This is a genomic window from Bradyrhizobium oligotrophicum, assembly GCF_051168495.1.
In the GTDB taxonomy this organism is placed as follows: domain Bacteria; phylum Pseudomonadota; class Alphaproteobacteria; order Rhizobiales; family Xanthobacteraceae; genus Bradyrhizobium; species Bradyrhizobium oligotrophicum_A.
The window spans coordinates 1-56,231 of record NZ_JBNPVB010000031.1 but is presented as its reverse complement, the minus strand read 5'-3'; the positions used below and the strand labels follow the sequence as shown (position 1 = coordinate 56,231).

50 protein-coding genes and 1 pseudogene are annotated in these 56,231 nt (G+C 65.9%); 25 read left to right on the top strand and 26 right to left on the bottom strand.

The features are described from left to right. The 7 genes from ACQR1B_RS34365 to ACQR1B_RS34335 all read right to left on the bottom strand — a co-directional run. On the bottom strand, positions 1-183 hold a 183-nt coding region (locus tag ACQR1B_RS34365), incomplete at its 3' end, for a hypothetical protein (protein WP_434837292.1). Positions 184-312: 129 nt separating this feature from the next. Then, positions 313-1,326, bottom strand: coding sequence for a CobW family GTP-binding protein (locus ACQR1B_RS34360; RefSeq protein ID WP_434837293.1), 1,014 nt, complete (start codon positions 1,324-1,326; stop codon positions 313-315). Then, positions 1,323-2,933 (bottom strand): amidohydrolase family protein, encoded by a 1,611-nt coding sequence (locus ACQR1B_RS34355; protein ID WP_434837294.1) that lies wholly within the window; start codon positions 2,931-2,933, stop codon positions 1,323-1,325. Before ACQR1B_RS34355 ends, ACQR1B_RS34360 begins: the two co-directional genes overlap by 4 nt. A 234-nt stretch (positions 2,934-3,167) precedes the next feature. Further along, entirely contained in the window at positions 3,168-3,998 is an 831-nt protein-coding gene (locus ACQR1B_RS34350) for an ABC transporter permease (protein ID WP_434837295.1), read from the bottom strand. A gap of 11 nt (positions 3,999-4,009) precedes the next feature. Next, entirely contained in the window at positions 4,010-5,041 is a 1,032-nt protein-coding gene (locus ACQR1B_RS34345) for an ABC transporter substrate-binding protein (RefSeq protein WP_434837296.1), read from the bottom strand. 25 nt (positions 5,042-5,066) lie between these two features. After that, positions 5,067-6,131: an ABC transporter ATP-binding protein gene (locus tag ACQR1B_RS34340; protein ID WP_434837297.1), complete on the bottom strand. Its 1,065-nt coding sequence runs from the start codon at positions 6,129-6,131 to the stop codon at positions 5,067-5,069. Next, complete coding sequence (locus tag ACQR1B_RS34335) at positions 6,131-6,955, bottom strand: ABC transporter permease (protein WP_434837298.1); 825 nt, start codon at positions 6,953-6,955, stop codon at positions 6,131-6,133. Before ACQR1B_RS34335 ends, ACQR1B_RS34340 begins: the two co-directional genes overlap by 1 nt. Positions 6,956-7,405: 450 nt before the next feature. On the opposite strand from ACQR1B_RS34335, the gene ACQR1B_RS34330 reads away from it, so the two are divergent. From ACQR1B_RS34330 to ACQR1B_RS34305, 6 genes are all read left to right on the top strand, one after another. Next, entirely contained in the window at positions 7,406-8,296 is an 891-nt protein-coding gene (locus tag ACQR1B_RS34330) for an ABC transporter substrate-binding protein (RefSeq protein WP_434837299.1), read from the top strand. A gap of 335 nt (positions 8,297-8,631) precedes the next feature. After that, a complete protein-coding gene (locus tag ACQR1B_RS34325) occupies positions 8,632-10,260 on the top strand; it encodes an amino acid ABC transporter permease/ATP-binding protein (RefSeq protein WP_434837300.1) in 1,629 nt (542 codons plus the stop codon). A gap of 55 nt (positions 10,261-10,315) precedes the next feature. Further along, complete coding sequence (locus tag ACQR1B_RS34320; RefSeq protein ID WP_434837301.1) at positions 10,316-11,557, top strand: acetamidase/formamidase family protein; 1,242 nt, start codon at positions 10,316-10,318, stop codon at positions 11,555-11,557. Between the two features lie 88 nt (positions 11,558-11,645). Continuing rightward, positions 11,646-13,982, top strand: a complete 2,337-nt coding sequence (locus ACQR1B_RS34315) for an acetamidase/formamidase family protein (RefSeq protein WP_434837302.1) — start codon at positions 11,646-11,648, stop codon at positions 13,980-13,982. Between the two features lie 164 nt (positions 13,983-14,146). After that, positions 14,147-14,530, top strand: a complete 384-nt coding sequence (locus ACQR1B_RS34310) for a RidA family protein (protein WP_434837303.1) — start codon at positions 14,147-14,149, stop codon at positions 14,528-14,530. Between the two features lie 141 nt (positions 14,531-14,671). Beyond that, positions 14,672-16,267, top strand: coding sequence for a gamma-glutamyltransferase family protein (locus ACQR1B_RS34305; RefSeq protein ID WP_434837304.1), 1,596 nt, complete (start codon positions 14,672-14,674; stop codon positions 16,265-16,267). Positions 16,268-16,348: 81 nt separating this feature from the next. Here ACQR1B_RS34305 and ACQR1B_RS34300 read toward each other — a convergent pair whose 3' ends face one another. Beyond that, positions 16,349-17,212, bottom strand: a complete 864-nt coding sequence (locus ACQR1B_RS34300; protein ID WP_434837305.1) for a LysR substrate-binding domain-containing protein — start codon at positions 17,210-17,212, stop codon at positions 16,349-16,351. Positions 17,213-17,409: 197 nt separating this feature from the next. Here ACQR1B_RS34300 and ACQR1B_RS34295 point away from each other — a divergent pair, with 197 nt between their 5' ends. Further along, the gene (locus ACQR1B_RS34295) at positions 17,410-18,159 is read left to right on the top strand and encodes a haloacid dehalogenase type II (protein ID WP_434837306.1); all 750 of its coding nucleotides are present in this window, start codon (positions 17,410-17,412) and stop codon (positions 18,157-18,159) included. Positions 18,160-18,209: 50 nt separating this feature from the next. Here ACQR1B_RS34295 and ACQR1B_RS34290 read toward each other — a convergent pair whose 3' ends face one another. Continuing rightward, positions 18,210-19,715: an amidase gene (locus ACQR1B_RS34290; RefSeq protein WP_434837307.1), complete on the bottom strand. Its 1,506-nt coding sequence runs from the start codon at positions 19,713-19,715 to the stop codon at positions 18,210-18,212. A gap of 137 nt (positions 19,716-19,852) precedes the next feature. Here ACQR1B_RS34290 and ACQR1B_RS34285 point away from each other — a divergent pair, with 137 nt between their 5' ends. Next, positions 19,853-20,107, top strand: a complete 255-nt coding sequence (locus ACQR1B_RS34285) for an ArsR/SmtB family transcription factor (RefSeq protein ID WP_434837338.1) — start codon at positions 19,853-19,855, stop codon at positions 20,105-20,107. A 47-nt stretch (positions 20,108-20,154) separates the two neighbouring features. Here ACQR1B_RS34285 and ACQR1B_RS34280 read toward each other — a convergent pair whose 3' ends face one another. The 3 genes from ACQR1B_RS34280 to kynU all read right to left on the bottom strand — a co-directional run bounded on the left by ACQR1B_RS34280 (position 20,155) and on the right by kynU (position 23,241). Beyond that, a complete protein-coding gene (locus ACQR1B_RS34280; RefSeq protein ID WP_434837308.1) occupies positions 20,155-20,979 on the bottom strand; it encodes an alpha/beta hydrolase in 825 nt (274 codons plus the stop codon). A 232-nt stretch (positions 20,980-21,211) separates the two neighbouring features. Next, on the bottom strand, positions 21,212-22,051 hold the full coding sequence (kynA, locus tag ACQR1B_RS34275) for a tryptophan 2,3-dioxygenase (protein ID WP_434837309.1): 840 nt from the start codon (positions 22,049-22,051) through the stop codon (positions 21,212-21,214). Continuing rightward, entirely contained in the window at positions 22,048-23,241 is a 1,194-nt protein-coding gene (gene kynU / locus ACQR1B_RS34270) for a kynureninase (protein WP_434837310.1), read from the bottom strand. Before kynU ends, kynA begins: the two co-directional genes overlap by 4 nt. Positions 23,242-23,489: 248 nt before the next feature. Between kynU and ACQR1B_RS34265 the strand changes: the two genes are divergently transcribed. Next, complete coding sequence (locus ACQR1B_RS34265; RefSeq protein WP_434837311.1) at positions 23,490-23,897, top strand: DUF4864 domain-containing protein; 408 nt, start codon at positions 23,490-23,492, stop codon at positions 23,895-23,897. 3 nt (positions 23,898-23,900) lie between these two features. On the opposite strand, the gene ACQR1B_RS34260 is transcribed toward ACQR1B_RS34265, so the two are convergent. Together ACQR1B_RS34260 and ACQR1B_RS34255 are read right to left on the bottom strand one after the other, a co-directional pair. Then, a complete protein-coding gene (locus ACQR1B_RS34260) occupies positions 23,901-25,163 on the bottom strand; it encodes a TAXI family TRAP transporter solute-binding subunit (RefSeq protein WP_434837312.1) in 1,263 nt (420 codons plus the stop codon). A 341-nt stretch (positions 25,164-25,504) separates the two neighbouring features. After that, positions 25,505-26,743, bottom strand: coding sequence for an MFS transporter (locus ACQR1B_RS34255; RefSeq protein ID WP_434837313.1), 1,239 nt, complete (start codon positions 26,741-26,743; stop codon positions 25,505-25,507). A 399-nt stretch (positions 26,744-27,142) separates the two neighbouring features. Between ACQR1B_RS34255 and ACQR1B_RS34250 the strand changes: the two genes are divergently transcribed. From ACQR1B_RS34250 to ACQR1B_RS34225, 6 genes are all read left to right on the top strand, one after another. Continuing rightward, positions 27,143-27,586: a hypothetical protein gene (locus ACQR1B_RS34250; RefSeq protein ID WP_434837314.1), complete on the top strand. Its 444-nt coding sequence runs from the start codon at positions 27,143-27,145 to the stop codon at positions 27,584-27,586. Positions 27,587-27,655: 69 nt separating this feature from the next. Continuing rightward, positions 27,656-27,946: a hypothetical protein gene (locus tag ACQR1B_RS34245; RefSeq protein ID WP_434837315.1), complete on the top strand. Its 291-nt coding sequence runs from the start codon at positions 27,656-27,658 to the stop codon at positions 27,944-27,946. A gap of 10 nt (positions 27,947-27,956) precedes the next feature. Then, the gene (locus ACQR1B_RS34240; RefSeq protein WP_434837316.1) at positions 27,957-29,372 is read left to right on the top strand and encodes a TolC family protein; all 1,416 of its coding nucleotides are present in this window, start codon (positions 27,957-27,959) and stop codon (positions 29,370-29,372) included. 13 nt (positions 29,373-29,385) lie between these two features. Beyond that, complete coding sequence (locus tag ACQR1B_RS34235) at positions 29,386-30,717, top strand: multicopper oxidase family protein (RefSeq protein ID WP_434837317.1); 1,332 nt, start codon at positions 29,386-29,388, stop codon at positions 30,715-30,717. Positions 30,718-30,758: 41 nt separating this feature from the next. Further along, entirely contained in the window at positions 30,759-31,220 is a 462-nt protein-coding gene (locus tag ACQR1B_RS34230) for a cupredoxin domain-containing protein (RefSeq protein WP_434837318.1), read from the top strand. A gap of 140 nt (positions 31,221-31,360) precedes the next feature. Beyond that, positions 31,361-31,657 carry a copper-binding protein gene (locus ACQR1B_RS34225; RefSeq protein ID WP_434837339.1) on the top strand — a complete coding sequence of 99 codons (297 nt, stop codon included), beginning with the start codon at positions 31,361-31,363 and terminating at the stop codon, positions 31,655-31,657. A 208-nt stretch (positions 31,658-31,865) separates the two neighbouring features. Here the strand turns inward: ACQR1B_RS34225 and ACQR1B_RS34220 are convergent, their stop codons facing one another. Next, positions 31,866-32,759 carry a LysR family transcriptional regulator gene (locus ACQR1B_RS34220; RefSeq protein WP_434837319.1) on the bottom strand — a complete coding sequence of 298 codons (894 nt, stop codon included), beginning with the start codon at positions 32,757-32,759 and terminating at the stop codon, positions 31,866-31,868. A 104-nt stretch (positions 32,760-32,863) separates the two neighbouring features. Between ACQR1B_RS34220 and ACQR1B_RS34215 the strand changes: the two genes are divergently transcribed. The 5 genes from ACQR1B_RS34215 to ACQR1B_RS34195 all read left to right on the top strand — a co-directional run bounded on the left by ACQR1B_RS34215 (position 32,864) and on the right by ACQR1B_RS34195 (position 39,413). Beyond that, on the top strand, positions 32,864-33,604 hold the full coding sequence (locus ACQR1B_RS34215; RefSeq protein WP_434837320.1) for an SDR family oxidoreductase: 741 nt from the start codon (positions 32,864-32,866) through the stop codon (positions 33,602-33,604). A gap of 56 nt (positions 33,605-33,660) precedes the next feature. After that, positions 33,661-33,873, top strand: coding sequence for a tautomerase family protein (locus ACQR1B_RS34210; protein ID WP_434837321.1), 213 nt, complete (start codon positions 33,661-33,663; stop codon positions 33,871-33,873). A 514-nt stretch (positions 33,874-34,387) separates the two neighbouring features. Continuing rightward, on the top strand, positions 34,388-34,792 hold the full coding sequence (locus tag ACQR1B_RS34205; RefSeq protein WP_434837322.1) for a type II toxin-antitoxin system HicB family antitoxin: 405 nt from the start codon (positions 34,388-34,390) through the stop codon (positions 34,790-34,792). Positions 34,793-35,728: 936 nt separating this feature from the next. Then, positions 35,729-37,960 carry a tetratricopeptide repeat protein gene (locus tag ACQR1B_RS34200; protein ID WP_434837323.1) on the top strand — a complete coding sequence of 744 codons (2,232 nt, stop codon included), beginning with the start codon at positions 35,729-35,731 and terminating at the stop codon, positions 37,958-37,960. 295 nt (positions 37,961-38,255) lie between these two features. Beyond that, positions 38,256-39,413, top strand: a complete 1,158-nt coding sequence (locus ACQR1B_RS34195; protein WP_434837324.1) for a TAXI family TRAP transporter solute-binding subunit — start codon at positions 38,256-38,258, stop codon at positions 39,411-39,413. A gap of 44 nt (positions 39,414-39,457) precedes the next feature. Here ACQR1B_RS34195 and ACQR1B_RS34190 read toward each other — a convergent pair whose 3' ends face one another. The 4 genes from ACQR1B_RS34190 to ACQR1B_RS34175 all read right to left on the bottom strand — a co-directional run bounded on the left by ACQR1B_RS34190 (position 39,458) and on the right by ACQR1B_RS34175 (position 43,338). Further along, entirely contained in the window at positions 39,458-40,387 is a 930-nt protein-coding gene (locus tag ACQR1B_RS34190; RefSeq protein ID WP_434837325.1) for an alpha/beta hydrolase, read from the bottom strand. Positions 40,388-40,577: 190 nt separating this feature from the next. Continuing rightward, entirely contained in the window at positions 40,578-41,240 is a 663-nt protein-coding gene (gene maiA / locus ACQR1B_RS34185; protein ID WP_434837326.1) for a maleylacetoacetate isomerase, read from the bottom strand. Positions 41,241-41,420: 180 nt separating this feature from the next. Then, positions 41,421-42,776 carry an alpha/beta hydrolase-fold protein gene (locus ACQR1B_RS34180; protein WP_434837327.1) on the bottom strand — a complete coding sequence of 452 codons (1,356 nt, stop codon included), beginning with the start codon at positions 42,774-42,776 and terminating at the stop codon, positions 41,421-41,423. A gap of 214 nt (positions 42,777-42,990) precedes the next feature. Further along, the gene (locus tag ACQR1B_RS34175) at positions 42,991-43,338 is read right to left on the bottom strand and encodes a MerR family transcriptional regulator (protein ID WP_434837328.1); all 348 of its coding nucleotides are present in this window, start codon (positions 43,336-43,338) and stop codon (positions 42,991-42,993) included. A gap of 83 nt (positions 43,339-43,421) precedes the next feature. Here ACQR1B_RS34175 and ACQR1B_RS34170 point away from each other — a divergent pair, with 83 nt between their 5' ends. Further along, on the top strand, positions 43,422-44,432 hold the full coding sequence (locus tag ACQR1B_RS34170) for a zinc-dependent alcohol dehydrogenase family protein (RefSeq protein ID WP_434837329.1): 1,011 nt from the start codon (positions 43,422-43,424) through the stop codon (positions 44,430-44,432). A gap of 259 nt (positions 44,433-44,691) precedes the next feature. Here the strand turns inward: ACQR1B_RS34170 and ACQR1B_RS34165 are convergent, their stop codons facing one another. The 3 genes from ACQR1B_RS34165 to ACQR1B_RS34155 are packed head-to-tail and all read right to left on the bottom strand — an operon-like array spanning position 44,692 to position 46,574. Continuing rightward, entirely contained in the window at positions 44,692-45,291 is a 600-nt protein-coding gene (locus tag ACQR1B_RS34165; RefSeq protein WP_434837330.1) for a hypothetical protein, read from the bottom strand. Further along, positions 45,292-46,242 carry a hypothetical protein gene (locus tag ACQR1B_RS34160; RefSeq protein WP_434837331.1) on the bottom strand — a complete coding sequence of 317 codons (951 nt, stop codon included), beginning with the start codon at positions 46,240-46,242 and terminating at the stop codon, positions 45,292-45,294. Beyond that, entirely contained in the window at positions 46,239-46,574 is a 336-nt protein-coding gene (locus ACQR1B_RS34155; RefSeq protein ID WP_434837332.1) for a hypothetical protein, read from the bottom strand. The genes ACQR1B_RS34160 and ACQR1B_RS34155 overlap by 4 nt, the downstream gene beginning before the upstream one ends. A gap of 1,456 nt (positions 46,575-48,030) precedes the next feature. Between ACQR1B_RS34155 and flhA the strand changes: the two genes are divergently transcribed. Beyond that, positions 48,031-50,157: a flagellar biosynthesis protein FlhA gene (gene flhA / locus ACQR1B_RS34150; RefSeq protein ID WP_434837333.1), complete on the top strand. Its 2,127-nt coding sequence runs from the start codon at positions 48,031-48,033 to the stop codon at positions 50,155-50,157. 371 nt (positions 50,158-50,528) lie between these two features. After that, positions 50,529-50,729 carry a hypothetical protein gene (locus ACQR1B_RS34145; protein WP_434837334.1) on the top strand — a complete coding sequence of 67 codons (201 nt, stop codon included), beginning with the start codon at positions 50,529-50,531 and terminating at the stop codon, positions 50,727-50,729. Positions 50,730-50,859: 130 nt separating this feature from the next. Here ACQR1B_RS34145 and ACQR1B_RS34140 read toward each other — a convergent pair whose 3' ends face one another. The 4 genes from ACQR1B_RS34140 to fliI all read right to left on the bottom strand — a co-directional run bounded on the left by ACQR1B_RS34140 (position 50,860) and on the right by fliI (position 54,508). Then, positions 50,860-51,903 carry an anti-sigma factor domain-containing protein gene (locus tag ACQR1B_RS34140; RefSeq protein WP_434837335.1) on the bottom strand — a complete coding sequence of 348 codons (1,044 nt, stop codon included), beginning with the start codon at positions 51,901-51,903 and terminating at the stop codon, positions 50,860-50,862. Between the two features lie 54 nt (positions 51,904-51,957). Further along, complete coding sequence (locus ACQR1B_RS34135; protein ID WP_434837336.1) at positions 51,958-52,506, bottom strand: sigma-70 family RNA polymerase sigma factor; 549 nt, start codon at positions 52,504-52,506, stop codon at positions 51,958-51,960. A 150-nt stretch (positions 52,507-52,656) separates the two neighbouring features. After that, the gene (gene fliJ / locus ACQR1B_RS34130; protein ID WP_008960735.1) at positions 52,657-53,076 is read right to left on the bottom strand and encodes a flagellar export protein FliJ; all 420 of its coding nucleotides are present in this window, start codon (positions 53,074-53,076) and stop codon (positions 52,657-52,659) included. A gap of 109 nt (positions 53,077-53,185) precedes the next feature. After that, positions 53,186-54,508 carry a flagellar protein export ATPase FliI gene (fliI, locus tag ACQR1B_RS34125; RefSeq protein WP_434837337.1) on the bottom strand — a complete coding sequence of 441 codons (1,323 nt, stop codon included), beginning with the start codon at positions 54,506-54,508 and terminating at the stop codon, positions 53,186-53,188. A gap of 457 nt (positions 54,509-54,965) precedes the next feature. Between fliI and ctrA the strand changes: the two genes are divergently transcribed. Together ctrA and ACQR1B_RS34115 are read left to right on the top strand one after the other, a co-directional pair. Beyond that, entirely contained in the window at positions 54,966-55,667 is a 702-nt protein-coding gene (gene ctrA / locus ACQR1B_RS34120) for a response regulator transcription factor CtrA (protein WP_012046382.1), read from the top strand. A 249-nt stretch (positions 55,668-55,916) separates the two neighbouring features. Continuing rightward, positions 55,917-56,231: pseudogene (locus ACQR1B_RS34115) on the top strand (hypothetical protein); the annotation flags it as partial.

Genomic DNA, 56,231 nt, shown 5'->3' with positions numbered 1-56,231 from the left:
CGGCCTCATGGTTCTGAGGTTCGGGTTCCGAGATCGGCGCAGCAGGTTGGTCATCAGCGGCGTGTTCATGGAGAGGGACCGGCCCCGAAACCGGCGCGGCACATTGACTGTGAGCAGCGAGCTCGTGGAGAGAGGCAAACTCCCAAGCCGGCGCTGCACGTAGACCAGGAGCAGCGTGCTCATGGAGGGTCCGAGAGTTCGCCGTGCACACGATCCTCGTCCTGAGGAACCCGCCTCTTGGCGGGCGTCTCGAAGGACGGCCGCAGGTGATGCCGAACGTCACGCATCGCAATGGCGCTGCAGATCAAGTGTTCAGGTGACCCACTCGGCGCGAATGCCGCGCGGCGCCGCCGTTCTGCTCTCCGGCTCGCGCCAGGAGAACGTGAACAACCCTGTCGGCTCGACCTGTTCGAGCTCGGCGCGGACGATGTCGCGCGCGATCACGACGATGAAGGGCGATGGCGGCGTCGCGGCCGTCAGTTGCCGCGGCGGCGAGAACACCGTGCCGACGCTTTCCACCAGCAGCGGGCGCGGCGCCTCGTGCACCTTCACGAGCCCCTTGATGCGCAGCAGCCGCTCGCCGAGCCGGCCTGCCACATTGTCGAGCCAGCTGGCGAGATCAGCGTAAGCGATCTCAGACAGCGGACGGACGAGGCAGAGCGCGAGGCGCGGATGCGCCGCGGCCAGTTCGGGCGCGACCTCACGCAACGGCAGCGACGCCGTGAGCGGCGCGAAGGCGGCCGACACGACGGCCGCGCGATCGGCATCGGCAATCGCCTCAGCGACCGGATTGAGCTGCGCGATCGCAACCAGCGCTTCAGTCGACGCCTGCGGTGCGAGATCCGCTTTGGTCGCGATGATCCGATGTGCCGCCGCCCATTGCGCTGCGGCTTCCTCGAACGTCGCCACCGCAAGCCCGCGCGTGAGATCATAAGTCGCGATGACGGCGACGCGCATGCGATGCTCGGCCAAGGTCGCGAGCTGTCGCAGCACCGGGCCGGGCATCGACAGGCCCGATGTCTCCAGGATGATCCGGCGGAGCGGCGGCAGGCCGGCGGGACGCGGCGCCATGATCAGGCGGTCGATGGTGAAGGCGAGGTCGCTGCCGACCTGGCAGCAGACACAGCCGTTCGACAGCATCGCCATCGGCACATCGTCGCCGCTCTCGCGCAGCAGGACGCCATCGAGCCCGATCTCGCCGGCCTCGTTGACGATCACGGCGGTGTCGGACGCGGTCTCCGCACTTAACACATCGCGCAGCAGCGACGTCTTGCCCGAGCCGAGAAAGCCGGTGAGGACGAAAAAGTCGATGACATCGACGCTCATGGCGCCGCGGCATCCTTCGCGGCGTATTTCTCCGGCACGTCGCTCTCCCAGCTCGCCTTGACCAGCTCGCGCACGTCGGCGAGCAGTTCCCCGGTGTCGTAGATGATGCCGTCCTTGATCGTGTATTTCAGGCCGCGATGCCACTCGACCGCATTGGTCGCGTCGTTGAAGCGCATCGCGCCGGTGCCATAGAGCAGCTTGAAGTCGGTCAGCGGATTGTGGTCGTGCACCAGCATGTCAGCGCGCATGCCGACGTCGATGGTGCCTATCTCACCCTCGAGGCCGCACAGCGCCGCGCCCTGCGACGTTGCCGAGCGGATCACCTCAAGCGGATGGAAGCCGGCCTCCTGCAGCAGCTCGAGCTCGCGGACGTAGCCAAAGCCGAAGATCTGGTAGATGAAGCCAGAATCCGAGCCGGTGCAGACCCGGCCGCCGCGGTTCTTGTATTCGTTGATGAACGCCATCCAGAGCCGGTAATTCTCCTTCCACTCGATCTCGTTCTGAGTCGACCAGCGATACCAGTACGAGCCGTGGCCGCCACGCTGCGGCGTGAAATAGTCCCACATCGACTTCCAGGTGTATTCCTTGTGCCAATAGGCCTGGCGCGCCCGCATCAGATCACGGTTGGCGTCGTAGATCGTAAACGTCGGCACGAAGGTGAAGCCGATCTCCAAAAACTGCTCCAGCACCTCGTTCCACTTGGCCGAGCCCGGCTCGGCGCCCTGCTTGAACATCTGGCCGGAGACCGAGAAGCGGAAATATTCGTCGGTGTAATTGTAGTCGAGCGGGAAATTCTGGACGACGCGATCCTCGAACAGCGCCTCCGGCAGGCCGTAATAATGCTCCGCGCTGGTGAGGCCCCATTTCGCCGTCGTCAGCGCATTCATGCGCGACACCGCCATCTGGGCATGGTGACAGCCGGTGCGCAGCCCCAGCGTCTTGCATTCGTCGAGCGCGGCTTCCATGATCGCCGGCGGCGCGCCGAAGAACTTGATGCCGTCGGCACCGCGCTCCTTGACCTGACGCAGCCACTCTCGCCCCTGCTCCGGCGTGTAGATCGTCTTGACCATATCGTTGACGGCCGGGAAGTATGCATAGGCGAGCAGCCTTGGCGACGCGATGCTGTTGCTCTCGGCGCGCTGCTTCTGGTCGAGCATCCAGGACAAGCCGTTCATCGACCCCATCTCGCGCACCGTGGTGACGCCGTGCGCCAGCCAGAGCTTGTAGACGTAGTCGACCGGCGGAACCCAGCCATTGGCGGAGTGATAGGCGACGCCGGCATGGGCGTGGCAGTCGACGAAGCCCGGCGTCACCCATTTGCCGCGGCAGTCGATCTCGTGATCGGCGGGCTCGCCGGCATTGCCGGCATAGCCGTAGCCCACGACCTTCTTGATGCTGACGATGCGCCCCTGCTCGACGATGATGTCCACGGGTCCGATCGGCGGCGCGCCGGTGCCGTCGATCACGGTGGCGCCGCGCAGCGCCAGCCGCTTGAACGGCCCGATGCCGCGATCCCGCCTCGTCGCCTTCGGCACGATCGGCGCCGCACCCTTGTTGCGGATGAAGGCGAGCTCATCGCCCGGCAGCATCGTCGCTTGATCCGTCATTGCGATGTTCCTTGTTAGTCCAATGTGCAAGCCAAGAGCGCGGTAAGCTCCCTCTCCCCGTTCTTACGGGGAGACGGTTGGGGTGAGGGGCAGCCGCGCGGGGAGTGTATGTGGTGAGACCTGTACCCCCTCTCACCCGGATGGCATCTGACGATGCCATCCGACCTCTCCCCGCAAGCGGGGCGAGGTTCCACCGCGCGCGCTGTGAAGTCCTCGCGCCACACATTCTTCGCCCTACCCCGTCCTGTAGCGGCGCGCGAACGCGACGCTGCCGAACACCGTGAAGGCCATGGTCACCGCCAGCAGCATGAAGGCGAGCGCGGCACCCATCGGCCAGTTGTTGCCGCGCACGAACTGGTCATACACTGCAGGCGCCATCATCTTGAATCGCGGGCCGCCGAGAAGCACCGCCGTTGCATAGGTGTTCATGCACAAAACGAACACCAGGATCGATCCGGCGGCGACGCCCGGCACCGACAGCGGCAGGATCACCCGCCAGAACACGCGCGCGCCGGAGGCGCCGAGATTGGCGGCGGCATATTCCAGATCGCGCGGAATGCTCTCGATCACCGCCGACAGCGTCAGGATCATGTAGGGCAGCACCACGGCGATGATACCGATGATGACCGCCTTGGTCGTGTACATGATCTCCAGCGGCGCGAAGACCACGCCGAGCTTCATCAGAACCGTATTGACAAGCCCGTCGCGCGCGAACAACGCCATCCAGCCGGCCGAGCGCACGACGTTGCCGACCAGCAGCGGAAACAGGGTCGCGATCACGACGAGGCTCTTCCAGCGGCTCTCCATGCGGCCGAGCCAATACGCCGCCGGAAAGGCGAGGATCAGCGTCAGCACCGTGCACAGCAGCGCGATGCCGAGCGTCGCCAGGATGATCTGCTGATAATAGGGATCGGTCGCTGCCTTGATGTAATTGTCCGGCGACAGCGCCTGCATCATCAGCTGGGTCGGGCTGAACTGATTGAGCGAGATCCGGAACATCAGGATCATCGGCCCGATCAGCAGAGCCAGAACCAGCAGACAGGCAGGGACAACCAGCAGTGCCATCGTGATTTTCCCTAGGCCTTGAACTCCTTGTTCCAGAAGTCGAGCGTGCGCTGCGACCGTCCGGCGGCGTAGGCATAGTCCGGCTTCAACAGCCGCGCGCGCTCGGCCTCGGTGAGGCTGACCTGCTTGGCGAGATCCTCCGGCAGCACGGCGTCGGTGACGGTCGGGACATAGCCCATCTTGTCGGCGAAGCCACCTTGCGCCTTGGCATCCAGCATCGCGTCGAGATAGGCGAAGCCGCCGGCCTTGTTCTTGGCGTTCTTCGGCACCGAGGCCTGGAACACGACCGCCGGCGTGCCTTCCTTCGGCACAACATGGCCAAGCGGAATGCCCGACTTCTTCCACATGAAGCCGCGGGCCAGCCACATCGTGGTGATCCAGACCTCCTCCGACTTCAGCGCCGAAGCCAGCGCCTCGTTCGAGGGATAGATCTTCACGTCGAGCGAGCGCCAGTCCATCAGCTTCTTCTCCGCCGGATCGAGATTGCCGATGCCGCCGCCGCCGGCGAGCGCCGCGGCCAGCGTGTTGTTGGGATAGAGAATGTCGGACAGGCCGATGCGGCCGCGCCATTTCGGATCCCACAGGTCGGCGAAGGATTGCGGCGGCGTCTTCACCTGGTTGGTGTTGTAGAGGATCACCTGCGCGGAATAGATGTGCGGGATCGCGATCTCGCTCCTGAGCTCCGGAAACACCTTGTCGAGCCGCTTCACCTGCGCCGCGTCGACCTTCTCGAACACGTCGGACTGCGACACGATGTAGGCGTCGTTGTCGGACAGGCAGGACACGTCCATCGAGCCGCGGCGACTCTGCCGCTCGGCCAGCAGCTTGGTCTTGCGCGGATCGGCATTCGCGACATCCTGCACGATCTCATAACCCTTCGGCGCCATGAGCGGCTTGTCGATGATGTCGGACAGCAACTGGCCATAGTCGCCGCCCCAGGTGCCGACCACGAGCTGTCCGCCCTCGGCGCGGGCAGTGGGCACGCCGGAGGCCAGCGCGGCGACGCCGGCGCTGGCGGAGAGAAAATGACGTCGCGAAATCATGGGAAAAACCTCTCGCTTGGGATGATCAGGACAATGTTTGCGGCACGAGACGCGGGATCTTGCGGTCCCACTGCAGGGACACGGAATCGTTGGCCTTGAGGGCGGCCAGCGGCTCGCCGGCATCGGGAGTCGGCCTGACAGCTATCAGCGTCTCGTCGCCGATCGCCACCACATATTCGGTCTGCGCACCCATATAGGTGATCGCCTGGACGCGGCCACGCACCTCGCCCGACTCGCCCGGGACGATGGCAATGCGCTCCGGACGCAGCGCGAACGCATCGGCATCGGCGCGCTCCCCGCCGGCGACATCGACCGGCAACAGCAGACCACCGCCGGTGCGAAACTGGCCCGCATTCTCGCGCCGGCCAGCCAAAATGTTGCAGCGGCCGACGAAGTCGGCGACGAACGCATCATCAGGCGAATCATACAGCTGCTGCGGTGTGCCGATCTGGCGCACGCGGCCGCCCTCCATCACCACGAGACGGTCGGCCATGGTCAGCGCCTCCTCGCGGTCATGCGTCACCATCAAGGTCGTCAGGCCAAGCCGCTGCTGCAGGGCGCGGATCTCCAGCCGCACCTCGGCGCGCAGCTTGGCGTCGAGGTTCGACAGGGGCTCGTCGAGCAGGAAGATGCGCGGATTGATCACCAGCGCCCGCGCCAGCGCCACGCGCTGCTGCTGTCCGCCGGACAATTGCCGTGGCAGCCGGTCGGCAAGATGCGACAGCCGCACCAGCTTCAGCGCGTCGGCGACCTTCGCCTTGCGCTCGGCCGCGTTGAGGCCGCGCATCTCCAGGCCGAAACCGACATTGTCGGCCGCGCTCATGTGCGGAAACAGCGCGTAGGACTGGAACACCATGCCGGTCGACCGCTTGTAGGCCGGCAGATGCGTCACGTCCTCGCGGTCGAACAGCACGCGGCCGCTGGTTGGCGGCAGGAAGCCGGCGACCATGCGCAAGGTCGTCGTCTTGCCGCAGCCGGACGGGCCGAGCAGCGCGACCAGTTCGCCCTGATTCACCGCGAGATCCAGCCCCTCCACACCGACGGAGGCGCCGAAGCGCTTGGTCAGCTTCTCGATGATGAGCTGCGCCATCACACCACCCGCGACAGTTTGACGAAGCGGTCGGTCACGACCATCAGGATGCCGACCAGCGCGATCTGCACGGTGGCGACGGCGGCAAGCGTCGGATCGATGCGGAATTCGAGATAGTTCAGCATGGCAACAGGAAGTGTGATCCGTCCGGGTCCGACCAGCAGCATCGACAGGTCGAGATTCTCAAAGCTCTGGATGAAGGAGAACATGGCGGCTGCGACGATGCCGGAACGCATCATCGGCAAAGTGATGCGGCGGAACACCGTGAACGGGCTGGCGCCGAGATTGGCGGCAGCCTCCTCGGCGGCACGGTCGAGCCCCTGCAGGCTGGCGACGACGAGACGCACCGTCCAGGGAATGGCGAGCAGCACATGCGCGGCGACGAGGCCCTCCGTCGTCGCCTTGATGTCGCGGTCGAGCAGGTCCTCTGCCAGCACGTAGAACATGTAGAGACCGGAGCCGGCGACCACGCCGGGCACGGCGAGCGGCGCCAGCAGGAACGACGACAGCGCCTGACGGCCGCGGAACTCGCCGCGCACGATGGCGAGCGCCGCCGCGGTGCCGATGGGCACGCCGATCACGGTCGCCAGCAGCGCGACCTGCAAACTCGTCATCAGGCCGCGCAAGAATTCCGGCTTGCTCAGCGCGTTCGCGTACCATCTCAGCGACAGCCCCGGCGGCGGAAAGCTGACGATCTCCTGCGCGAAGAAGCTGGTCACCACGATCATCACGACAGGCGCGAAGATCACGGCGTAGGCTGTGACGATCAGTGTCCGCACTGCGTATTGGCCAAGTGATGGTTGTCCCGTAAAACGGAACAGCATTGCAGACACCTCAACAAACAGATGAGCACATTCGTGCCGCATCGTAGTCGGCAGCTCCGCTGCCGCCAAGCCTGAGGCATGAGTTATCGCAATGCACATTCGCATGGACCAAGCGCAGCGGGCGGCACCGCGATCCTGGCGCGTGACTCACCGTCTCTGCCATCTAGGCGCTAGCGCGGCCCGCGCCCACGGCATGCGCGCCAGCTTATTTCTGTATTTCAAAAAAACGGTCACATCGCCGACCCCACGCGACAGCTCGCCGCAGCGGCGCGGTTTTGGGCAAGGCCTGCTCATTTCTTACACCGGCCCGATCCAATATTTTGTGCGCCCACGGACAAGTCAGTCGTGCAAGGCCACACCTAAGCTTGCCTTCGAGCTTGGACCGGAACGACGGCACCCATGCACCGCCGGACCAACGCGACCCATCATCGTTCGAAGGAGCTGGCACCAATGCAGACGAAGCTATTCACTCGGGCGCGGCGCGCGTGGCTTGCCACGCTCGGCGTCATCCTTGCTGCGGGACTTCTCGCACCCATCGGCGCGCATGCGGCGACGCCCGCAGGCTGCGCGGCGCTGAAGGAAAAATATCCGGATTGGAAGGGCAAGACGCTCGTCAACGCCATCAACCCGCACACCCCCGGCTACGAATCGATCGACCCGAAGGATCCGAGCAAATATGTCGGCTTCGACATCGACCTCGGCGAGGCCATCGGCGACTGCCTCGGCTTCAAGCTGACCTACAAGGCGGTGACCTTCGCCGCGCTGCTGACGACGCTGGCGAGCGGCCAGGCCGACATCGTCATCTCCGACATCTACGCCACCAAGGAGCGCGCCAAGGCCGCCGACTTCATCACCTATTCCAAGGTGTTCGACGGCGTGCTGGTGCCCAAGGGCAACCCGAAGGGCATCACCGGCATCAACATGTCGATGTGCGGCGCGGCCGCAGCCGAGAACACCGGCTATGTCGAGGTGCCGCTGATCCAGGATCTCGCTCCGCAATGCAAGGCCGCCGGCAAGCCCGAGCCGACCCTGCAGCTCTATGACAACAACGCCAACTGCATCCAGGCGATCCTCGCCGGGCGCGCCGACACCTACGTCAACGACGTCAACACGGTCGACCAGGCGGTGAAGGCCTATCCGGACAAGCTGGAGAAGGCGATCGCCGTGACCATCCCCTACTCGGTCGGCATCGCCGTGCCGAAGGACAAGCCGAAATTCCGCGACGCCGTGCTCGCCGCGCTGATCGAGGTCCAGAAGGAAGGCATCCATCAGGAGCTGTTGAAGAAGTGGCAGCTCGATCCGGCGAACTTCAAGGAGCCGGACATTTTGACGGCGGACTAACTGGCAGCTTGCGGTTCGTGGCGACGGGCCCAAACGAAGCAGACGGTGTTGCCCCCTCTCTCCGTTCTTTACGGGGAGAGGGTTGGGGTGAGGGGCCGCCACGAGCACCGGACTCGCGGAGAGCCCCCTCACCCGGATTGCATCTTTCGATGCAATCCGACCTCTCCCCGCAAGCGGGGCGAGGTAAAGACCGCCGATGCCGCACGATGGGACTACGTAGGGTGGGCAAAGCGCAGCGTGCCCACCATCACTTTCCGGACGACCGCGGTGGGCACGGCGCTTCGCGCCTTTGCCCACCCTACGACACCACGGCACTCATCAGGCACTGATCATCGATGTCCCTCTTCCTGCACTATCTCAGCATGCCGTATTTGCTCATGGGCATCGAGCTCACGCTGCAGGTCACCGCGCTCGGACTGATCGGCGGACTGATCCTCGGCATCATTCTCGCCGGCATGCAGCTCAGCCGGTTCTGGCTGCTGGCGGCGATCGCGCGCGGCTACACCGTGATCTTCCGCGGCACGCCGCTGATCCTGCAGATGGTGTTCGCCTACGACGCGCTGCCGCATATCGGCATCAAGCTGCCGGCGGTGCTGGCGGCGGGCCTTGCGCTCGCCTGCAACGAGGCGCCGTTCATCGCCGAGATGCTGCGCTCGGGCGTGCTCGGCGTCGATCGCGGCCAGCTGCTGGCGGGCCAGGCGCTGGGCATGACACCCTCCGTGCTGATGCGCCGGATCATCGCGCCGCAGGCGATCCGCACCATGATCCCGGCCTTCGGCAACGAGGCGGTCAGCGCGTTGAAGAATTCCTCGCTCGCCTCGGTCATCGCCGTGCAGGAACTGACCCTGCGCTCGACTCAGCTGGCCTCCTCCACCTTCGACTTCTTCTCGATCTTCTTTGCCTCCGGCCTGATCTATCTCGTGCTGACCGGCGCGATCAGCGTCATCCAGCTGGCGCTGGAATGGCTGCTCGACCTCGACCGCACGGCGAAGCAGCGGAAGCTCGTAGACTATCTGCCGTGGCGACGCGTCGATCTGGCGACGAAGCTGGAGCTCGCAGCGAAGACGGCCCCTGCCATCGAGACTGCGCCGCCCGAACCCGCCGAACTGAAGGAGACGCCGCCACTGGCGCTCTCGATCGAAGACCGCGCCCGGCGCGCCGCCACCATCGCCCGCAACAACGTCGCGGTCGAGGTCAAGCACCTGCGCAAGGCCTATGACGGCAACAAAGTGCTCGACGGCCTCGATCTCACGGTGCGCATCGGCGAGGTGATCGCGCTGCTCGGCCCCTCCGGCTCCGGCAAGAGCACGCTGCTTCGCTGCATCAATCATCTGGAGAACTGGGATGCCGGCGAGATCAGCGTCGGCGGCCGCAAGCTCGGCTTCGACGAGCAGGGCCGCAAGCTGACGCCGCGTGCGATCGCCAATGAGCGCGCCAATGTCGGCGTCGGCATGGTGTTCCAGCAGTTCAACCTGTTCGGACATCTGACCGCGAAGGAGAATGTCGCAGGTCCCTTGCGCTGGGTGCACGGCCTCGGCCGCTTCGAGGCCGAGCGCCGCGCCGCCGAACTGCTGGAGCGCGTCGGCCTCTCCCACCGCGCCGATGCCCTGCCGCGGCATCTGTCCGGCGGCCAGCAGCAGCGCGTCGCCATCGCCCGCGCGCTGGCGCCGAATCCGAGCGTGCTGCTCCTGGACGAGCCGACCTCGGCGCTCGATCCCGAACTGGTCAACGAGGTGCTGGAGGTGATCCGCCGGCTGGCCATCGATGACGGCCTCACCATGATCATCTCGACGCATCAGGTCCGCTTTGCCGACGAGGTCGCCGACCGCGTCGCCTTCCTCAATGGCGGCGTGATCCTCGAAGAGGGACCGGCGCACGAGGTGCTGTCGAACCCGCGCCATCCCCTGACCGCGCGCTTCCTCTCGGTGATGGATGCCGAGCGGCCGAAGGACGCGGTGGCATGAGCTCATCCTTTACGTCAACGGCAACGATCTCGCGTCCAATCCAAGAGGCCCTCGCATGAAGCACCATCTGCTGCCGGTGTCCCCGAAGACCATCCATTGGGGCTATTTCTCCAAGGTGGTGACGCCCGCGCTCACCCTGCGCTCCGGCGACCGCGCCACGATCGAGACGCTGACGCACCACGCCAATGACGACTATGAGCGCATGATCAAGGACGATCCCGGCGCCGAGAGCGTATTCAAATGGACCAAGGAGCATAAGGCGGTCGCACGGCGCGGCTCCGGCCCGACCGAAGGCCCGTTCATCCGCGGCTCCGGCGAAGGCATCGGCGTGCATCTGCTGACCGGCCCGGTCGCGATCGAAGGCGCCGAGCCCGGCGACGTATTGGAGGTGCGCATCCTCGACATCAAGCCGCGGCCCAGCCAGTGCGGCTGCCACGCCGGCAAGTGCTTCGGCTCCAACGCCGCCGCCAATTGGGGCTTTCACTATCACGACCTGATCGAGGAGCCGAAGCCGCGCGAGGTCATCACCATCTTCGAGCTGGATACGTCCGGCGAGCCGTTCGCCAAAGCCGTCTACAACTACGTCTGGACGCCGCAGACCGACCCCGACGGCATCGTGCATCCGACCATCGACTATCCCGGCGTGCCGGTCGACCACGCGACGATCAAGAAGCGCGAGAACATCCTGCCCAACGTCAAGGTGCCGGCCCGGCTGCATTTCGGCACCATGGGGCTGGCGCCGTCCGAAGCCGACTACGTGTCGTCGATTCCGCCGAGTTACACCGGCGGCAACATCGACGACTGGCGCATCGGCAAGGGCGCGCGGATGTATTATCCGGTCGCCGTGCCCGGCGCGTATTTCTCGGTCGGCGATCCCCATGCCGCGCAGGGCGACAGCGAGCTCGGCGGCACCGCGATCGAGACCTCGCTGACCGGCGACTTCGAGTTCATCCTGCACAAGAAGAACGACCTCGGCGGCACCGCGCTCGAAGGCCTCACCCATCCGCTGCTGGAGACCGACCAGGCCTGGTCGGTCTATGGCTTCACCTATCCGAACTATCTCGCCGAGCTCGGCGCCAACGCCCAGACCGAAATCGCCAACCATTCCAGCCTCGACCGCGCCATGCGCGACGCCTTCCGAAAACTCCGCCGCTTCCTGATGACGGTGCATCATTTGAGCGAAGACGAGGCGATCTCGCTGCTGTCGGTCGGTGCGGACTTCGGCGTCACCCAGGTGGTGGACGCCAATTGGGGCGTCCACGGCACCATCCGCAAGAACGTGTTCCGGTGTGAGTGATCTTGTCTGCGCTCGGCCGCAGAAACGGCAAACCGTCAGGCTCATCTGGCACGGGGGTTGCTTCGAATTCCCCGACCCGGGGCGTGCCATGAGTTTCCGTCCGTTCACCAGCGAATCCTATGCCGAGGGCGAGCGTCCTGACGCGTGGCGCGACGTGCTGAACGCGGTCGGGCTGCAGCCGGCGGCGAAGTCACCGTTCTATGATGGCCACGCCACCGCTTCGCATCGCCATGCGCCGGGCATCGCGCTGTCGCGGCTGTCGGCCGGCTCGCAGGCCGTGGCTGCGGCGCCGCTGGCGCATGAGGATCTCCCGCTCGCCCTGCTCGCGATCGAGGACGGCGCGGTGCTGCGCAGCGGCGACGGCCATCGCATCGTCCCGTCGGGCCATCTGATGCTGCTGCCGCGCACGGCCGATTGGAGCATCGCGTTCCAGCGCGACCTGCGCATCATCGTGCTGTCGGTCACGTCAACAGCCCTCCACGGCCGCATCGGCGGCCGGCTGAAGCTTGCCAAACCGCAGGTGATCGCGCCGAGCGGACTGGCCGACGTCGTGTGCCGCACCATAGAGGCCACCGCACGGGCGCTGGAAACGCTGAGCGACGCCGAATGGAGCACGGTTGCGCAGAGCCTGGTCGATCTGCTGCTGACGCTCGCGCATCAGCAGGCCGCGCCGGTCTCGGAGACGGGCAGCAGCGCGACCCAAGCGGCGATCCTGCACCGGATCTGCCAGGCCATCGAACGCCGGCTCGATGACGCCGATCTCACGCCCGCAAGCGTCGCCCAGGCGGAGGGCATTTCCGAGCGTTACCTGCAAAAGCTGTTCGAAGGCACCGGCGACAATTTCAGCCATTATGTCCGCGAGCGCCGGCTGCAGAGGACCTGGACCGACCTCTCCAATCCGGCCGAAGCCCATCACTCGATCTCGGAGATCGCCTACCGCTGGGGTTTTGCGGATTCAGCGCATTTCAGCCGCAGCTTCCGCGCCCGCTTCGGCCTGTCGCCGCGCGAGTTCCGGCAGCAGAAAGCCGAGCAGGCCGTGACCTCGACGGCTCCGCGCGGCCAGCGCGGCTGGCCGCAGGATGCGCTGGCGCTGCAGCGCGTCTGTCAGAGCCCGGCGGCAGCGAGGGGCGACGTCGCCCTGCCCGCACCGGCCAACGACCGGGATGCGCAACAGCGCCATCACCATCACCTCGCGGTGTCGGCCGAGCGCGTGCATTGGGGCTATTTCAGCCGCTCGCTGGCGCCGCAGCTGGAGATTTCCTCCGGCGATACGATCACCGTGGAAACCCTGACCCAGCATGCCTCCGATGATCCGGAGCTGATGATATCCGGCGACGACGGCGCGCTCAGCGTGTTCGGCTGGACGCGTGCGAAGAAGAACGTCGACCGCCGCGGTGCCGGCCCGATGGACGCCAGCGTGTTTGGCCGCGGCGCCGGCGAAGGCTTTGGCGTGCACATCTGCACCGGTCCCGTCGCGATCAAGGACGCCCAGCCCGGCGACGTGCTCGAGGTCCGCATCCTCGACATCGTGCCGCGGCCGAGCCGCAATCCCACACATGAAGGCCGCGTGTTCGGCTCCAGCGTCGCGGCGTGGTGGGGCTATCACTACAACGAGCTGATCGCCGCACCCGCCCCGCGCGAGGCGGTGACGATCTACGAGATCTTCGCCGAGGCGCCCGAGCCGCACGCGCGCGCACTCTATTCCTACCGCTGGGAGCCGCAGACCGATCCGGCCGGAATCGTGCACGCGACCTACGATTATCCCGGCGTGCCGGTGGCGCCCGGCAGCATCAAGCGCCGCCACGGCGTCCTCGACAACATCCGCATTCCCTTGCGGCCGCATTTCGGCGTCATCGCGGTCGCGCCGCGCGAGGCCGATTTCGTCGATTCGATCCCGCCGTCCTATTTCGGCGGCAATCTCGACAATTGGCGGCTCGGCAAGGGCTCTGCAGTGTATCTACCGGTCGCGGTGCCCGGCGCGTTGCTGTCGGTCGGCGATCCCCACGCCACGCAAGGCGACGGCGAACTCGGCGGCACCGCGATCGAATGCTCGATGACGGGCACATTCCAGTTGATCCTGCACAAGAAGAGCCAGCTTGCCGGACAACCGTTTGCCGATCTCACCTATCCGCTGATCGAGACCGCGACCGACTGGGTGCTGACCGGCTTCAGCCACCCGAACTATCTCGCCGAGTTCGGCGCGCAGGGCCAAAGCGAGGTCTACGCGACGTCCTCGCTCGACCTCGCGATGAAGGACGCATTCCGCAAGATGCGGCGCTTTCTCATGCACATCAAAGGCCTCAGCGAAGACGAGGCCGTCGCGCTGATGTCGGCGGCTGTCGACTTCGGCGTCACCCAAGTGGTCGACGGCAATTGGGGCGTCCACGCGATCCTGAGCAAGCGGCTGTTCGAGGATGCAAGCTGAATTCACCTCGAATCGCAGGGTGGGCAAAGGCGCGCCCGCAATGCCGCGACATCACACATGATTCATCCCGCGCCGTGCCCACCGCGGCTCACAATGGTGGGCACGCGTCGCCTGCGGCGCCGCTTTGCCCACGCTACTCATTCATTCACAGGAAGGACCCCAACATGCAGTTCCACATGATCTCCGGCGCGACCCGACCGGTGGCGCCGTTCAGTCACGCCGTGGAGACCGATGGCTTCGTGTTCGTCACGGGCCAAATGCCGGACTCCCCCGAAGCCCCGGGCGTGCTGCCGGACGGCATCGTGGCTCAGACGAAGGCGGTGATGCAGAACTTGAAGTACATCATCCAAGGTCTCAACCTTGGCCTTGAACATATTGTGATGTCTCGGATTTACCTGACCGAGTTCAAGCGGGATTACGCGGCAATGAATGAAACCTACCGTTCATTCTTCCCCGTCGACCGGCTGCCGGCCCGCACTTGCGTCGGCGTTACCGGCCTCGCCTATGACGCGCTGATCGAAATCGATCTGGTCTGCCGGAGACCATAGCGCGCCAATGGTAAATTTCTCCTCAACGCGGTGCCGCGTCATTCCCCATGGGCTGAGGAGCCCCACGCTGTTGCCGATTGTGTGTCGGCGCCGTCCGGTGTCAATTCGCCCGGCAATTGAGGCGGATCTACGGGGAGTGACATGTCGAACCAGTTTTCCAATCGCCAGGAGATCCGCAAGCCGGCGGTGACCAGCAAGGGCGGCATCGTCGCCGCGCAGTCGCGGCGCGCGGCCGAGATCGGCGCCGAGGTGCTGGCGGCCGGCGGCGACTGTATCGATGCCGTGATCGCGACCGGCTTTGCGCTCGGCGTGATCGAGCCGTGGATGAGCGGGCTCGGCGGCGGCGGCGCGATGGTGCTGTACCGCGCCAAGGAGAACCGCGTCGAGGTCATCGACTACGGCATGCGCGCTCCGGATAGCTTGCGCGTCGAGGACTATCCGCTGACCAATGACGGCAGCGTCGCGGCCGACATCTTCCCCTGGCCTCGCGTCAAGGACGACCGCAACCTGCACGGCCCTGGCGCGATCGCGGTGCCCGGCGTCGTCGCCGGCCTGGAGGCCGCGCATCGCCGCTACGCCCGGCTGCCGTGGCACGATGTCGTCGCGCCCAGCGTCAAGCTCGCCGCCGACGGCCTGCTGGTCGACTGGTGGACGACGGTGATGATCTCGAGTTGCGCCGCCGACCTGCGCCGCTATCCCGGCAGCGCCGCGGTCTATCTGAAGGACGGCCTGCCGCCGAACCCGCAATGGGGCGCCAAGGCGGTGGTGCGGCTGCCGCAGCAGCAGTTGAAGGCGACCTTGGCGCATCTCGCGCATGCGGGCGCGCGCGATTTCTATCAGGGCGACATCGCCCGCTCGCTGACCCGCGACATCCAGGCCGCCGGCGGCGCGCTCTCGGTCGAGGATCTCGCCGCGTTCGAGGCGCAGGTGCGCGATCCCCTGCGCATTCCCTATCGCGGCGGCACGGTGTTCGCGACGCCCGAACTCACCGCCGGCCCGACCTTGGCGCATGCGTTGCGGCTGATGCAGGCGAGCGTCGCCGCATCAGGCAAAGCGCCGGACGCAAGCGCCTTCATCGCCTATGCCGAGGCACTGCAATCCGCCTATCGCGAGCGCCTCAACGACATGGGCGATGCCGCGGGAAAACGGGCGATCGGCGCCGAATATCTCGCGCCCGCCTGCACCACGCATTATTCGGTCGTCGATCGCGACGGCAACATGGCCGCGGTCACGCAGACCCTGCTGTCGGGCTTCGGCTCCAAATTCCAGGCGCCGCAGAGCGGCATCATGATGAACAACGGCATCATGTGGTTCGACCCGACACCGGGCTCGACCAACTCGCTGGCGCCGGGCAAGCGTTGCCTCACCAACTACACGCCCGTGCTGGCGCAGGCAGCCGATGGCCGCCGCCTCGCGCTCGGCGCCTCCGGCGGCCGCCGCATCCTGCCCGCGGTGGCGCAGATGCTGTCATTCGTGATGGACTACGGCATGGACCTCGATGCCGCGATCCATCACCCCCGCATCGACGCCAGCGAGGGCGACATCGTCGGCGCGGATACGCGTCTGCCGTCGGACGTGATGGACGCGCTCGCCGTGAAGTTCGAGACCTTCCCGGCGCCGGTGCAGACCATGCCGATGAAGTTCGCCTGCCCCAGCGTCGTGATGCGCGAGGGCGACGTCAACAGCGGCGCGACCGAGATCTTCCATGCCTGGGGCGATGCGGTGGCGGAAAGGTGAACTCCGCCTTCGCCAACGAGGCCACCTGCCGTGCCGGCGCGCGGATTTTGCTCCTGCGGACGAGGCCCGCGCGCATCCCGACTAAGGCTGCACGCTCGCGCCCATCAGCCGCTCGGCGAGGAACGTGGTCAATTCGCCGACGGTCCGCGAATTGGTGCGGCCACCGCACGCATAGGCGAGCTCGACGGTCGGCAGGCGGGGCAGGCCGAGATCCTGCCGGATGACCCGCAGCGGCGGCTGCACCAACGCCCGCGCCAGAACCGTGATTCCCAATCCCTCGAGCGTTGCAGCCTTCAGGCATTCGAAGCTCGGACTGACGAAGCTGAGGTGCCAACGCCGGTCGTGTTGCTTCAGAGATGATACGGCGAAACGTCGATACGCGCAGCCGTCGGGAAAAAGGACGAGCGGGATCGACGCGTCATTGGGGGTGTAGTTCGGCCCGCTGACCCAGACCAATTGCTCCGTCAGAACGGAAGTGCCGTTGGTGGCCCCGGTTTCCTGCTTGAAGAATGCGAGGTCGAATTCGCCCCGCGCGCTCCGCTTCATCAGGCTTTCCGACTGGTTGGCGTCGACCTCGATACCCACCATCGGATTCTTTCTCTTGAACCGGGCGAGCCATGTCGTGAAATCGCGCCCGAAGAAATCGAGCGGCACGCCGAGCCGGACGAAGCCGACCAGGACGTCGTCGCACATCGAGGCGTAGGCTTCGTCGTTGAGCTGAAGGATGCGCCGCGCATATTGGACGAAGCGATCGCCCTCGATAGTGAGCTCCAGAACCCGGCCCTTCCGCCGCGTCAAGAGCGGCTTGCCCACCTGCATCTCCAGCTTGGTCATCTGCTGGCTGATCGTCGACTGCGATCGCCCCACGGCCTCTGCGGCTCGCGAGAAGCTCATCGTATCCGCAATCACGAGAAACGATCTCAGGCAGTCGATATCGAAATTCACGAGAATCTCCGCTATCGAAAAAGACGATACCGACATCGTCATAATTCACTTTGTCGGTTGCCCCCCTGTTCGTAAAGACCAGACTTGCGGCATTTGGCGCCAGAGGCCGCACCGGCAGTCCTGAGGCACGCGCGAAGTCCAGGTCGCAAGAAGCCCCTGTTCCACGGTCACCATCACTCCGGAAGGAGGACAATCCAGTGGCGATTACCACCGTCGTCTTCGACGCCTACGGCACACTCTACGACATTCAATCCGTTACATCGGTCACTGATCAGGCCTTCCCCGGCCATGGCGACATGATCACGCAAATCTGGCGAATGAAGCAGCTCGAATACACTTGGCTGCGTTCGCTGATGCGGCGCTACGAGGATTTCGAGGCGGTGACCCGCCAATCCCTCGTCTACACCTTGAGAATCCTCGGGCTTCGCTACGAAGAGGTTCTGTTCGAGAAGATCATGGACAAATATGTCCACCTCGATCCCTACCCGGACACGCTGCCCACCCTGGAGCAGCTCCAGGGCCGGACATTGGCGATCCTTTCGAACGGCGCCCCGTCGATGCTGAACACGTTGGTGCGCAACACCGGACTCGACCGCCTCCTCGACAAGACCATCAGCGTCGACGTCAAGAGGACATTCAAGCCGAGTCCGGACGCCTATGGCTTGATCGAAACCGAACTCGGCGCCGACCCTTCCGAAGTCCTGTTCGTCTCGTCAAACCCGTGGGACGCAATTGGTGCCAAGGCGGTCGGATTGACGGTCGCGTGGATCGAGCGGGTCACCCCCGAGGCAATGGCCATCGCCTGCGAAAACAGCGCCATTGTTCCCCCCCTGACAATGTTCAAGGCGATGCGGACGCAGATGGACGAGCTCGGGCTCGAACCGGACCACCGGATCCGGGGATTGTCGGCCTTGGTGGGGCTGCTTCCGCCCGTCGCCAAGTCGTAGCTCTCATCCGCGGTCGGTATGGGCTTCGTGTCTCGGGAGCGTCGGCGGCCTCATCGATAGCAAGCCTCCAGCGCCGCGGCTGCCCGGTACAGCGTCATCTCATCGAGGTGGCGCGCGATCAGCATCGCGCCGATCGGCCGGCCGTCCGATGTCTTGCCGACCGGGACGGAAATCGCGGGATGCCCCGTGAGGCAGGTCGGCGCGGTATTCCCCACCATTTCAAATGCGCGGCCGATGACCTCCTCTCGGGACGCTCCGGCGGGAGGCAGCCGCGTCGCAGCCATCGGCGTGGTCGGCATCAGAAGCAGATCGACTTGCCCGAGGGCGCGATCGTAGTCCGCGGTCAGCAACCGGTTGAGGTTCTGCGCCTTGCCGTAGTACCGGCCGCGGTTGCGCGACGACATGTAGTGGCCGGTCAGGATGCCGAGCTTCAATGTCTCGGACAACTCATCGGCCCGGTCCCGCCACTGTGCATGTGCATCCAGCAGGCTCTCGAGAAATACACCCTTCATGTTGGTGCCATAGGCGTTGCCGCGCATCATCAGGTCGGTGGCGCCTTCGAGAAAGATCGGCGTCCAGATCGCCGCGCCGGCGGCATGGAGCGGCACATGGACCTCGCGAATCTCGGCGCCCTTGGCTGCGAGACGGCCGGCCGCCTCTTGCACGCGATCGTCGACTTCCGTCTCGGCGCCGGCGGTGCCGAACCCCTCGGGCACCACGCCGATACGCAGGCCCGCAATGCCTTGCCCCAATCCCTGCGTATAAGGCTGCGCCGGCGCGCCGCGCTGCCGCGGATCGAGCCCATCGGGCCCTGCCATCACCTCGAGCATCAGCGCATTGTCGGCGACCGTGCGGGTGATCGGTCCGGCGTGGTCGACCGTCAGCTCGACGGCGAAGATGCCGGTATAGGGCACGAGGCCATGAGTCGGCTTCAGACCGACAGCGCCGCAATAGGAGGCGGGAATGCGGATCGATCCGCCCTGATCGCCTCCTGTGGCCATGTCGACGATGTCGGCCATGACCAATGCAGTGGATCCGGATGATGATCCGCCGGCGTTGTAGCCCGGCACGACCGGATTCTCGACGACGCCATTGGCGGAGGTGTGACTGCCGCCTGATGCACAGTAATATTCGCACACCGACTTGCCGAGAATCTCCGCGCCTTCGTCCAACAGGCGGGTGACGATGGTCGCGTCCATCTCAGGCACGTAGCCCTCGAGGATGGAAGCCCCGTTCATCATGGGAAGACCGGCGACGCACACATTGTCCTTGATGGCGACGCGCTTGCCCTTGAGCTTGCCGTGGGTGGCGCCATCGATACGAGCGGTGACCGCCCAGGCGCCAAATGGATTATTCTCCGGCCGCGGACGAACGCCCTGGGTCCGCGGATATTTGACCTCAGGCAGCGGCGCGACCATCTCGTCGACGAGATCGTAGGCGTCGAGCTGACCCTGCATCAACGCAAGGAACGACCGCGCATCGGCATCATCGAGATCGAGGCCGATCTCACGTGCAGCCTGCTGCAGCTCGGCCACACTCGGACGTCGGACTGGCATATCGATCACTCCCGAGCAAGGCGGGAGCTCCCGCCCAAAATGAAACATGCTGGATGAAATCAGCGTCCAACACCCGAGAAGACTAGCGACCCGGAACGGCGTTCCATAATGAGTTATGTCGATAGCAGTTATTGGCTGTGACGATTACGCCGCCTCGGCGCGAACGAAGCCCGTCCGGTCCCGCACATGACGGCGACCTCGTCAAGAATGGAGTCTGCGGGCTGTTCATTGCCGAAAAGCTCGGCGTATCGGCGCCGACGTTGGGCGAGCATATGCGCGTGCTGGTCGCGGCCGGCCTCGTCAAGGCCAGGCGGGTCAAGGGTTGGATCTTCTACAAGCGCGACCAGCAAGGCCTGAAGTCCGCGCGACGATTGCTCAACGACGCGCTGTAGGCATCGCGAGCGATGTGACGATCGCTCGCGATTGCGGCGGCCGGCAGCTATCCCACCAAAGCCTTCACCAACTCACCATCCGGATCCGCCAACTCGTCGATCACGTCGAAATGGTGCCGATCCGGCGCTTCGACATAGGCGGTGGAGGCACCGAGCCCGGTCCAGATGTTGGCGAGCAGCTGGGCCTGGCGGCGGAATTCGTTGCGCTCGGCGCCGCCGACCCAGGCGGTGACATCAACGCCATCGACGGGCGCCAGCAGCGCCGGGCTTTCCTTCGCAGCCGTGGCGTCGTCGATATGCAAGGTCTCGTTCATCGCCGTCCGCTGCAGCGGGCGCAAATCATGCAGGCCGGAGATCGAGACCACGCCGGTGATGCGCGCCTGCCGGTCGGCCGACAGCGGCGCGCCGCGGCAGATCATGCGGCTGACCAGATGGCCACCCGCGGAATGGCCGGTCAGCGCCACCGGGCCATCAACCTCGTCCATTGCGCGGGCGATCGCCTGCGCGACGTCGGCCGAGATGTCGGCGATGCCGACCTCTGGGCACAGCCGATAGGACGGCATCGCCACGGCGTGGCCGCGCGCGATCGGTCCCTTCGCAAGGTGCGACCAGAAGCTCTTGTCGAGCCGCATCCAGTAGCCGCCATGCACGAACACGACGAGCCCCTTTGGCCTGCCTTCGGGCAGGAACAGATCGAGGCGCTGGCGCTCATGCGCACCATAGGCGATGTCGAGCGTTGCGCGACCCCGCCCCGCCAGTTCGGCGCGATACGCTTCCGCGGGCGCGACCCACAAGCCGGGCCAACGATCGCCGCCGACGATGTTTGGGCCGTTGGCATAGGCGTTGTCCCAGTCCTTGACGGCGTAGAGCATGGAAAATCTCCTGATCGAATGAGTGCGTGCGCGAGCCTCACGGCCCAAGGGCTATCGCATATTACAAACTGAGTTTTTCGCGAGCCTGTCTCCACGTCGTCATGCCCGGGGTCCGTCCCGGGCATCCACGTCCTTCCCGGGTTACGGAACGACGTGGATGGCCGGGACGGAGCCCGGCCATGACTGCGGAGGGAGCCGAACTCGAACTTGGCATCATATGCAATCGCCCGCCTCACAGCCCGGTGCGCAGCTTCCAGAGTTCGGGGAACAGCACGATCTCCAGCATCTTGCGCAGATAGTTCACGCCTGATGTGCCGCCGGTGCCGGTCTTGAAGCCGATGATGCGCTCGACCGTGGTGACGTGGTTGAAGCGCCAACGGCGGAAATAGTCCTCGAAATCGACCAGCTTTTCGGCGAGCTCATACAGCTCCCAATGCCGCTGCGGATCGCGATACACGCTGATCCAGGCCGCCGCCACCTCCGGGCTCTCGCCGCGCGTGCCGCGCCAATCGGTGCGCTGTCCATCGGCACCGATGAAGAAGCCGCGCCGCGCCAGCAGCCGCAGGGCCTCGTCATAGAGGCTCGGCTTGGCAAGAATCGATTCCAGCTCTGCCGTCAGTTCGGGGTGATGCGCGTGCGGACGCAGCATCGCCAGGTTGCGGTTGCCGAGCAGGAATTCGATCGAGCGATACTGGAACGATTGGAAACCGGAGGACTCGCCGAGCTTGTCGCGGAACAGCGTGTATTCGCTCGGCGTCATCGTGCGCAGCACGTCCCAAGCGCCGTTGAGCTGCTCGAAGATGCGTGACACCCGCGCCAGCATCTTGAACGCGGGCTGCACGTCGTCGCGCGCGATCGCCGCCATCGCGGCCTTGATCTCGTGAATCGCGAGCTTCATCCACAGCTCGGACGTCTGGTGCTGGATGATGAACAGCATCTCGTCATGGGCCGAGGACAAGGGCGCCTGGGCGTCGAGCAGGCGGTCGAGCTTCAGGTAGTCGCCATAGGACATGCGCTCGCGGAAATTCATCTGCGCGCCGTCGGCGGCGGGATCGTAGGGCGCGTTGCTCACGTCACGAGTTCCTTCTGGCGATATTCGGGCCGATCCCACAGCCGCTCGGCGAGAACCTTCTCGAGAATGTCGACGGCGCCGCGCACCTCGGCCTCGCCGATATAGAGCGGCGTGAAGCCGAAGCGCAGCGCATCCGGGGCACGGAAATCGCCGATGACGCCGCGCGCGATCAGCGCCCGCATGATCGCATAGCCGTCGGGATGCCGGAACGACACCTGGCTGCCGCGTCGCGCGGGGTCACGCGGCGAGGCCAATGTCAGCGACGGGCAGCGTCGCTCGACCTCGGCGATGAACAGCTCTGACAGCGCGATCGACGCCGCGCGCACGTCCGGCATCGACACGCCGTCCCAGGCGTCGAGCGCCGCATCGAGGGCTGCGAGTGCGATGATCGGCGGCGTGCCGATCCGCATCCGCTCGATGCCGCCGCCCGGGCGATAGTCGAGATCGAAGGCGAACGGCGCCTCGTGGCCCATCCAGCCGGACAGCGCCGGCGGCGCGACGTCGGCATGGCGGGGCGCGACATAGATGAAGGCCGGCGCGCCGGGCCCGCCATTGAGATATTTGTAGGTGCAACCGACCGCGAAGTCGGCGTCGCTGCCTGCGAGATCGACCGGCACCGCGCCGGCGGAATGCGCGAGGTCCCACACCGCGAGCGCGCCGGCGGCATGCGCCTTGGCCGTCAGCGCCGTCATGTCGTGCATGCGGCCGGTGCGATAGTCCACCTCGGTCAACATCAGCACAGCAACGCTGTCATCGATCGCGGCCTCGACCGCCTCGGGCTCGACCACCTTCAAGGTGGCGCGGTCGCCGAGCATGCGGACCAGGCCCTGCGCCATGTAGAGATCGGACGGGAAGTTGCCGCTGTCGGACAGGATGACGCGGCGGTTCGGATTGAGCGAGAGTGCGGCCGCGAGCGCCTGATACACCTTGATCGAGAGCGTATCGCCCATCACGACCGTGCCGGGCGCAGCGCCGATCAGCCGCGCGATGCGATCGCCGACGCGGCGCGGCTGCACCATCCAGCCGGCGCTGTTCCAGCCGCGGATCAGTTCGCCGCCCCACTCCGCCGCGATCATGCTGCCGACGCGGGCGGGCACCGCCGACGGCAGCGCGCCGAGCGAATTGCCGTCGAGATAGATCACGCCTTCGGGGATGGTGAAGAGCGCTCGGGTCTTGGAAAAGTCGGTCATGCTGCTCCTGCTTCGGTCGCGGCCATGCATGCACGATTCGCGCCGGGCCATGCCAGATCAAGCGGGCGGCGGCGCGGCCGGCACCGCGCCGGATGCATGGCTCGGTCCTCGCGCGGGCTTGATGGCGCCGACACGGTCCGGACCGGGGATCGCCGCCAGTCTGCGACATTGGCGGGCCACGCCAGGCTTGTCACGCGCGCCGCGTGGCGCATGATACGACATCGCAATCCGCCGATGGAGGCCCGACGATGCGCAGTCTGGTGTCGCTCGCTTTGCTGTTGTCACTGCTGGCTTGCCCGGCCGGCGCGGCCGAGGAGGCCAGCGCGGCGCAGCGTGTCATCCGCGCCCAGGAGCAGGCTTTCGCCCACGATGACGGCGCGACCGCCTATGCCCAGGCGGCGCCGGAGATCCAGGCGCTGTTTCCCAGCGCCGAGATCTTCATGGCGATGGTCAGGAGCGGCTACCCGCCGGTCTATCGCCATCGCAGCTTCGAGTTCGGGCCGTCCCAGATTGAGAACGGCAGCATCGCGCAGCGTGTCCAGATCATCGATGCCGAGGGCGAGGCCTGGGAGGCGCTCTATACGCTGCAGGTCCAGCCCGACGGCAGCCTCAAGATCACCGGCTGCTCTCTGCTGAAAGCTGGTCAGGCGGTGTGAGTTTCAGCGCGTCGGCGTCGGCGGGCCGCCGTGCTGCTGGCGCCATTGCAGGAACTGGCGGAACAGCGCGCTGCGCTCGGCCGGATCGTTCGACAGCTGCCCGCCGCTCTGGCGCACGAAGCTCTCGAACTGCGCCTGCTGCACGTCGGCGACCTCGCGCCGCGGCACCATGTTGCGCGCGACCAGCCAGTCTTCCGCGGCCTTGAACCGCTTCCAGCCGGGAATGGCGGCGACGATACTCGATTCCGTCCATTTCGGATGCCGCGGCGGCTTCATGAACTCGTCGTAATTGGCGAAGAACGCGTCGACGAAGCGCGCCACCTTGCGATAGCGCTCGGTATTCTCGGGCCAGTTGTAGCTGACGAGCAGCATGCCGATCGCCACGGTCTCGATCGTCTCGCCGGGATTGAGCAGGTTCGGATAGTCGTCCGACGACAGCGTCGTCGGCAGATAGAGGTTCTGCAGCCGGCGATCGTAGGGAATCGTCACCAGATGCAGCGCGCGGTTGTCGTTGCGGATGGCGCGGGCGAGCTGGAACACCTTGCCGGTCGAGACGATGTAGGCGTCGGCCTCGCCGTCGACCAGCTTCTGGATCGACTTTGCATCGTCGGTCGCGTAATCGAACGTGGCCGTCAGGTTCAGCCGGTTGAAGATCACCCGCGCGGAATAGAAGCCGACATCGGTCGGCGCGATGATGCGCTTGCCGTTGAGATCGAAGATCGAGCGGATCGAGGACCGCGCGATGATGTGAATCTCGCTGTGATAGAGCCGCGCGATGTAGCGCAGTTGCGAGGTGATGTCCGGGATGCCGTATTGCAGACGGTAGAATTCGGGCACGTCGGCGGCGACCGCGCCCATGTCGATGCTCTTCAGGAACAGGATGTCGGAGACGTTGCGCACCGGGCCCTTGCCGAGCACGGGCAGCACGCGGATGTTCGACTGGTCGTCCAGCACGCGCGCCATGTCGGAACCGAACACCGAGGTGGCGCCGCCGGCCGGTGCGGTGATGATGGTGACCGTGCCTTCATTGACGTCGGTGGGGTTCGGCAGCCGCCACACATCGGGGCCGCTGCCGGGCGCCGGCGACAGCGACGCGGGCAGGCCGGCCGGACGCGGCGGCCCTGGTGCCGCGGCGCCCGGACGGACCGGTGCCGGTGCGACCGGCACGATGAGCGAGCGGGTCGCCGCGGGCCCCGCGGGCTGCTGGGGGATCAGCTGCGCGGACGCATGCCGGTTGCCAACACTGGCGACGATCGCAGCAATCATAAGTTGTAAAACGGCACGTGAAATAATGGACATAGCGCAACGGCCTCCTGCACCATCGCGATGCCGCCGCACTGATCACCACCAGGCAAGGAGCTTTCACCGCGACGACGGGCCTGTGTCAGGCCTGTCGATGGGTGATCGCGGCCTCAGCTGAGACCTCGCGACAAATCCACTTCGCGATGCAAAGCCCGCGAGCCCAACGGCCCTGCCCGGCTTCGATCGAGATCATAGTTGCGTGATCGGATTCGATGGATTTGGGGCGCCGGCCGGGATTTTGTATGACGAAGTGCATATAACCCTTAACGGGATACGACTGTGGCCGCCGCACAACGCTTTCCGGCTCAGGCCGCCAACCGGTGTTGCCGCCGCGCCAGCATCAGCAGCGTGACCACGATCGCGAGATTGAGCGCATTCCACGCGATGCCGTTGGCGAAGGCCGCGGCGTAGGAGCCGGTGGCGTCGAAGATCACGCCCGACACCCAGCCGCCGAACGACATGCCGAACACCGATGCGAAAATGATGATGCCGACGCGGGTGGCGGCCTCGCGCGCCGGCATCGCCTCGCGCACGATGATCGCATAGCTCGGCACGATGCCGCCCTGGAACAGGCCGAACATGCCGGAGATCAGATAGAGCGAGGTCAGGCCGTCGAAGAACAGATAGAACAAGAGCGCAAAGCCCTGTGCCAGCGAGCCGATCAAGAGCGTGCGCATGCCGCCGATGCGGTCGGCGAGGAACCCCGAGCCGACGCGGCTGACGATGCCGAGCGCCATCATCAAGGACAGCATCTGGGCGCCGACGGCGACGCCATAGCCGAGGTCGCCGCAATAGGCGACGATGTGGACCTGCGGCATCGCCATCGCCACACAGCAGGCGATCGCGGCGACGCTGAGCAGCACGGTCAGCGCATTGGTCGAGATCGGCAGGCTCAGCTGCGGCGGGGCCGCATGCGCATGGTCGTGCGCGCCGGCGCCGTCCATCCGCGCCCGCAGCACCAGCAGCAGCGCCGACATCGTCAGCGCGCAGAAGATGCCGAGCGCGACATGGGTGGCGCGCCAGCCGATCTGCTGCACGCCGTAGTTCACCAGCGGCGGCCACACCGTGCCGGCGACGTAGTTGCCCGAGGCGACGATGGTGACGGCAAGCCCGCGATAGCGCTCGAACCAGTGCGAGGCCTCCGCCATCAGCGGCGCGAAGGTCACGGACGAGCCGAGCCCGATCAGGAAATACACCGCCTGGAACTGCCACAGCGTCACCGAGGCGCCGGCGAGCAGATAGGCCGCAGCGGTCGTGGCAATGCTCAGCGCCATCGCGGTGACGATGCCGAACCGGTCGGTGATGCGGCCGACGATGACGCCGCCGAGGCCGAAGCCGAACATGGTCAGCGTGTAGGCCAGCGAGACCGCGCCGCGGCTCGCGCCGAACTCCGCCTGCACGGTCGGCAGCACAACGACCACCGTCCACATCCCGGCGCCGCCGACCGAGGCGATGACGAGTGCCAGCACCAGCCGCGCCCAGGCCTGGCGCGAGTCCGGTGTGAAGTGAGGCGCTTCCTCGAATCTTGTGTGGGGTCCGTGCACGATGGCCGCAACTTCGTTGCCCCATCGCATCCGGTCAAGCCACATTGCTGCGGCATTGGCCATGCAGAAGCAGTGCAACAGAGGTGGATCCCGCAACGAGGAAGGCCGTCGATTGGTTGCTCGTCATGCCCGGGCTCCGTCCCGGGCATCCACGTCTTTCCACACATTTCGAACGACGTGGATGGCCGGGACGGAGCCCGGCCATGACGGTGGAGAGAGCTGGCACGAACTGAGTCTGTATGCGATCGCACTGTCGCTTGCGGGAACGGATGTGTACCGAGCAAGCCCCACCGCTCCCCCTTTCAGCCAACCCTCTTTGCGGCGCGGCGCCTCCTGGGCTAGACTGCTCACCGAAACGGAGCGATTTGCGCGCGGATGTCGTTGGGATTGACACGGAGAATGCAGATTCTGGCGGGGCGGCTGCTCGTCCTCGCCTATCTGTTCTGCGTGCTCAGCCCGGGCGTGGCGCTCGCGTTCGCGAGCGGGGCGCTGCCGTGTCTCGATGAAGTCGCCGTCGCGGTCACGCACCATCACACCGCTCATCATGAGATGAGCGATGCGACGATGATGGCGCAGATGCATGCCGCTCACGCCGATCACCACGATGATCATCTCGCGGCTGCCGGCCTGCAGGTTCCAGAAGACCCTGCGCCCGCGCATCACGACCACGGCAAGCTGCCGGGTCCCTGCTGCGCGATGATGTGCGCCGTCGGCCTCACCGCCATGATGCCGGCGGTGACGCTGCCCTCCTCTCTCGCCACGGCCAGCGAAGCCGCGCGCGAAGCCAGCCTGCCCGGGCGCTCGCCGCCGCGGCTCGATCGTCCCCCCATCGTCCTGGCCTGAACGAACGACGCGGGATCGCGCGCGCGCGCGCGTCCTGTCGCGGATCATCGACAGACCCAAGGACATATCATGTTGTCGCAAGCCAAGGCGACGCCCGCAGCCGCATGTCCGGCGCGGCGCGGCCTGCCGTCTTCAATGCTGCTGCACGCGTCGGCGCTCCTCCTGACGCTGAGCGTCGGTGCCTGCCAGCCGCGCATGCTCGCGCTGACGAGCGCCGATCCGGCCGACCCTGCCGCCAGCATTGCGCCGGTGCGCGCCTCGGCGGTGACGGCGCCCTACACGTCGCTGCGCCCGGCCGCTCCCGCCGCATGGGGATCGCGTCGCGAGCCCGGCGCGGCGCGCGCCGAACCGAGCCGCTAGGAGCAGCCGCATGCCAGGCATGATCAGGTCGGCGGCGCTCGCCGCGGCACTCGCACTCGGCGGCTGCGCCGCGTTCTCGCCCGATGGCGGCATGGACGTAGTCGCCGACGTCACCGGGCGCAGCATCGGCAAGGACGTCGCATCCATTCGCAGCGCCGATGACGCCGAGCGCGTCCGCGGCGTCGTCAGCGGACTGCTGGCACGGCCGCTCTCGGCCGATGCCGCCGTCCAGCTTGCTCTGCTCAACAACAAGGGATTGCAGGCCGCCTATCATGAGCTCGCGCTCAGCGACGCCGACAGGGTCGAGGCCAGCCTGCCGCCGAACCCGACCTTCTCTTTGATGCGCATCAGCGGCGACGGTGCGCTGGAGGCCGAGCGCCAGGTTGCCGGCGACATCCTCGCGCTCGCCACTTTGCCGCTGCGCACGGAGATCGCGCGCGAGCGCTTCCTGAAGGCGCAGCTGAGGGCGGCGCTCGCCACCGTGCGGCTCGCCGCCGAGGTCCGGCGCGCTTATGTGCGCGCCGTCGCCGCCAACGAGCTGGTGGGTCTGCTGGCCGAGGCGCAAGCGGCCGCGGAGGCGACGGCGAAGCTCGCCCAGAAGCTCGGCGAGACCGGCGCGCTCAACCGGCTCGACCAGGCCCGCGAGCAGGTGTTTTATGCCGAGACCACCGCCGAGCTCGCGAGCGCCCGCCGCATGGCAGCAAGCGCGCGCGAACGGCTGATCCGGCTGATGGGCCTGTGGGGCGACGAGCTGAACTTCCGCCTGCCCGACCGCCTGCCCGCACTGCCGCGCCGGCCGTTGACACAGCCCTTCGTCGAGCGCGACGCCGTCGCGCACCGCATCGATCTGCAGATGGCGCGCCTGGAGCTAACCGCGCTCGCCACCGCTCTGCAGCTCACCGAGGCGACGCGCTTCGTCACCCTGCTCGACCTCGCCGGCATCGACCGCAAGACCGTCGAGCCCGACGGCCGCACCATCCGCGAGCGCGGCTTCGACGTCCAATTCCAGATCCCGATCTTCGACGGCGGCGAGGTCCGCATGCGCCAAGCACTCGAGAGCTACAACGTCGTCTTCAACCGCCTCACCGAGCGCGCCGTCACGGTCCGCTCCGAGGCGCGCGATGCCTATCGCAGCTATCGTGGGGCCTACGACATCGCCGGCCACTATGCCCGCGAGGTGCTGCCGCTGCGCCAGATCATCAGCGAGGAGATGCAACTGCGCTATTCCAGCATGCAGGTCGACATCTTCGCGCTGCTGGTCGAGGCGCGGCAGCGGCTCGCCTCGCGCCGCGCCGCGATCGATGCAAAACGCGACTTCTTCCTCACCGAGGCCGAGCTGTCGGCCGCCGTCAATGGCGGCGGCGGAGCGGCGGGTGAGGACAGCGTACAGCAGACCGCGAGCGCGCTCGCGCCCACCCATGACTGACGGGAGACGCCCAATGTTGTCACGCCGAACACTGCTCGGATCCGCGGCGCTCGCCGGCGCCTCCGCCGTCTCAGGCCGGGTGCAGGCCGCAGCCATTCCCGAGGCACCGACCATGGACAAGGCCGTGATGCAGCCGCCGCTGCATCCCGCGGCAGGACCGGACTATCAGCCCGTGGTGACGCTCAACGGCTGGTCGCTGCCGTTCCGCATGAACGGCGACTGGAAGGAATTCCATCTCGTCGCCGAGCCGGTCACGCGCGAGTTTGCACCTGGCATGAGCACGCATCTGTGGGGCTACAACGGCCAGTCGCCGGGCCCGACCATCGAGGCGGTCGAGGGCGACAAGGTCCGGATCTTCGTCACTAACAAATTGCCGGAATACACCACCGTGCACTGGCATGGCGTGATCCTGCCCTGCGGCATGGACGGCGTCGGCGGCCTGACCCAGCCGCACATCAAGCCCGGCAAGACCTTCGTCTACGAGTTCGAGATGAAGCACGCCGGCACCTTCATGTATCACCCGCATGCCGACGAGATGGTGCAGATGGCGATGGGCATGATGGGCATGATCGTCGTGCATCCGCGCGCGCCCGTGCCGCCGGTCGATCGCGACTACGTGTTCGTGATGTCGAGCTACCGCATCGAGCCCGGCAGCTATCTGCCGAAGGTCAACGAAATGACCGACTTCAACATGTGGACCTGGAACGCACGGGTGTTTCCCGGCATCGATTCCATGCCGGCGCGGCTTGGCGATCACGTCCGCATCCGCATCGGCAATCTCACCATGACCAACCACCCGATCCACCTCCACGGCCACAAGTTCAAGGTCACAGGTACCGACGGCGGCTGGATTCCGGACGTCGCGCAAATCCCGGAGACGACCACCGACGTCCCGGTCGGCGCGGTGCGGGTGCTCGATTTCATCGCCGACAATCCCGGCGACTGGGCGTTCCACTGCCACAAGTCACATCACACCATGAATGCAATGGGCCACGACATGCGCAACCTGATCGGCGTGTCGCGCCAGGAGCTGGCGCGCGCGGTGGGCAGACTTGCGCCCGACGGCATGGTGATGGGCCACATCGGCATGGCGATGGGCACCATGGAGATGCCGGCCCCCGACAACACGCTGCCGATGATGACGGGCACCGGACAGTTCGGCCCGATCGAGATGGGCGGCATGTTCACGACGGTGAAGGTGCGCGAAGGCCTCGCGCGCGACGACTATCGCGATCCCGGCCCCTATCAGTTTCCGCAAGGCAGCGTTGCCTACGAGGTCGCAAGCGCCCCCGAACCCGTCAGGCGCGAGGGGAGCGCGAGGACGCAGACCCGGACGCAACGCTGATGTTAGCCGCCCACGCACAACCCATCGTCGGGAGATTTGCAATGAAGACCCGCATCGTGGTCGGCGCGGCCCTAGCCGTCGCCCTGATCACATCCGTGCCCGTCCATGGCCACGAGCAACACCGTAGCCGCGGCTATGCCGCCGGCGAGCCCGGCGATGCCAACCAGCCGTCGCGCACCATCGAGGTGCTGCTGAGCGAGATGGAGTTCACGCCGGCGCGCATCGCCGTCAGCCGCGGCGAGCAGATCCGCTTCGTGCTGCGCAACACCGGCAAGGAGGATCACGAATTCCTGCTCGCCACGAAGAAGGAGAACCTGAAGCATGCCGCCGTCATGAAGAAGCACCCGCACATGGCGCACGACGAGCCGAACGGCGTGCGGCTCGGGCCGGGCAAGACCGCCGAGCTGGTGTGGCGCTTCACCAGGCCCGGGACCTTCGAATATTCCTGCCTGATCCCCAACCATCGCGAATACGGCATGACCGGCCACGTCACCGTCAAGTGACGGCGCGCTCCACCCACCAGACCGTAGGGCGGATCAGCGTCAGCGTGATCCGCCATCGCCACGGATCTCGGACCATCGGCGGATCACGCTGCGCTGATCCGCCCTACGCATCGGACCCAAGACCAGCAGGAGAGAACATGATGAAGATCTACACTCAGCTCACCACCGCCGCCGCCCTGGCTCTTGCGCTTCTTACCCCCGCCGTGGCCGCCGACACGATCAGCGGCGACGTCAAGAAGGTCGACGAGGCCAATGCCAAGATCACCCTGCATCACGGCCCCGCCAAGAGCCTCGGCATGGACGAGGCCATGACCATGGTCTACCGCGTCAAGGACGCCGCGCTGCTGAAGGGCCTCAAGCCCGGCGACAAGGTGAAGTTCGAAGCGGTCGAGGATGCCTCCGGCTACACGGTGACGAAGATCGAGAAGGGCAAGTAGGTCGCGCCGCCGCTCATCGCGCGAATGCCGCTACAATGTCGCCCGGCCGAGAATGCCCGCGATCCAATCGAGGAATACGCCGCGTCAGCTGCCGGTTGGCGGATACAGAACCCGTAGGGCGGATTAGCGTCAGCGTAGTCCGCCATTTCGACCGCGCACGCGGAAACCGCGGCGGATCACGCTGCGCTGATCCGCCCTACGGGAGAGCCTACAGCTTCGCCCGGGCGACAATATCGACGATCCAATCGAGGAACACGCGCAGCCGCAGGCTCAGCTGCCGGTTCTGCGGATACAGCGCGTGCAGCGGCGTCGGCGACGGCGGAGTGTCGCTGAGAATCTCCACCAGCGCACCGTCGGCCAGATCCGGCGCAAAGCGATAGCGCGGCGCCTGCACCAGCCCGAGCCCGAGCCGGGCGAGATCGGCCATCGTGTCGGAATTGTTGACCATGACCCGGCTCGGCAGCACGATGTGGCGCAGCACGCCGTCGCAGGTGAATTCGAGCGGCAGCACCTCGCCGGTTCGCGACGAGATGAAGCCGATCATGCGATGGCCGTCGAGCTCGTCGGGCTGCCGCGGCGTGCCGTAGTCGCGCAGATAGGCCGGACTGGCGACGGTGACCTCCTCGATGGTGCCGAGCCGGCGCTGGATCATGCCGCTCGCCTCGGGCTCGCCCGACCGGATCACGCAATCGACGCCCTCGCGCACGAGATCGACCAGGCGGTCGCCCTGGCCGATGCGCAGGTTCAACAGCGGATGCGCGGCGAGAAAGGCGGGCAGATGCGGCAGCAGGAAGGTCCGCGTCAGCAGCGGATGCGCGTCGATCCGCAGCAGGCCGCGCGGGCTCGCGTCGCGCAGCGCGGTTTCGGCTTCCTCGATCTCGTCGAGAATGCCGACACAGCGCCGGTAATAGTCCTCGCCGTCCAATGTCGGCGTGACGTGGCGCGTCGTGCGCTCGACCAGCCGGACGCCGAGCCGGCCTTCGAGATCCCGGAGCACCTCACTCGCGGTCGAGCGCGGCAGGCCGAGATCGGCGGCTGCGGCCGTAAAGCTTCGCCGCTCGACGAGGCGGACGAACAGGCGCATGGCATCGAAACGGTCCATCTCAGACTGTTCGCCCAGCCCGACATCTGATGTCAAGCCGCGGCAGATTATGCGGCCGGGACGATCAGCTATCTCCTCTCCCATCGAAACGAGGGAGACCGACCATGCCCGACATACCAGCGCCCGTCGCGATCATCACCGGAAGCTCGCGCGGGATCGGCGCGGCCATTGCCGAACGCCTGGCCGCACGCGGAGTAGCGATCATCGTCAATTATGCACAAGGCAGGGACGCCGCGGCACAGGTGGTGCAGCGGATCGAGGCCGCCGGCGGCCGGGCGCTGGCGGTCCAGGCCGACATTGCCGCTCCCGGCAGCGCCACGGCGCTGTTCGATGCCGCCCGGCAGGCGTTCGGCGGCGTGGACATCCTGGTCAACAATGCCGGGACCATGGCGCTCGGCCCGTTCGCGGAGTTGAGCGATGCCGACGTCGCGCGCCAGTTCGAGGTGAATGTCACGGGCGTCTTCCGGACCCTGCGCGAGGCCGCGCGCCGGCTCCGCGACGGCGGCCGCATCGTCAACTTCTCCTCCAGCGTGGTCGGGCTCTATCAGCCGCGTTACGGAGCCTATGCCGCGACCAAGGCGGCCACGGAAGCGATGACCCATGTCCTCGCCAAGGAACTGGCCATGCGCGGCATCACGGTCAACGCGGTGGCGCCCGGCCCCACCGAGACCGACATGTTCCTGAACGGCAAGACCGACGAGCAACTGCGCGCGATGGCCGCGATGAACCCGTTCGGTCGCTTCGGGCGCCCGCCCGAAATCGCCGACGTCGTCGCGTTCCTGGCAAGCCGAGAGGCGAGCTGGGTCAACGGCCAGATCCTGCGCGTCAATGGCGGCGTCGTCTGACGCCGCGCGCCTTTCCCCACAGCCGGCCGACGCCGGCACAACGACAAGGAGCCCACATGCCTTTCGCCAACATCAAGGTGCCGCAGGCCGCGCTGACCACGGCCCAGAAGAAGGAGATCGTGCATCGCGTGACCGCGATGTTCGTCGACTATTTCAGCGAGGCCGCCCGCCCCCACGCGATGGTCCTGATCGAGGAAGTGCCCGACGGCGGCTACGGCCGCGCCGACGAGGTGTTCGTGATCCCGGCCCCCTATCGCGCGCGGGAGTGAGCGCCGGGGTGTGGCCGCGCTCCCGGTGGCCAGATTTCCGGCCCTCGTGTTCGTGTCGCCCGCAGCAGGAAAGCCACACGACAGCGGCCGATCGCGCTACGCCGATCCGCCCCGCGCGAGCCGGCACATCTCTCTCCACCGTCATTCCGGGGCGCGCGCCCGGCGCGAGCCCGGAATCCATAGCCACGACTGTCCGTGACCAGCCGGGAAAAGCGCCACGCGACATTTCCCCGACAACAACGGCCTGTCGTTATGGATTCCGGGCTCATTCACGGGCGCAGAATGCGCCCGCGAATGCGCCGGAATGACGTGCTGACGGATCGCGCGCTGACCCAACAGCCAGACATGTTGGCGCGTCGATTCAGGGCCGGCGTTCGTCGCTACCATGGGCTGCGAGGGAAGCGCCGTCGCACAGACCATGCTACGCTCGGAGAATGGGTCTCATCCGAGCGGGACCTTCCGATCGGCACACTGAGAGCATCGAGAAGCCCTCCGGACTGAAGCTGAGGCGACCATGACGCGGAACTACATCGGCCTGATTCACAAGGACGCCGGCAGCCATTTCGGCGTCTCGTTTCCCGATCTTCCAGGCGTCGTGACCGCGGGCACCAGCCTGGACGACGCGCGGAACATGGCGGAGGAAGCGCTGGCTCTGCACATCGAAGGCCTCATCGAGGACGGCGAGGCCATTCCCGAGCCGTCGTCTCTGGAACAGATCATGGCGGATGCCGACAACCGCTCCGGCATTGCGGTTCTCGTGGCCGCAAAGGTCGATCAGCCGAAGTCGGTCCGCGTCAACGTCACGCTGCCGGAAGATGTGCTGGCGCAAATCGACCGCTACGCCGAGGCGCACGGCTTCACCAGGTCCGGGATGCTCGTCCAGGCCGCGAAGAAGCTGATGACCAACGAGGCCGCCTGACGCGGCACGGCGCTTCGGGTCTCCCGCAGTCGCGACGCCGACGAGCTTCCGCTTCATTTGTCGGTCCGTCGTCAGGCCGGCCTCTAAATCCTTCTGAGGAGATTCTCATGAGGCGGGTCGACAGCAGCAGATTTCGACGCATGACAACGCGGCACGGAAGATAGCGGCCCAAAATTCCCCTTTCATTTTTTCCGAAATCATGTATATCTCTCTCCGTCCTGCTTCCGCCGGAGGGGCGTGTCGCGACCGTCACGAGACGTGGGAGGTGGGATGCGATGGGTGCAGCGAATCGCAGCGTGGCTTCGTGCCGCGCGGACGAACGGTTCGTTGCGCACGGCGAAATCGTGCGGTCCTGATACCCCGACGCTGGTATCAACGCGGCGCAGTGCCAACGCATTGTGCTGGGGATGGTGGCCAACAAGCCCGGTGCACCAGGGAGACCACGTATAAGCCGTTCCAACCGTTGCGCGGGGAAGGCCGGGCGTTCTCGGCCAGACCTGTGGTGACTGCCGCCTGCTTATCTTCTGCAGGCGGGCCACGGGCGCGGCCGGCGCCCGGCCTTCCCTGCGCCCTCCACGTATTTCGAGGGCGGATCTGATGCACGGCTCGGGCGCGAGGCGCCGCGAGAGCGAGATCGTATGCCTGCTGCGTCCGTCGAGAACAAACATCGATCCGTGCAGTGCGCGCGCCTGCGATCCCCTTCCCGCGCTCTCCCCGACGGCCGCGTTAACCACTTGCTAACCATGGCCCGGGCAATCTTGCCGCGTCGCGTTGCGCGCGGCTGGCCGCCGGACAACCCGCTGGACACATCTGGGCGTTGCGCCGCCGGGCATGGCGGCGCGCTCGCCCGGTTGGCGGTTCCGGCGGCTCGCCGCGCGGACGCGGTGGCCGCTGTCCGACGCCACCGCCCGTCTCGTCCGCCCGGAGAATGAGCTCTTGAGCACCGTCGGTTCGCGCGCCTTCCAGAAGGCACGGCAGGAAAAGAAGCAGAAGAAGCTCGTCGAGGGGCAGTTGACGGCGGCCTACACGGCGTTTCGCGCCGGACGGCAGGCCGAGACGCAGGCGCTGTGCGCGAAGCTGCTGCAGGACGTGCCGGACTGTTTCGACGCCATGCATCTGCTCGGGGTGTCGCTGGTGTCGTCGGCGCGATTTGCCGAGGCCACGGCCTTCCTGGCCCAGGCCACGGCGCTGGAGCCCAATTCGGCGGACGCGCAATCCAATTACGGCTGGGCGCTGGTCAATTGCGAGCGCTACGAGGAGGCGCGCGGCGCGCTGGAGCGATCGCTGGCGCTGCGCCCGAATGCACCGATCACGCTGCGCAACCTGACGATCACCCTGCTGCGGCTGAAGCAAGGTGACGGCGCGCTCGCCTCCGCGACGCGCGCGCTCGAGCTGAAGCCCGACGACGTCGATTCCTGGTGCAACCGCAGCGTCGCCGAGCTGATGCTGCGGCGCTGGGACGCCGCCGCCGCCAGCGCCGAACGCGCGCTGACGTTCAATCCGACCCATTTCGAGGCCATGGTCAACAAGGGCCTCGCGCATCTCGAACTGCACCACTACGAGCTGGCGGAAGCGACCTTCAACGCGGCGCTCGCGGCACGGCCCCTCCATGCCGAGCTGCGGGCGCATCGCGGCCGGCTGTACATGCTGGCCGGGCGCACGGCGGAGGCCGAGGCCGATTTCGACGCCGCCGTGACGCTCGATCCGGCGCTTCAGGTCGGGTGGCAGGGCAAGGCGCAGATCTGCCTGATCAACGGCAACGTCGCCCAGGCGATGGCGGCCTGCAAGCGCGCGCTCGACACCAACCCGACCGCGCAGGTCGCGCTGACGCTGCTCGGCGCCTGCCTCGGGCGGCTCGGCGACGTCGCCGGCGCGATCGCGCAATTCGATCAGGCGCTGGCGGTACAGCCGGACTACGACGAGGCCATCACCAAGAAGATCTTCTATCTCGACTTCCTCTCCGGTGCCGATTTCGCCATCCAGCAGGCGGCGCGGCACTATTGGTGGGTGGCGGTTGGCTCGAAATTTCCCCGCCGCAAGCTGGCCCCGCGCTCGCTCGATCCCGACCGGCGCATGGTCGTCGGCTACGTCTCGGCCGACTTCCGCACGCACTCGGCCGCCTTCGCCTTCCTGCCGGTGCTGCGCGGGCACGACAAGACGCAGGTGCAGGTCAACTGCTACTCGACCTCGCCGCGGCACGACGATTTCACCGCAAGATTCCAGTCGGCCGCCGATGTCTGGGTCGAGGCCGCCAACCTCTCCGACGACGAACTCGCCGACCGCATCCAGGCCGACGGCGTCGACATCCTGGTCGATCTATCCGGCTACACCACGGGCATGCGCATGCCCGTGTTCGCGCGCAAGCCGGCGCCGATCCAGGTCACCGCCTGGGGCAGCGGCACCGGCACCGGCCTCGCCACGATGGACTACTTCTTCGCCGATCCGGTCACGGTGCCCGAAAGCGTCCGGCCGCTGTTCGCCGAGCGGGTCCACGACCTGCCGTCGGTGATCACGATCGATCCGCTGCTCGACATCGCGCCCTCCCCGCTGCCGATGCTGCAGAACGGCCATGTCAGCTTCGGCGTCTACAACCGCATCGACAAGATCTCGGACGAGGCGATCGCGCTGTGGGCGCGGCTGCTCGGCGAGGTGCCGGACGCCAAGCTGGTCATCAAGCATCTCGCGCTCAACGATCCCCTGGTGCGCGACGGCCTGATCGGCCGCTTCGTCAGCCGCGGCGTGGCGGAGCAGCGCCTCGTCTGCCTCGGGGCGAGCGAGCGCAGCGAGCACCTGCGGTCCTACGGGAACATCGACATCTCGCTCGATCCGTTCCCGCAGAACGGCGGCATCTCGACCTTCGAGTCGCTCTACATGGGCGTGCCTGTCGTCGCCAAGCTCGGCGCGGGTGCAGCCTCGCGCGCCGCCGGCGGCATCCTGACCGCGGCCGGCCTCGCCGACTGGGTCGCCGATGACGACGACGGCTACATCCGGATCGCCAAGACCTTCGCGGCACGGCCCGAGCTGCTGGCGAAGCTGCGCGGCGAACTGCCCGGCATGGTCGCGCGCTCCCCGGCCGGCGACGTCGCCAACTACACGCGCTGCGTCGAGGCCGCGTATCGTCAATTCTGGCAGGGTCATTGCGTCAAGGCGAACGCGTCGTCGCGGTGAGGTCCGCGCCGACATCGCGCCACGCCCCACAACCAAGAGGTGTATCAATTCTCGCCGGGTCGTTTCGACCGGGCGCAATATGATCAGGCCTTCGTCCCGACATCAAAGAGCTCGCCCTGCCCCGGATAGGGCGCAATCAACGATGCGGCTTTTTGGTGGCAACGCCCCGTCCGTACCCCCGCCTCGCCGCGACCAACCGGCGAGTAGTAGACTACCTTCGCCGGCCAGCGATAATGCGGCAGAAAAATCGCGGGGCACGCGATCGCTGAACCGCTGGGGACGGAGGAATCGGGGCATGCGGGTCGGGTTGTTGAGTTGCGTCGTTGCGGCCGTCACGGCTCTGGCGGCATCGCTGCTGCCGGCCACGGCACAGACTGCCAAGCCGAGATCGGCGACGGCGGCCGCCGCCGGCGAAGGCGGCAAGCTGCAGGAATCCAACGAATGGACGGTCGGCATCGCCGGCGGCCTGCTCGAAGGCACCAACATCCGCTTTGCCGCCGAGATGGCCAAGGTGCTCGACGACCGGCCGAACCTGCGCGTGCTGCCGATGGTGACCTATGGCGCGCTCGGCAACATCGAGGACCTGCTGTATCTGCGCGGCGTCGACGTCACCATCACCTCCGCCGACGTGCTCGACGAATTCGTCCGCAACGGCACGCTCGCCAACATCAAGAACCGCATCCGCTACATCTGCTCGTTCTACATCAACGAGATGCACGTCTACGTCCGCCCCGAGATCAGGACGCTCGAGGATCTCGCCGGCAAGAAGGTGAGTTTCAACACGGTGGGAAGTGCGGCGAACCTCACCGGCGGCATCGTGTTCGACCGGCTCAAGATCGGCGCGGAGAAGGTGTTCATCAACAATTCGGTGGCGCTCGAGAAGATGCGGAGCGGCGAGATCGCAGGCGTCGTGCACGTCACCGGCAAGCCGACCGATCTGTTCGCCAAGTTCAAGCCCGAGCCCGGCTTCCACTTCCTCCCCGTCCCGTTCGCGCGCAGCCTGCAGGACTACTACGTGCCGACCAAGCTGACGTCGCAGGACTATCCCAACCTGCTCAAGCCCGGCGAGACAGTCGAGACGATCGGCGTGCCGCAGGTGCTGGCGGTCTACAATTGGTCGCCGGAGACCGAGCGCTACCGCCGCGTCTCGCGGTTCGTGGAGTATCTGTTCAAGCGGTTCGACCAGTTCAAGCAGCCGCCGTTCCACCCGAAATGGAACGAGATCAACCTCGCCTCCTCGCTGCCCGGCTGGACCCGCTTCCGCGCCGCCGAGGAGTTGCTCGCGAGCACGCGCGCGCCGGAAGCCGACGTCGCGGTCAAGCAGCAGTTCGACCAGTGGATGAGTGCAAAGACCGTCCCCGGCGGCCGGCGCATGAGCGAGGACGAAACCAGGGTGCTGTTCGAGCAGTTTCGCGACTGGATGAAGCGGGATGGCGGCCAGCCGCCGCGATAGAACGAGCCCGGTCGGATTCGGATCGCGTCGACGGCCTTGAGCGGCTATTTCGAGCCGACCTGCCTGCGCAGCCAGGCGTCGACGATCGCGGTTGCGGGATGGCCAGGATCGCCGAGTTCGCGGTTGATCTCCATGTGGCCACGGAGGCCGGTGCCGCCGACGGCTTGGACTTCGGCCGGCGTCCCTGCCTGCATCAGGGCCGCGCCGAGCGCCTCGGACTGCGCCTTGCCGTCGGCGCGATCGACGTGGAGGATCAGGAACGCAGGCGCATTCGGCTTCGCGGCCTGCGAGATCGGCGACAGCGCGCGCTGGCGCACCGGGTCGGTGCCGAACGCCTGCAGATAGGTCTCGCGCATGAAGCGGCCGCTGTCGGCGATCTGACGCGCGACGTCGTAGCAGGCGCCATCCAGCGCGATGATGCCGCTGACGTCGCGCAGCGACAGCCCGGCCGTCGTCAGGTAGCGCGGATCGGTGCCGACCAGCGCGACGAGATGCGCGCCGGCGCTGTGGCCCATCAGGACGATGCGCGCGGGATCGACGCCGAGCCGCCCGGCATGGCCGCGCAGCCACGCGACGGCGGCGGCGACATCGGCCGCCTGCTGCTCCACGGTGGCCGCCGGCACCAGGCGATAGTCGATCGAGGCGAACGCATAGCCCTGCCCGACCAGATGCTCGACCTTCGTCGCCCCGGTCGCATTGCGCTTGTCGCCGCGCTTCCATCCGCCGCCATGCACGAACACGATGAGCGGCGCCGCCTTGCCGCCGCTCGCCCGCCAGAAGTCGAGCGTCTGCAACGGATCCGATCCATAGGGATATTCGGCATCCGCCTTGGGCGCGGCCCGCCCTTCCGCTCCGGTCCCCGCCATCCGCGCCTGCAGCCGCTCCAGCAGCGGCCCGGCGAACGCCGGCGACTGTGCGCCGGCCAGCAGGACCACCAGGCCGCAGGCGAGCCATTTTCGACACGTCCGGCGCATGGCTGAAGCTCCCCTCATGAAACGACGATCGCCGCCCTCGATGTCGTTGATGATAGGGAGGACGGCGCGGCGTTGCAGCAACGGTTACAAAATGTCACGGAGCGCGGCATCTCCGTCGAACTACGGCGACGGAGGAATGGCGGCGCGTCATGGCGCGCACGTGCCGTTCCGTCCTGTTTGCTGTCGTGGCTCAGCTGTTTCGTCGCAACGGCTCCGGCGTATCCGGCTGCGCCAGCGGATGCGCCTGCGCAAACGCCGGCAGCGCCATGGCGGCCTCGAAGATGCGCTTCACGGTTGGGGCCGACGCCAGATCGAGCCCCTTGTTGACGGCGAAGACGGCGTGGCCGACGAGACAGATATCCGCCATGGTCGGCGCGTCGCCATGCGCAAATCGGCCGGTGGAGGGATGACCCGCCACTTGCGCCTCGAACGCCGTCAGCGTCTCGGCCGCCCAGTGGCGCAGCCATGCGCCGCGCGCCGCATCGTCGACATGCAGCACCTCGGTGAGATAGCGCTGCACGCGCGGCGTCGTCAGCGGATGGACGTCACAGGCGATCATGGCCGCGAGCGCCCGCACCCGGGCACGGCCCTTCGCGTCGGCCGGCAGCAGCGCCGGCGTGGGGCAGGCCTCGTCGAGATAGTCGAGGATCGCGAGCGACTGCGTCAGCACCGTGCCGTCGTCGAGCACCAGCGCCGGCAGCGCCATCTGCGGGTTGAGCGCGGCATAGGCGCCGTCGAACTGCTGCCGGCGGTCGAGATCGACCGCGACCAGTTCGTAGGCGATGCCCTTCAGATTGAGCGCGATGCGCACGCGAAAGCTCGCGAGCGATTGCCAGCAGGAATAAAGTTTCATGGGAGCCCCCTCGACGCCCGAAGGTGCCTGCGGCGGCGATCGTGAGCAAGACCTGCTCCGCGCCCGGCGTGAAATCCTGGTCCGCGACGGAAGCGCTCTGCGGCACCTCGTGCTGACGTAGGCCGCGCTCCGGAGCGTCGCGAAAGGCCGGCCGGTCATTCGCCGTCACAACGCGCGCATCTACGGAATCGGATAGCCCTTCCACAGCCATTCCAGCGCGGATGGCAGCGTCTGCGCGATGGTCGGGCGGTCGACATGCTTGGCGTTGCGCGCGAACAGGAACTGGTAGTGATAGCCCTTCTCGGCGAGCACCTTGGCCATCAGCTCGGCCGACAGCGTCCAGTCATGCATGCCGTCGGGGATGGTCGGATTGGGATAGAACAGGTCCTGATCGCCCATCTCGAACCAATAGCGGATCGGCTTTGGCGACGCGCTCGGGATCAGCGGCGCGCCCGGCGGCTCCGACGGCACCAGCGCGCCGTCTTTCACGGTAAGATTCGGGCTGGCGGGTCCGGTCCATGGCGAATGGAATTCCCAGGCGCCGCCGCGCAAGCCGGGATTTTGCGGCCATTGCTGGTTCACCATGGTCGGCGAATAGGCCAGCACGCGGGAGTAGAGATCGGGATTGAACCACGCCATGATGAACGCCGCGGCGCCGCTGGAGCTCAGTCCCATGGTTGCGCGCCCCTCGGGATTCCGGGTCAGCCGGATGCCGACGCGGCTCTCGACCAGCGGCAACACTTCGCGCTGCACGAACTGCGAATAGGTCTCCGACACCGTGTCGTATTCCCGGCCGCGCTGCGCGCCCTGCGCATCCTGTCCGCCATTGCCGATCTGGATCGACAGCATCGGCGGCACGCGCCGCTCATGAATGAGATTGTCGAGGACGGTGTTCATGTCCTTCCAGGCCGCCGATCCGCCGTCGCCCAGCACGATGAAGGGCAGCTCGGCTCCCGGCGCGGTGTTGGCAGGCACATAGACGTCGATCTTGCGGGTCCAGGTGCCCGGATGACTGGTCGTGACGATCATGTTCGATGTGTCGCCCGGCACGGTCGTGGTGATCATGATCGACGAGTTGGTGCAGCCCGCGACGTCGTCGCGGATCAGGCCGGGATTGTAGATCACGCTGTCGCGCGACGACATCGTGAACGAGACGACGGTGCCCTTGGGCACGCCCTCCTTCGCGATCGTCTCGGGCGCGGGCGCGTGGGTCGGACCGATGATGAAATTCCCCTCCGCGCCCGCAGGCGGCAAGGTGCCGTCGGGCAGCTCGGTGGCGCGCGGATAGTTCGGGTTGTTCGGATCACGCGTGGGCGGCTTCGTCGAGAAGTCGAGCCCCGTGGTGTCGATGAAGAACGGCTTGTCCTTGTCGGTGGTGTTGGCGCCGGGCGGCACGGCCATGTTCTGGGTGACGCAGGGCGTCTGTGGCGTTTGTGCTTGCGGCGCCTGCCCTGGCGGCGTTTGCGCTTGGCTGACTGTCGCAAGCGAAGCCGCGGCGATCCATGTCGTCGCAAGGACGGTCAGGGCGCGTGTCATGTTTCTTCCCCGATGGCAGTCTTGTTACGAGCGAGCCTTGGTCGGGAGTATGGAAGGCGGTCGGCGAGCGGTCAATGCGGGGACGCGGGTTCCCGAGATGGAGGGCTCGCGGGCGTGTCGCAGTCCGCGACACCTACGCATCGCCCACGGTTAAGCGTTTGGGCAAAACCGCCGCTAGATCGGTCCACGGCTCCCGGCGTTCGACGTCAGGTGATCAGTTCACGTTCGACAGAAAGCCCGCGAGAATCGTCCGGCTCTGGCTGAGGGCCTCGATCCGTTGATCGATCAGCCCGACCTGCTGGGCGAGTATTCGTCGCAGATTGTCGCATGGCGTGAAAGCTGGCTGGTCGCTCTTCACGCAGGGCAGCAATTGCTGGATGGTGTCCAGCGTCATCCCGGCCGCGCCGAGCAATTTGATCCGCCGCACCGTTTCCTCCTCCGCCGGACCATAGTCGCGATAACCGGCCTCGGTCCGTACAGGCGCCAGCAATCCCTGGCCTTCGTAGTAACGCAGCATCCGGACGCTGACCCCCGTCCGTCGGGAGAGCTCGCCAATCTTCACCTGAAAACCTCTTGACCCTGACAGCGCTGTCAGACCTTACAGAGTCTGCTCATCCAGGTGAATGCCCTTGGGAAGGAGCAACCATGAAAGCCTATCATTTGAATGGCCATGCCGGCGCCGGTCGGCTGGTGCGGGCGGACGTCCGCAAGCCCGAACCCGGCCATGGCGAGGTCCGCATCCGCGTCGAGGCGGCGAGCCTCAACTACCGCGATCTCATGATCCTCGACCGCGCGGGCCAGGGCGGCTTCGACGGCCGCGTTCCGCTCTCCGACGGCGCAGGCGTCATTGATGCCGTGGGCCCCGATGTCGTCCGATGGCAGGTCGGCGACCGGGTCGCCGCGTCGTTCTTTCGCGATTGGATCTCGGGTCCGTTCAAGACCGACTACGTCGCGTCAGCGCTGGGCGGCAGCACGATGGATGGCATGCTGGCGGAGCATGTCGTGCTGCCGGCCACGGCAGTGGTCGCCGTGCCGGAGCACCTGACGTCGATCGAGGCCGCGACCCTGCCCTGCGCCGCCGTCACGGCCTGGCATGGCCTCGTCACGCGCGGCGGAATGAGCCAGGACGACACGCTGCTGGTGCAGGGCACCGGCGGCGTCGCGCTGTTCGGCCTCCAGTTCGCCACCGCGCTGGGCGCGCGTGCGATCGTGATCTCGTCCTCGGACGAGAAACTCGCCCGCGCCCGGGCGTTCGGGGCTGCGATCCTGATCAACTACCGCACCACGCCCGACTGGGACGTCGCCCTGATGACGGCGACCGGCGGCCGAGGCGCCAGTCACATCCTCGAACTCGGCGGCCCCGGCACCTACGACCGATCGATGCGATCGGTCGCCTCGGGTGGCAAGATCATTCAGATCGGCGTCCTGACCGGATTCGGCCCAAAACCCGACCTCGCACGACTGCAGTGGGAGAATGCCGACATCATCGGCGTCACCGTCGGATCGGTCGACCATTTCACCGCCATGAATCGTTTCCTGTCCGACCACGCGATCCACCCGATCATCGACCGAGTGTTCGGCTTCGACGAGGCTACCGAGGCGTATGCCCATCTCCGGTCCGGCTCGCATTTCGGCAAGGTCGTTGTGAGGCTATAAGCATAGGGGGCAGAGGCCGGCATCGTCATGCGGCGGATCGGCTAATCGCGGCCAACGCTGCCGATGCCGCCATCTCAGGACTGCCGCCGGCCTCGCGCATTTAGCAGCAGCTTCACCGCAATCCGATCACCCTGACTACGTGCACAGGTCAGCCGAAGGCTGATGCGAAGGATGATCTTCCGCGCGGGCTGTTTGATTCATACATTCGGCACGCGTGTGGCGGTTCTAGGTTTATGTGTCACGGTCCGATACTGTTACCTTACATGCCGCCGCTAGGCAGCACTGCGGACTGAAAAGATGCGCTAGCCGCCGCGGTCGTGATGCGGAGCTGGCTTATTACTAGCTCCGCTAGGTCGCGGAACCGTATAGCATCGTCATAGGTGAAAATCGTCTGAGGGCTGTGCAGAGCGGAATTTCCCAGAGAGCGAAGGTCATCAAGAATTGCCGATGTGTGATTATCGATCAGCTCGTTCTTTCGAAGCTCACGAACAACATAATTATACGGGCGCTTTTCTGCTTCCATCCCTACGCTTTTTGCGAACTCCCGGACGGTCTGCTCGACCTCAAGTCGATACTCGACAATGGCAGTACGCGGCGACAGCTTTGCGATCTGGTCGAATCTGCCTTCCTCTTCCGGCGTCGGAGGAGCCGCAGCTTCCGGCAGCGGTAAAGACTTGGCCTCTTTCTCGGCCTCATCCAGACGGAACGATGCCTCCCAATCTTTGTGCTTCACCCGCAGGTGCGGGAGCAATGCAGTCAGCCGGTTGCGGAAAATCCAGACACACATGACCAGCGCGGCCGGCCACGCCAACGACGCTATCGCTTTTATGATCTCGGCCGCGAATGCGTATCCGTTCATCTAATCATCCTTTGAGAAAAGATTGCTGCAATAACCGCATAGCGAACTGGATTCGTCGGAAACATTGTTGGGTGTCAGCGACACATGGCATCTGTCGCACTCTTCCAGCGACATGAAGCAGTTTGTGCACTGGTTCTCTTCGTTGAACATGACATACGTCTTGGTCGCGCATTCAGGGCACATGCCAAGGGGGTCCTCGGCGCCGTCTTTCGCGGCTGAATACCTTTCATATTCGAAATGTGCTTCCAGCGCGGTTTCCATCAGCGTGATCGCGTCGATCTTTTCACCACATCGCCGACACTGGGCGTCTGCAAAGCCAGATTCGCTTCTGGTTTGATCTAGGCGATAGACGAGATGCGAGCCGCACTTCGGGCATGGACGGGCAGCCTCGGACAACGCCTGCGACTGCCAATCAACGCCGTCGAACGTCTCCGTGCATTGTTTCAGTTCACGCTCATACAATGCCTTCACATCGAGCATAACCGTCCAACTGTCACCGAGGCACTCAAGAGGGTCCTCATCGATTTCCCTGAAGAGATCAACAACAACGGGAAACGCCTTTGCTATCGCTTCCCGGACCGTTTCGCGGTTGGCCTCTGTATAGAGATGCTCCATGTCGTTTCGGATGCGGCTTAGGTCGTTTAGCGAGGCTTGATCGATTTTGAGGCCGAAGTCCTTGAAGCGTTCGGCAATTCCATGGAAATCAACGGTCCTAGTTCCAGATACAAAGTTGATGCCACCATCCCCGTCGAGAACAGGTTTATAGGTTGCTCCCACCACATCCTTGGGGTTCGCGTTTGGAGCGGCACGAACCAGCACCTCTTTTGCAAGGAGCAGTACGCCCGCATAGAAATTCCTGACTGCCGACAACGGACGCCTTGCGTCATTCGCCTCGTAGTCCTCGATACCAAGCTGTATCGATTGGATGGCGTTGTCGAACAGGGTGTTCATTCGGGGACCTCGCCCTCTTTCGCTTTTGCTAGGTTCTCCCGATAGACCTTGGCCTTCTCTTCCAGTTCAGCCCTAATTTTTCTTGCTGCCGCGCCGCCGTCCATGACCTGCGCTATTTCGACGATGTCGTGCAGATTGAATACGACCACGGCCTCGCTTTTCGCCGTCCTTCCGGGCAGAGCCATAGAATGATCGTAGGTGGTCCCGTTCGAAAACATCCGGGATAGGCGAACGCTACCACCCTTGCGGTACACGGACAGCGAGACGACCTCTCCCTCCTGGTTAATGCCGAGGATGGAGCCGCTGTAGACCTCTGGTTTCGCTTTCGCCATGGAACCTCCCGCGATTTCTCTCTCTCCTTATGCGCGTTTCACTAGCCGCCGCAACCCGGAGACAACCCTAATTAGGCTGACCAAGTATGTCAGACTCCTGTTCCGTTCTTGCCGGTCTGTAATCGGGTGGTTCGGCACCGTCAGGCGCCTGCCGTGCTCTTAGGAAATCGGAGCTAGACATGCGCAAGTCGCACGGCGACAATCGAGGCGAGGCGAGTTGGGCTGCGTTGATCGGCACAACACGAGTTCAGATCTTGCCGAATTTCCTCTTTCATTTTTTCCGAAATCATGTATATCTCTCTCCGTCCTGCTTCCGCCGGAGGGGCGTGTCGCGACCGTCACGAGACGTGGGGAGTGGGATGCGATGGGCGCAGGGAATCGCAGCGTGGCTTCGGGCCGCGCGGACGAACGGTTCGTTGCGCACGGCGAAATCGTGCGGTCCTGACACCCCGACGCTGGTGTCCAGCGCAATGCGCGCAAGCGTGTTGTCGCCATGGTGGCCAACAAGCCCGGTGCACCAGGGAGACCACGTATAAGCCGTTCCAACCGTTGCGCAGGGAAGGCCGGGCGTGTTCGGCCAGACCTGTGGTACCTGCCGCCTGCATTTTTTTCGCAGGCGGGCCACGGGCGCGGCCAGCGCTCGGCCTTCCCTGCGCCCTCCACTATTTTGAGGGCGGACCTGATGCACAGCTCGGGCGCGACGCGCCGCGAGAGGGTGATCGCGCGCGCGACTGACACGCGCTCGAACGAAAGGCGGATCGATGCAGCGGTGCGCGTGCCACCCCCACCCCGCCCGGCGCTTGGCGCCGGTCGACCCTCCCCCCAAGGGCAGGGCGATCGCATATGATCATCAGAGTTTGGCGCTGGTCCATCTCCACAACGTCATGGCCGGGCTTGTCCCGGCCATCCACGTCGTTCGGCATCCTGAGAACCACGTGGATGCCCGGGACAAGCCCGGGCATGACGGAGAACATCATCGGCAGGATCCATCGCCGAGACAGGTCCGCATTTCCATCTGCGATCGCCCTGCCCGCAAAGGGGAGGGTGACGGCGCCGCGCCGCTCTTGCCTTGCCTCCTGTCTTGCCCCCTGCCCAGAGCGGCAGCGAATGAGCAAGCGGCGGCGCGATCTGCCTTCCGTCCCGGCTTCGTCGCCGACCCTATCGCCCGCCCCGCCCATCGGCTTGCCGAGCCGTCGCCCTGCCGTGCGTCAGGATCGCCGCTCGCCCCATTCCGCCCTCCTCGCAACCGTTTGTTAACCGCCGTTAACCGAACGCTAACCATACACCGGGCAAAAATTGCCGGGTTGGAAGTGAGTGTCGTGATCGAGTGCGGATGACGGAGGGAGACCTTTCCGTGGACGCCAGCGCGGTACCTCAGTTTCGGAACGGCGGCCCATCGGCCGCCGCGCAGTCGTTTGGGGCCGGCAAACGCGGCTCGCGGGAAGGGGCGAAAGCCATGGTCGACGTCACGGCGGGTCAGGGGGCCGGATCTCCGGCCGGCGGGTTCTCATTCGGCGACCTCAAGACGGCAGTGCTGCGCGGCGACATCGCGCTGGCGCTCGGCATCCTCACCATCCTGGTAGTGCTGATCCTGCCGCTGCCCTCGCTGGTGCTCGACCTGTTCCTGGCGATCTCGATCACGCTGTCGATCCTGATCCTGATGACCGCTCTGTTCATCCAGACACCGCTGGAATTCTCGTCCTTCCCGACCATCCTGCTGATCTCCACGATGCTGCGGCTGTCGCTCAACCTGGCCTCGACCCGGCTGATCCTGTCGCGCGGCCACGAGGGCACGGATGCCGCCGGCCACGTCATCGAGGCGTTCGGCAATTTCGTGATGAGCGGCAATTTCGTCATCGGCATCATCGTGTTCGCGATCCTGGTGACGGTGAACTTCGTGGTCATCACCAAGGGTTCGGGCCGCATCGCCGAGGTCGCGGCGCGCTTCCATCTGGACTCGATGCCCGGCAAGCAGATGGCGATCGACGCCGACCTCTCCGCCGGCCTGATCGACGAGAAGGTCGCCAAGATCAGGCGCAAGGAGCTGGAGGACGAGAGCGGCTTCTTCGGCGCCATGGACGGCGCCTCGAAATTCGTCCGCGGCGACGCGATCGCAGGCCTGCTCGTCGTCTTCATCAACATCATCGGCGGCATCATCATCGGCGTCGCCCAGCAGGGCCTGGGCTTCGCCGAGGCGGCCCGCTCCTACACCACCTTGACGGTCGGCGACGGCCTCGTCACCCAGGTGCCGGCGCTGATCGTCTCGACCGCCGCGGGCCTGCTGGTCTCCAAGGCCGGCGTCACCGGTGCCGCCGACAAGGCGCTGATCAAGCAGTTCTCAGGCTATCCGCAGGCGCTCGGCATGTCCGCCGCCGTGATGCTGGTGCTGGCGCTGCTGCCGGGCATTCCGACCCTCCCGTTTCTTGCGCTGGGCGGCGGCGCGGCCGCGCTCGCCTTCAAGGCGCGCAGGCAGAAGGACATCGCCAAGGCCGAGGAAGAAGCTGCCGCAGCCGCGCCCGCCGCAGCCGCCAGCGCCGCGGCCGCCGAGGAGCCGATCTCCAACGCGCTCAAGATCGACGATCTCAAGATCGAGCTCGGCTATGCGCTGCTGCCGCTGGTCAACGCCCCCGACGGCACCGACCGGCTGACCGACCAGATCAAGGCGCTCCGGCGGTCGCTGGCGATCGAGATGGGCTTCGTGATGCCGTCGGTGCGCATCCTCGACAACGTCCAACTCGAGGCCAACACCTACATCATCAAGATCAAGGAGGTCGACGCCGGCTCCGGCAAGATCTGGCCGAACCAGTTCATGGTCATGGACCCCGGCGGCAATCAGGTCGCGGTGCCCGGCATCCACACCACCGAACCCACCTTCGGCCTGCCCGCCACCTGGGTCGACGCCGGGCTGAAGGAGGAGGCCACGCTGAAGGGCTACACGGTGGTGGACGCGGCGACCGTGCTGTCGACGCATCTGACCGAATTGCTCAAGGCCAACATGAGCGACCTGCTGTCCTATGGCGAGGTGCAGAAGCTGCTGAAGGAGTTGCCGAAGGAGCAGAGCGAGCTGGTCAAGGACATCGTGCCGACCCAGGTCACGATCTCCGGCATCCAGCGCGTGCTGCAGTTGCTGTTGTCGGAGCGGATCTCGATCCGCGACCTCTCGACCATCCTCGAGGGCGTCGCGGACGCGCTCGCCTTCTCGCGCAATCCGGCCACCATCGTCGAGCACGTCCGCGCCCGCCTCGCCCGCCAGATCTGCGCCCAGAACACCTCGCCGATGGGCTATCTGCCGCTGATCGCGCTGTCGCCGAAATGGGAACAGGCGTTTGCGGAATCGCTGATCGGCCAGGGCGAGGACCGCAGCCTCGCGATGCAGCCGTCGCGGCTGTCGGAGTTCATGACCGCCACCCGCGACGCCTTCGAGCGCGCCGCGCGCGAGGGCGAGTCGCCGGTGCTGGTGACCTCGGCGGCGATCCGGCCGTTCGTGCGCTCGCTGGTCGAGCGCTTCCGCGCCCAGACCACGGTGCTGTCGCAGGCCGAGATCCATCCGCGAGCGCGGCTGAAGACGGTCGGGAGCGTGTGAGGGAGAGCCGTGCGGAACTTGCGAGTCAGTCTGAAGTTCTTGAATGGAGGCCGGCGTCGTCCGCCCGCCTTGCCGCTTTTACCGGCAATCGCGCCTATGCTTTACCGCCACAGGCAAACAATTTCTTAATTTTGCGTTAGGTGGTCGAATTTTCCGCCGCAGACCGAATTCTGCATTAAGCCGCTGATATAAAATGATAAATATCGATTTTGCCGGATCGCGATCGCGAAGCATCACGCCTTATCACACGCTTGTGATGCCATCTACGAAACAGAATCGCGGTTTCCTACGTTACTTAGCGCGAGACGATGAACCGGAACGAGCCCGGCTCACACGAATCAGCGAAGGACGGAAGACGGCAGGAGGCTTCCATGAACCACTCGATTTACAGCGCGGATCGGACAACCCACCTCAAGATCGTGGTGGTTGCGCTCGTGGCTGGCATCGCGGTGGCCGGTCTCGGCATCTCCGCCCGTGTCAATGCGGAGCCGAACTACGCGCAGACCGCAAAGGTCATCAAGGCCGGCAAGCCGGTGGCGGTGACGAGTTCGAACGCATCGCTGGTGCGCTGACAAGAATTCCCGGAATTCACGCGGTTCTCACAGCCCCCCACTGGCCGCGTGGATATGTAGTAGACCCAACCCCAAGTCGACTACCGAAAACGCCCGCTCCCCACGGGCGTTTTCTTTTTTTCCGTTTCGCTCAGCGCGTCGGCGGCACCGTCTCGATCAGCTTGCCGGTAAAAACGATCGGCCCGGTCGCCTGCCCGGTCGGCGAGCCGCCCTCCGGCTCGACGGTGACGGCGTAAGTGGCGCGGCTGACGGTATCGGCGTCATAGGCGGACAGGACGGGACGGCTGGTGAAATCGCTGCCGCCGATCACGCCGAGCGAGCGCGGCTTCTGCAGCGTGTCGGACACCAGCCACAGCTCGAAGCTCTTGCCGGGCTCGGGCGCGGCGCCGACGCGACGCACGGTGTAGCTCTTGCTGGCGGCATCGACCGTGAGAATGAAGGCGGGCGACGCCGCGTCCTTCTGCAGCAGCGCCACGAACTGCGCCGAGGGCTGTGGCGCGGCCGGCACCTTGACCTCGACGGTCTGGATCCGCGGCTTGGGCTGCAGCGGCGGCGGCAGCAGGTCTGGGCGATAGAGCTGGACGCCGACCAGCGCGAGCAGCACGGCGGCGATCGCGGTCATCGCGTTGGCGACCGTGCGCAACTGCCGGACTTTCGACGACAGCCGAACGACATTGGCGTCGTCGCTCGCGATCTCGCGTCCGCCGGACTCGCTACGCATCGGCGTGATGACCGGCGGTGTCTGGGCGGGGCCTTCGAACTCGTGCACTTCGACCGGCGGCGCTTCCACGCCGGGCGTCTCGACCTCACCGACGGCCATGGGCTGCGCGGCATCGGCCGCCACAGACGGAAGCGCAGCAACCGGCGGTTCAGGAGCAGCGTCGGGATCCGTGGGCTCGGCAACGGCTGCAACCTCGGACGGCGCGGCGGCCACATCCGGCTTGGTATTCAACCGCGTGATCTCGGCCTTGATCCGCTCCCACAATTCGGGGCGCGGCTCGACCAGCCCGACCATCTGGTTGAGCGGGCCGAGACGGAATTCCCAGGCCCGAACCAGCGCGGCAAAACCGGCGTCGACGGCCATCATGGTCTCGACCTGCGCACGCTCGGCGGCATCGAGCGTCCCGAGCGCATATTCCGCCGCCAGCGCGATATGGTCTTCGCTATACGCCATCACAGGTCCAGGTCACGTCACCCACAGGGTCGCTTGCCTCGGTCGAACCACACCTCATCCGAGACCGAGACATTGGCGGATGTCCATCATGCTCCGCCTCAGCCAGGTCTTCACCGTATTCACCGGCGCCTCGAACTTGGTCGCCAATTGCTCGCGGCTCCAGCCGTTATAGTAGGCAAGCAGCACGAGCTTCTGGCGGTCGGGCTCGAGCCGGCCGACGCACTCCAAAAGACGCTTGAGCTCCTCCGACATCTCGCGCCGCGCCAGCGGATCGGGCGTTTCGGCCGCGACCTCGAACGCCGAGGGCTCATCCTCCAGAGACAGCTCGCCGCGCTTGCGCACCACGTCGATGGCGCGGTTGCGGGCGATCGCCGCCATCCAGGTAATCGGCGAAGACACCGCCGGATCGAACTGCGCCGCGTTGTTCCAGACCTTCACATAGGTCTCCTGGACGACCTCCTCGGCGAGGTCCTGACGGTGCAAGATACGGAGCACGACGCCGTAGAGTTTCGCGCGCGTCGCCGCGTAGAGGCGCTCGAACGCGGCCTCGTCGCGGTTGGCGACCGCGGCAAGCAACCAGACCAGCTCTGCCGGCGTCAGCATTCAGCGTCCCCAGAAATCGCCCCACTCCCTCGTTCGCGCCCCTCCTCCCGTAGCACAGGTCGCGCGGTGCGCTCCACCCGGGCGGGCGTGACGAAAAACCCGGACCTCGCGGCCCGGGTTTTCGAAAAGCGTCAACCTTGGCGGTCCGGCTCAGGCGATGACGCCGAGCCGGGCCCGCATCAGGCCGATACTGTCCATGTCGGCCTGCTCGCGGGCGCTCTCCTCGGCCTTTTCGCGGGCCTGGTCACGCTCGTCGAGCAGCTCGACCTTCTTCATCTCCTCGAACGCCTCGGACAAGGCGGCCTTGGCGTCCTCGAGCTGGGCACGCAGCTCGTCGGCCGAGCGCGTCAGGTTTTCCCGGCGCTGGATCGCGGCCTTGGCATAGGTCGGGTAGGCAAAATGGGTCGGGTCGTTGATGCCGGCCCGCTCCTGCTCGGTCTGGATTTCCCGCTCGAGTTCGGCCGACATGCGCTGGAAGTCAGCGATCATGCCCTCGATCTGCGTCACCCGGCGGCGTTTCTCATCCACCTGAAATTTCTTCAGACGGATCAGCGTTTCGCGCGACTTCATCGACTCATACTCCCCAGAAGTCCCGTGGACGGCGCGGGACAGGGCCGGCCGCCCTTCCTGGGCTCGCCGACTAGGCTGATTACATGGAGGGGATGATTACCCGACAACGTTAGCTTTCCGTTTCCAAGCGTCCAAGGATCTGCTCCAGTTCCCGATACCCCTGGGCGAGGCCGCAGACCTCGTCCTTGCGCTGGCGCAGGAACGCCTCCAGCGGCTCGTGCAGCCGGATCGCCTCGTCGACCTCGGGGCTGGACCCGGCGCGATAGGCGCCGAGCCGGATCAGTTCCTCCATGTCGGCGTAGGTCGCCATCACCTGGCGCGCCCGCATGATGGTCGGCAGGAACACGGGATCGGCCGATTTCGGCATCGTCCGCGACACCGATTTGAGGATGTTGATCGCCGGATACCGCCCACGTTCGGCGATCGAACGCTGCATCACGACATGGCCGTCGAGAATGCCGCGCACCGCGTCCGCCACCGGCTCGTTGTGATCGTCGCCGTCGACCAGCACCGTAAAGATCCCGGTGATGCTGCCGTCGCCGCTGCCGGGCCCGGCGCGCTCCAGCAGCTTCGGCAGTTCGGTGAACACCGTCGGCGTGTAGCCCTTGGCGGTCGGCGGCTCGCCGGCCGACAGCCCGATCTCGCGCTGCGCCATCGCAAAGCGCGTGACCGAATCCATCAGGCACAGCACGTCCTTGCCCTCGTCGCGGAAGTACTCCGAGATCGCGAGCGTCAGATACGCCGCCTGCCGGCGCATCAGCGCCGGCTCGTCCGAGGTCGCGACCACGACCACCGAACGCGCGAGGCCCTCCTCGCCGAGATCGTCCTGCAGGAACTCCTGCACCTCGCGACCGCGCTCGCCGATCAGGCCGATCACCGAAATGTCCGCATCGACGTTGCGCGCGAGCATCGACAGCAGCACCGATTTGCCGACACCGGAACCGGCGAAGATGCCGAGTCGCTGGCCGCGACAACAGGTGAGAAACGTGTTCAACGAACGAACGCCGAGATCGAGCGGCGCGCCGACCCGCTTGCGCGAATGCGCCGGCGGCGGATTGTTCCGATAGGGAACCGGCGACACGCCCTGCGGCAGCGGTCCCTTGCCGTCGATCGGCTCGCCCATCGCATTGATGACGCGGCCGAGCCAGGCCGGCGACGGCCGCACCTGGTTCGCCGCGTTCGCGATCACCGCGCGGCAGCCGCGGCGCACGCCTTCCAGCCCGGCAAACGGCATCACCACCGCATTCTTGCCGGAGAAGCCGATCACTTCGGCGGGGATGACATTGTTGCCGGTCTCGATCACGATGCGCGCGCCGACCGACATCGCATGGATGGGCCCGGCGATCTCCACCATCAGCCCCTTCACACCGACGACACGGCCATAGGTGTTGACCGCGTCGATGTCGTTGATCTGTTCGGCGAGAGCCTTCATTGTCAGAGGGCCTTCATTGTGAAACGGCCTTCATCGCGAGAACGCCTTGCATTGCGACGGAGCGGTCATTGCGCCAGAGCCTTCATTGCGAAAACCTTAAGTAGGGGCAGATTCGCGCAGGCAGTTTAACTCTGTGTTTACTCGCATCATTAATCATTGCGTCATGGTCTGGAGTGACTGACGGAAGCGCCTTGCCCGCCCTCGAAAAGCGGTGAGATGCGAGAGTCGGTTAGGTCCTTCTCTTCACATGGAGCTTGAACGAGGACGGCTGAGAAAAACTGCTTCATCGCAACACCTTACGGCGATTCGACAAAAATTGCACGGATAGAGCTTGCGGAGGTGAATCAGGATTTGTTAACCATCTCTCGTCAGGATCCGAATCAGTTGTTCAAAGGCGTTTTGAGTGCCGCAATTGCGGCCGACCTGACGCCCGGAGCGGCGACTATGGGGAACTGGCATGCGCGTTTTGCTGATTGAGGATGACAGCGCCGTCGCGCAGTCGATCGAGCTGATGTTGAAGTCCGAAAGCTTCAACGTCTACACGACTGACCTCGGCGAGGAAGGCGTCGACCTCGGCAAGTTGTACGATTACGACATTATCCTGCTCGACCTCAACCTGCCCGACATGTCCGGTTACGACGTGCTCAAGCAGCTCCGCGTCTCGAAGATCAAGACGCCGATCCTCATTCTGTCCGGCCTCGCCGGCATCGAGGACAAGGTCAAGGGCCTCGGCTTCGGCGCCGACGACTACATGACCAAGCCGTTCCACAAGGACGAGCTGATCGCCCGCATCCACGCCATCGTGCGCCGTTCCAAGGGCCACGCGCAGTCGGTCATCCAGACCGGCGACCTCGTCGTCAACCTCGACACCAAGACGGTCGAAGTCGGCGGCCAGCGCGTGCATCTGACCGGCAAGGAATACCAGATGCTGGAGCTGCTCTCGCTCCGCAAGGGCACCACGCTCACCAAGGAGATGTTCCTCAACCATCTCTACGGCGGCATGGACGAGCCTGAGCTGAAGATCATCGACGTCTTCATCTGCAAGCTGCGCAAGAAGCTCGCCAACGCCTCCGAAGGCCGCAACTTCATCGAAACCGTCTGGGGCCGCGGCTACGTGCTGCGCGAGCCGCACGACATGGACGAACGCATCCCCGCCTGATCTTTCACTGGGTCTATAGGCGAGATTCACCGCTTGCCCCTCCCAGACTGGGCCCCGCCGCAAATGGCGGGGTTTTTGTTTGTGGGTGGTGGTTGCTGAGGCGAGTGCCAGCTTGGGGCCGATGGGCGTTGGACACGAGCTCCCTCGCAGCACCCCGCTGCGCTCCCCTCCCCCACGCCGCGCCTGCCCAGCTCAAACTGACGAACACTCCCTCGCCAGCCACCAGGCGAACGCAGGCGCGCCTCGCGCTTGAGCGCCATCGCCGCCATCAAGCTCTCCAAGAAACCGTCATCACACACCTTCGCGATCTCGCGGCGCCCAGCGCCCGAGCTATGTGCCATTCTCACCGCCCTCTTCCAAACTGAGGGCGCAGGGAAGGCCGGGCGCTGGCCGCGCCCGTGGCCCGCCTGCGGAAAAAAAACGCAGGCGGCAGGTACCACAGGTCTGGCCGAAAACGCCCGGCCCTCCCTGCGCGATGGCTTTACGAGTAGAGTCGAGGAAGGGCGCGGTGGCTTGGGCGATGCGGCAACGCCCCGTTTCCCTTCCCCGCTCATCGAACCGGAC

What these genes read in the sequence shown, in the direction of transcription:
- ACQR1B_RS34360 (WP_434837293.1), bottom strand. Translation starts at nt 1,326, where the DNA reads ATGAGCGTCGATGTCATCGACTTTTTCGTCCTCACCGGCTTTCTCGGC.
- ACQR1B_RS34355 (WP_434837294.1), bottom strand. Translation starts at nt 2,933, where the DNA reads ATGACGGATCAAGCGACGATGCTGCCGGGCGATGAGCTCGCCTTCATC.
- ACQR1B_RS34350 (WP_434837295.1), bottom strand. Translation starts at nt 3,998, where the DNA reads ATGGCACTGCTGGTTGTCCCTGCCTGTCTGCTGGTTCTGGCTCTGCTG.
- ACQR1B_RS34345 (WP_434837296.1), bottom strand. Translation starts at nt 5,041, where the DNA reads ATGATTTCGCGACGTCATTTTCTCTCCGCCAGCGCCGGCGTCGCCGCG.
- ACQR1B_RS34340 (WP_434837297.1), bottom strand. Translation starts at nt 6,131, where the DNA reads ATGGCGCAGCTCATCATCGAGAAGCTGACCAAGCGCTTCGGCGCCTCC.
- ACQR1B_RS34335 (WP_434837298.1), bottom strand. Translation starts at nt 6,955, where the DNA reads ATGCTGTTCCGTTTTACGGGACAACCATCACTTGGCCAATACGCAGTG.
- ACQR1B_RS34330 (WP_434837299.1), top strand. Translation starts at nt 7,406, where the DNA reads ATGCAGACGAAGCTATTCACTCGGGCGCGGCGCGCGTGGCTTGCCACG.
- ACQR1B_RS34325 (WP_434837300.1), top strand. Translation starts at nt 8,632, where the DNA reads ATGTCCCTCTTCCTGCACTATCTCAGCATGCCGTATTTGCTCATGGGC.
- ACQR1B_RS34320 (WP_434837301.1), top strand. Translation starts at nt 10,316, where the DNA reads ATGAAGCACCATCTGCTGCCGGTGTCCCCGAAGACCATCCATTGGGGC.
- ACQR1B_RS34315 (WP_434837302.1), top strand. Translation starts at nt 11,646, where the DNA reads ATGAGTTTCCGTCCGTTCACCAGCGAATCCTATGCCGAGGGCGAGCGT.
- ACQR1B_RS34310 (WP_434837303.1), top strand. Translation starts at nt 14,147, where the DNA reads ATGCAGTTCCACATGATCTCCGGCGCGACCCGACCGGTGGCGCCGTTC.
- ACQR1B_RS34305 (WP_434837304.1), top strand. Translation starts at nt 14,672, where the DNA reads ATGTCGAACCAGTTTTCCAATCGCCAGGAGATCCGCAAGCCGGCGGTG.
- ACQR1B_RS34290 (WP_434837307.1), bottom strand. Translation starts at nt 19,715, where the DNA reads ATGCCAGTCCGACGTCCGAGTGTGGCCGAGCTGCAGCAGGCTGCACGT.
- ACQR1B_RS34280 (WP_434837308.1), bottom strand. Translation starts at nt 20,979, where the DNA reads ATGCTCTACGCCGTCAAGGACTGGGACAACGCCTATGCCAACGGCCCA.
- kynU (WP_434837310.1), bottom strand. Translation starts at nt 23,241, where the DNA reads ATGACCGACTTTTCCAAGACCCGAGCGCTCTTCACCATCCCCGAAGGC.
- ACQR1B_RS34265 (WP_434837311.1), top strand. Translation starts at nt 23,490, where the DNA reads ATGCGCAGTCTGGTGTCGCTCGCTTTGCTGTTGTCACTGCTGGCTTGC.
- ACQR1B_RS34260 (WP_434837312.1), bottom strand. Translation starts at nt 25,163, where the DNA reads ATGATTGCTGCGATCGTCGCCAGTGTTGGCAACCGGCATGCGTCCGCG.
- ACQR1B_RS34250 (WP_434837314.1), top strand. Translation starts at nt 27,143, where the DNA reads ATGCAGATTCTGGCGGGGCGGCTGCTCGTCCTCGCCTATCTGTTCTGC.
- ACQR1B_RS34245 (WP_434837315.1), top strand. Translation starts at nt 27,656, where the DNA reads ATGTTGTCGCAAGCCAAGGCGACGCCCGCAGCCGCATGTCCGGCGCGG.
- ACQR1B_RS34240 (WP_434837316.1), top strand. Translation starts at nt 27,957, where the DNA reads ATGCCAGGCATGATCAGGTCGGCGGCGCTCGCCGCGGCACTCGCACTC.
- ACQR1B_RS34235 (WP_434837317.1), top strand. Translation starts at nt 29,386, where the DNA reads ATGTTGTCACGCCGAACACTGCTCGGATCCGCGGCGCTCGCCGGCGCC.
- ACQR1B_RS34230 (WP_434837318.1), top strand. Translation starts at nt 30,759, where the DNA reads ATGAAGACCCGCATCGTGGTCGGCGCGGCCCTAGCCGTCGCCCTGATC.
- ACQR1B_RS34225 (WP_434837339.1), top strand. Translation starts at nt 31,361, where the DNA reads ATGAAGATCTACACTCAGCTCACCACCGCCGCCGCCCTGGCTCTTGCG.
- ACQR1B_RS34220 (WP_434837319.1), bottom strand. Translation starts at nt 32,759, where the DNA reads ATGGACCGTTTCGATGCCATGCGCCTGTTCGTCCGCCTCGTCGAGCGG.
- ACQR1B_RS34215 (WP_434837320.1), top strand. Translation starts at nt 32,864, where the DNA reads ATGCCCGACATACCAGCGCCCGTCGCGATCATCACCGGAAGCTCGCGC.
- ACQR1B_RS34210 (WP_434837321.1), top strand. Translation starts at nt 33,661, where the DNA reads ATGCCTTTCGCCAACATCAAGGTGCCGCAGGCCGCGCTGACCACGGCC.
- ACQR1B_RS34205 (WP_434837322.1), top strand. Translation starts at nt 34,388, where the DNA reads ATGACGCGGAACTACATCGGCCTGATTCACAAGGACGCCGGCAGCCAT.
- ACQR1B_RS34195 (WP_434837324.1), top strand. Translation starts at nt 38,256, where the DNA reads ATGCGGGTCGGGTTGTTGAGTTGCGTCGTTGCGGCCGTCACGGCTCTG.
- ACQR1B_RS34190 (WP_434837325.1), bottom strand. Translation starts at nt 40,387, where the DNA reads ATGCGCCGGACGTGTCGAAAATGGCTCGCCTGCGGCCTGGTGGTCCTG.
- maiA (WP_434837326.1), bottom strand. Translation starts at nt 41,240, where the DNA reads ATGAAACTTTATTCCTGCTGGCAATCGCTCGCGAGCTTTCGCGTGCGC.
- ACQR1B_RS34180 (WP_434837327.1), bottom strand. Translation starts at nt 42,776, where the DNA reads ATGACACGCGCCCTGACCGTCCTTGCGACGACATGGATCGCCGCGGCT.
- ACQR1B_RS34170 (WP_434837329.1), top strand. Translation starts at nt 43,422, where the DNA reads ATGAAAGCCTATCATTTGAATGGCCATGCCGGCGCCGGTCGGCTGGTG.
- ACQR1B_RS34165 (WP_434837330.1), bottom strand. Translation starts at nt 45,291, where the DNA reads ATGAACGGATACGCATTCGCGGCCGAGATCATAAAAGCGATAGCGTCG.
- ACQR1B_RS34160 (WP_434837331.1), bottom strand. Translation starts at nt 46,242, where the DNA reads ATGAACACCCTGTTCGACAACGCCATCCAATCGATACAGCTTGGTATC.
- ACQR1B_RS34155 (WP_434837332.1), bottom strand. Translation starts at nt 46,574, where the DNA reads ATGGCGAAAGCGAAACCAGAGGTCTACAGCGGCTCCATCCTCGGCATT.
- flhA (WP_434837333.1), top strand. Translation starts at nt 48,031, where the DNA reads ATGGTCGACGTCACGGCGGGTCAGGGGGCCGGATCTCCGGCCGGCGGG.
- ACQR1B_RS34145 (WP_434837334.1), top strand. Translation starts at nt 50,529, where the DNA reads ATGAACCACTCGATTTACAGCGCGGATCGGACAACCCACCTCAAGATC.
- ACQR1B_RS34140 (WP_434837335.1), bottom strand. Translation starts at nt 51,903, where the DNA reads ATGGCGTATAGCGAAGACCATATCGCGCTGGCGGCGGAATATGCGCTC.
- ACQR1B_RS34135 (WP_434837336.1), bottom strand. Translation starts at nt 52,506, where the DNA reads ATGCTGACGCCGGCAGAGCTGGTCTGGTTGCTTGCCGCGGTCGCCAAC.
- fliJ (WP_008960735.1), bottom strand. Translation starts at nt 53,076, where the DNA reads ATGAAGTCGCGCGAAACGCTGATCCGTCTGAAGAAATTTCAGGTGGAT.
- fliI (WP_434837337.1), bottom strand. Translation starts at nt 54,508, where the DNA reads ATGAAGGCTCTCGCCGAACAGATCAACGACATCGACGCGGTCAACACC.
- ctrA (WP_012046382.1), top strand. Translation starts at nt 54,966, where the DNA reads ATGCGCGTTTTGCTGATTGAGGATGACAGCGCCGTCGCGCAGTCGATC.